51 protein-coding genes and 1 tRNA gene (2 of these 52 cut by a window edge) are annotated in these 56,491 nt (G+C 67.8%); 25 read left to right on the top strand and 27 right to left on the bottom strand.

Annotated features, from left to right (window positions below; translation table 11 throughout):
* The 6 genes from LRP66_RS02230 to LRP66_RS02205 form a co-directional block, all read right to left on the bottom strand.
* Window positions 1-490 carry the 5' portion of a hydroxypyruvate isomerase family protein gene (locus tag LRP66_RS02230; RefSeq protein ID WP_230480860.1) on the bottom strand. The gene continues 350 nt to the left of window position 1, outside the view, so 490 of the gene's 840 nt are visible here — the first part of the coding sequence; it begins with the start codon at window positions 488-490; its stop codon lies beyond the left edge, outside the window.
* Between the two features lie 166 nt (window positions 491-656).
* The gene (locus LRP66_RS02225; RefSeq protein WP_230480859.1) at window positions 657-1,091 is read right to left on the bottom strand and encodes an FKBP-type peptidyl-prolyl cis-trans isomerase; all 435 of its coding nucleotides are present in this window, start codon (window positions 1,089-1,091) and stop codon (window positions 657-659) included.
* Between the two features lie 188 nt (window positions 1,092-1,279).
* Window positions 1,280-1,747: a YaiI/YqxD family protein gene (locus tag LRP66_RS02220; protein ID WP_230480858.1), complete on the bottom strand. Its 468-nt coding sequence runs from the start codon at window positions 1,745-1,747 to the stop codon at window positions 1,280-1,282.
* Between the two features lie 25 nt (window positions 1,748-1,772).
* Complete coding sequence (locus tag LRP66_RS02215; RefSeq protein ID WP_230480857.1) at window positions 1,773-3,047, bottom strand: spinster family MFS transporter; 1,275 nt, start codon at window positions 3,045-3,047, stop codon at window positions 1,773-1,775.
* 31 nt (window positions 3,048-3,078) lie between these two features.
* Complete coding sequence (locus LRP66_RS02210; protein ID WP_230480856.1) at window positions 3,079-4,236, bottom strand: sensor histidine kinase; 1,158 nt, start codon at window positions 4,234-4,236, stop codon at window positions 3,079-3,081.
* Window positions 4,226-5,455: a sigma-54-dependent transcriptional regulator gene (locus LRP66_RS02205; protein ID WP_230480855.1), complete on the bottom strand. Its 1,230-nt coding sequence runs from the start codon at window positions 5,453-5,455 to the stop codon at window positions 4,226-4,228. The genes LRP66_RS02210 and LRP66_RS02205 overlap by 11 nt, the downstream gene beginning before the upstream one ends.
* A gap of 212 nt (window positions 5,456-5,667) precedes the next feature.
* Between LRP66_RS02205 and LRP66_RS02200 the strand changes: the two genes are divergently transcribed.
* Both LRP66_RS02200 and LRP66_RS02195 read left to right on the top strand, forming a co-directional pair.
* A complete protein-coding gene (locus tag LRP66_RS02200; protein WP_230480854.1) occupies window positions 5,668-8,079 on the top strand; it encodes an ABC transporter permease in 2,412 nt (803 codons plus the stop codon).
* Window positions 8,080-8,109: 30 nt separating this feature from the next.
* Complete coding sequence (locus LRP66_RS02195) at window positions 8,110-10,533, top strand: ABC transporter permease (protein ID WP_230480853.1); 2,424 nt, start codon at window positions 8,110-8,112, stop codon at window positions 10,531-10,533.
* Window positions 10,534-10,535: 2 nt separating this feature from the next.
* Here LRP66_RS02195 and LRP66_RS02190 read toward each other — a convergent pair whose 3' ends face one another.
* On the bottom strand, window positions 10,536-14,078 hold the full coding sequence (locus tag LRP66_RS02190; protein WP_230480852.1) for a hydantoinase B/oxoprolinase family protein: 3,543 nt from the start codon (window positions 14,076-14,078) through the stop codon (window positions 10,536-10,538).
* 97 nt (window positions 14,079-14,175) lie between these two features.
* Between LRP66_RS02190 and LRP66_RS02185 the strand changes: the two genes are divergently transcribed.
* From LRP66_RS02185 to LRP66_RS02170, 4 genes are read left to right on the top strand one after another with little or no spacing between them, the layout of a single operon-like run.
* Window positions 14,176-14,685, top strand: coding sequence for a winged helix DNA-binding protein (locus LRP66_RS02185; RefSeq protein ID WP_230480851.1), 510 nt, complete (start codon window positions 14,176-14,178; stop codon window positions 14,683-14,685).
* A gap of 11 nt (window positions 14,686-14,696) precedes the next feature.
* Entirely contained in the window at window positions 14,697-15,365 is a 669-nt protein-coding gene (locus LRP66_RS02180) for a 5-oxoproline transporter, DUF969 family subunit (RefSeq protein ID WP_230480850.1), read from the top strand.
* Window positions 15,362-16,315 (top strand): DUF979 domain-containing protein, encoded by a 954-nt coding sequence (locus LRP66_RS02175; RefSeq protein ID WP_230480849.1) that lies wholly within the window; start codon window positions 15,362-15,364, stop codon window positions 16,313-16,315. Before LRP66_RS02180 ends, LRP66_RS02175 begins: the two co-directional genes overlap by 4 nt.
* Window positions 16,312-17,298 (top strand): DUF2891 domain-containing protein, encoded by a 987-nt coding sequence (locus LRP66_RS02170; RefSeq protein ID WP_230480848.1) that lies wholly within the window; start codon window positions 16,312-16,314, stop codon window positions 17,296-17,298. Before LRP66_RS02175 ends, LRP66_RS02170 begins: the two co-directional genes overlap by 4 nt.
* A gap of 7 nt (window positions 17,299-17,305) precedes the next feature.
* Here LRP66_RS02170 and LRP66_RS02165 read toward each other — a convergent pair whose 3' ends face one another.
* From LRP66_RS02165 to LRP66_RS02155, 3 genes are all read right to left on the bottom strand, one after another.
* Complete coding sequence (locus LRP66_RS02165; protein ID WP_329959228.1) at window positions 17,306-18,307, bottom strand: SDR family oxidoreductase; 1,002 nt, start codon at window positions 18,305-18,307, stop codon at window positions 17,306-17,308.
* Window positions 18,308-18,350: 43 nt separating this feature from the next.
* Entirely contained in the window at window positions 18,351-18,785 is a 435-nt protein-coding gene (locus LRP66_RS02160) for a pyridoxamine 5'-phosphate oxidase family protein (protein ID WP_230480847.1), read from the bottom strand.
* Between the two features lie 207 nt (window positions 18,786-18,992).
* On the bottom strand, window positions 18,993-19,238 hold the full coding sequence (locus LRP66_RS02155; RefSeq protein WP_230480846.1) for a hypothetical protein: 246 nt from the start codon (window positions 19,236-19,238) through the stop codon (window positions 18,993-18,995).
* Window positions 19,239-19,451: 213 nt separating this feature from the next.
* Here LRP66_RS02155 and katG point away from each other — a divergent pair, with 213 nt between their 5' ends.
* Window positions 19,452-21,683 (top strand): catalase/peroxidase HPI, encoded by a 2,232-nt coding sequence (gene katG, locus LRP66_RS02150; RefSeq protein WP_230480845.1) that lies wholly within the window; start codon window positions 19,452-19,454, stop codon window positions 21,681-21,683.
* A gap of 224 nt (window positions 21,684-21,907) precedes the next feature.
* Window positions 21,908-24,307 (top strand): TonB-dependent receptor plug domain-containing protein, encoded by a 2,400-nt coding sequence (locus tag LRP66_RS02145; protein ID WP_230480844.1) that lies wholly within the window; start codon window positions 21,908-21,910, stop codon window positions 24,305-24,307.
* Window positions 24,308-24,356: 49 nt separating this feature from the next.
* Here the strand turns inward: LRP66_RS02145 and LRP66_RS02140 are convergent, their stop codons facing one another.
* The 3 genes from LRP66_RS02140 to LRP66_RS02130 form a co-directional block, all read right to left on the bottom strand.
* A complete protein-coding gene (locus LRP66_RS02140; protein WP_230480843.1) occupies window positions 24,357-24,623 on the bottom strand; it encodes a hypothetical protein in 267 nt (88 codons plus the stop codon).
* 52 nt (window positions 24,624-24,675) lie between these two features.
* The gene (locus tag LRP66_RS02135) at window positions 24,676-25,464 is read right to left on the bottom strand and encodes a DUF1206 domain-containing protein (protein ID WP_230480842.1); all 789 of its coding nucleotides are present in this window, start codon (window positions 25,462-25,464) and stop codon (window positions 24,676-24,678) included.
* Between the two features lie 226 nt (window positions 25,465-25,690).
* Complete coding sequence (locus LRP66_RS02130) at window positions 25,691-26,179, bottom strand: DUF882 domain-containing protein (protein ID WP_230480944.1); 489 nt, start codon at window positions 26,177-26,179, stop codon at window positions 25,691-25,693.
* 238 nt (window positions 26,180-26,417) lie between these two features.
* On the opposite strand from LRP66_RS02130, the gene LRP66_RS02125 reads away from it, so the two are divergent.
* Window positions 26,418-27,854, top strand: coding sequence for a L,D-transpeptidase family protein (locus tag LRP66_RS02125; RefSeq protein WP_230480841.1), 1,437 nt, complete (start codon window positions 26,418-26,420; stop codon window positions 27,852-27,854).
* Window positions 27,855-27,978: 124 nt separating this feature from the next.
* Here the strand turns inward: LRP66_RS02125 and LRP66_RS02120 are convergent, their stop codons facing one another.
* Complete coding sequence (locus LRP66_RS02120) at window positions 27,979-28,350, bottom strand: hypothetical protein (protein WP_230480840.1); 372 nt, start codon at window positions 28,348-28,350, stop codon at window positions 27,979-27,981.
* Window positions 28,351-28,364: 14 nt separating this feature from the next.
* A tRNA-Ser gene (locus LRP66_RS02115) sits at window positions 28,365-28,454 on the bottom strand.
* A gap of 150 nt (window positions 28,455-28,604) precedes the next feature.
* Here LRP66_RS02115 and LRP66_RS02110 point away from each other — a divergent pair.
* From LRP66_RS02110 to LRP66_RS02095, 4 genes are read left to right on the top strand one after another with little or no spacing between them, the layout of a single operon-like run.
* Complete coding sequence (locus LRP66_RS02110) at window positions 28,605-29,651, top strand: lytic murein transglycosylase (protein WP_230480839.1); 1,047 nt, start codon at window positions 28,605-28,607, stop codon at window positions 29,649-29,651.
* Window positions 29,635-30,312, top strand: coding sequence for a septal ring lytic transglycosylase RlpA family protein (locus LRP66_RS02105; RefSeq protein ID WP_230480838.1), 678 nt, complete (start codon window positions 29,635-29,637; stop codon window positions 30,310-30,312). Before LRP66_RS02110 ends, LRP66_RS02105 begins: the two co-directional genes overlap by 17 nt.
* 31 nt (window positions 30,313-30,343) lie before the next feature.
* Window positions 30,344-31,516, top strand: a complete 1,173-nt coding sequence (locus tag LRP66_RS02100; protein ID WP_230480837.1) for a D-alanyl-D-alanine carboxypeptidase family protein — start codon at window positions 30,344-30,346, stop codon at window positions 31,514-31,516.
* 7 nt (window positions 31,517-31,523) lie between these two features.
* Window positions 31,524-32,498: an AAA family ATPase gene (locus tag LRP66_RS02095; RefSeq protein ID WP_230480836.1), complete on the top strand. Its 975-nt coding sequence runs from the start codon at window positions 31,524-31,526 to the stop codon at window positions 32,496-32,498.
* Between the two features lie 99 nt (window positions 32,499-32,597).
* On the opposite strand, the gene LRP66_RS02090 is transcribed toward LRP66_RS02095, so the two are convergent.
* A complete protein-coding gene (locus LRP66_RS02090) occupies window positions 32,598-33,308 on the bottom strand; it encodes an SDR family NAD(P)-dependent oxidoreductase (RefSeq protein ID WP_230480835.1) in 711 nt (236 codons plus the stop codon).
* Complete coding sequence (gene purF / locus LRP66_RS02085; RefSeq protein WP_230480834.1) at window positions 33,308-34,759, bottom strand: amidophosphoribosyltransferase; 1,452 nt, start codon at window positions 34,757-34,759, stop codon at window positions 33,308-33,310. Before purF ends, LRP66_RS02090 begins: the two co-directional genes overlap by 1 nt.
* A gap of 144 nt (window positions 34,760-34,903) precedes the next feature.
* On the opposite strand from purF, the gene LRP66_RS02080 reads away from it, so the two are divergent.
* From LRP66_RS02080 to LRP66_RS02065, 4 genes are all read left to right on the top strand, one after another.
* Complete coding sequence (locus tag LRP66_RS02080; protein ID WP_230480833.1) at window positions 34,904-35,155, top strand: DUF7218 family protein; 252 nt, start codon at window positions 34,904-34,906, stop codon at window positions 35,153-35,155.
* Window positions 35,156-35,336: 181 nt separating this feature from the next.
* A complete protein-coding gene (gene hisI / locus LRP66_RS02075; protein ID WP_230480832.1) occupies window positions 35,337-35,699 on the top strand; it encodes a phosphoribosyl-AMP cyclohydrolase in 363 nt (120 codons plus the stop codon).
* 26 nt (window positions 35,700-35,725) lie between these two features.
* Window positions 35,726-36,220: a hypothetical protein gene (locus LRP66_RS02070; protein WP_230480831.1), complete on the top strand. Its 495-nt coding sequence runs from the start codon at window positions 35,726-35,728 to the stop codon at window positions 36,218-36,220.
* 37 nt (window positions 36,221-36,257) lie between these two features.
* On the top strand, window positions 36,258-36,674 hold the full coding sequence (locus LRP66_RS02065) for a MerR family transcriptional regulator (RefSeq protein WP_230480830.1): 417 nt from the start codon (window positions 36,258-36,260) through the stop codon (window positions 36,672-36,674).
* 66 nt (window positions 36,675-36,740) lie between these two features.
* On the opposite strand, the gene LRP66_RS02060 is transcribed toward LRP66_RS02065, so the two are convergent.
* The 3 genes from LRP66_RS02060 to LRP66_RS02050 are packed head-to-tail and all read right to left on the bottom strand — an operon-like array spanning window position 36,741 to window position 40,284.
* Window positions 36,741-38,018, bottom strand: a complete 1,278-nt coding sequence (locus LRP66_RS02060) for a cell wall hydrolase (RefSeq protein ID WP_230480829.1) — start codon at window positions 38,016-38,018, stop codon at window positions 36,741-36,743.
* Entirely contained in the window at window positions 38,015-38,935 is a 921-nt protein-coding gene (gene cysK, locus LRP66_RS02055) for a cysteine synthase A (RefSeq protein WP_230480828.1), read from the bottom strand. The genes LRP66_RS02060 and cysK overlap by 4 nt, the downstream gene beginning before the upstream one ends.
* Window positions 38,932-40,284 carry an MFS transporter gene (locus LRP66_RS02050; protein ID WP_230480827.1) on the bottom strand — a complete coding sequence of 451 codons (1,353 nt, stop codon included), beginning with the start codon at window positions 40,282-40,284 and terminating at the stop codon, window positions 38,932-38,934. Before LRP66_RS02050 ends, cysK begins: the two co-directional genes overlap by 4 nt.
* A gap of 171 nt (window positions 40,285-40,455) precedes the next feature.
* On the opposite strand from LRP66_RS02050, the gene pdhA reads away from it, so the two are divergent.
* The 4 genes from pdhA (at window position 40,456) to LRP66_RS02030 (ending at window position 44,353) form a co-directional block, all read left to right on the top strand.
* Window positions 40,456-41,499: a pyruvate dehydrogenase (acetyl-transferring) E1 component subunit alpha gene (pdhA, locus tag LRP66_RS02045; RefSeq protein WP_230480826.1), complete on the top strand. Its 1,044-nt coding sequence runs from the start codon at window positions 40,456-40,458 to the stop codon at window positions 41,497-41,499.
* Window position 41,500: 1 nt separating this feature from the next.
* Window positions 41,501-42,931 carry a pyruvate dehydrogenase complex E1 component subunit beta gene (locus LRP66_RS02040; RefSeq protein ID WP_230480825.1) on the top strand — a complete coding sequence of 477 codons (1,431 nt, stop codon included), beginning with the start codon at window positions 41,501-41,503 and terminating at the stop codon, window positions 42,929-42,931.
* Between the two features lie 90 nt (window positions 42,932-43,021).
* Complete coding sequence (locus LRP66_RS02035) at window positions 43,022-43,714, top strand: squalene/phytoene synthase family protein (protein WP_230480824.1); 693 nt, start codon at window positions 43,022-43,024, stop codon at window positions 43,712-43,714.
* Window positions 43,715-43,861: 147 nt separating this feature from the next.
* Window positions 43,862-44,353, top strand: coding sequence for an EF-hand domain-containing protein (locus LRP66_RS02030; RefSeq protein WP_230480823.1), 492 nt, complete (start codon window positions 43,862-43,864; stop codon window positions 44,351-44,353).
* On the opposite strand, the gene trmFO is transcribed toward LRP66_RS02030, so the two are convergent.
* A complete protein-coding gene (trmFO, locus tag LRP66_RS02025) occupies window positions 44,265-45,656 on the bottom strand; it encodes a methylenetetrahydrofolate--tRNA-(uracil(54)-C(5))-methyltransferase (FADH(2)-oxidizing) TrmFO (RefSeq protein WP_230480822.1) in 1,392 nt (463 codons plus the stop codon). The two genes, LRP66_RS02030 and trmFO, sit on opposite strands and share 89 nt — an antisense overlap.
* A gap of 75 nt (window positions 45,657-45,731) precedes the next feature.
* Here trmFO and LRP66_RS02020 point away from each other — a divergent pair, with 75 nt between their 5' ends.
* On the top strand, window positions 45,732-46,166 hold the full coding sequence (locus LRP66_RS02020) for a DUF488 domain-containing protein (protein ID WP_230480821.1): 435 nt from the start codon (window positions 45,732-45,734) through the stop codon (window positions 46,164-46,166).
* 49 nt (window positions 46,167-46,215) lie between these two features.
* Here the strand turns inward: LRP66_RS02020 and LRP66_RS02015 are convergent, their stop codons facing one another.
* From LRP66_RS02015 to yaaA, 4 genes are all read right to left on the bottom strand, one after another.
* Entirely contained in the window at window positions 46,216-46,572 is a 357-nt protein-coding gene (locus LRP66_RS02015; RefSeq protein WP_230480820.1) for a DUF952 domain-containing protein, read from the bottom strand.
* Window positions 46,569-49,319, bottom strand: coding sequence for a DNA gyrase subunit A (gene gyrA / locus LRP66_RS02010; RefSeq protein ID WP_230480819.1), 2,751 nt, complete (start codon window positions 49,317-49,319; stop codon window positions 46,569-46,571). Before gyrA ends, LRP66_RS02015 begins: the two co-directional genes overlap by 4 nt.
* A 361-nt stretch (window positions 49,320-49,680) precedes the next feature.
* Entirely contained in the window at window positions 49,681-50,379 is a 699-nt protein-coding gene (locus LRP66_RS02005; protein WP_230480818.1) for an SDR family NAD(P)-dependent oxidoreductase, read from the bottom strand.
* Complete coding sequence (yaaA, locus tag LRP66_RS02000) at window positions 50,376-51,116, bottom strand: peroxide stress protein YaaA (protein WP_230480817.1); 741 nt, start codon at window positions 51,114-51,116, stop codon at window positions 50,376-50,378. The genes LRP66_RS02005 and yaaA overlap by 4 nt, the downstream gene beginning before the upstream one ends.
* 171 nt (window positions 51,117-51,287) lie before the next feature.
* Between yaaA and LRP66_RS01995 the strand changes: the two genes are divergently transcribed.
* Window positions 51,288-52,574 carry a hypothetical protein gene (locus tag LRP66_RS01995; RefSeq protein WP_230480816.1) on the top strand — a complete coding sequence of 429 codons (1,287 nt, stop codon included), beginning with the start codon at window positions 51,288-51,290 and terminating at the stop codon, window positions 52,572-52,574.
* Window positions 52,575-52,744: 170 nt separating this feature from the next.
* Here LRP66_RS01995 and LRP66_RS01990 read toward each other — a convergent pair whose 3' ends face one another.
* Window positions 52,745-53,212, bottom strand: coding sequence for an Lrp/AsnC family transcriptional regulator (locus LRP66_RS01990; RefSeq protein WP_230480815.1), 468 nt, complete (start codon window positions 53,210-53,212; stop codon window positions 52,745-52,747).
* A 190-nt stretch (window positions 53,213-53,402) separates the two neighbouring features.
* Here LRP66_RS01990 and LRP66_RS01985 point away from each other — a divergent pair, with 190 nt between their 5' ends.
* Both LRP66_RS01985 and LRP66_RS01980 read left to right on the top strand, forming a co-directional pair.
* Complete coding sequence (locus LRP66_RS01985) at window positions 53,403-55,226, top strand: sensor histidine kinase (RefSeq protein ID WP_230480814.1); 1,824 nt, start codon at window positions 53,403-53,405, stop codon at window positions 55,224-55,226.
* Between the two features lie 2 nt (window positions 55,227-55,228).
* Window positions 55,229-56,254 carry a polysaccharide deacetylase family protein gene (locus LRP66_RS01980; RefSeq protein ID WP_329959227.1) on the top strand — a complete coding sequence of 342 codons (1,026 nt, stop codon included), beginning with the start codon at window positions 55,229-55,231 and terminating at the stop codon, window positions 56,252-56,254.
* Between the two features lie 19 nt (window positions 56,255-56,273).
* Here the strand turns inward: LRP66_RS01980 and LRP66_RS01975 are convergent, their stop codons facing one another.
* A protein-coding gene (locus tag LRP66_RS01975; protein WP_230480813.1) for a mannose-1-phosphate guanylyltransferase/mannose-6-phosphate isomerase crosses the window boundary here: on the bottom strand, window positions 56,274-56,491 show its 3' end. The gene runs 826 nt beyond the window's last position; 218 of the gene's 1,044 nt are visible here — the last part of the coding sequence; its start codon lies beyond the right edge, outside the window — the gene reads right to left on this strand; it ends in the stop codon at window positions 56,274-56,276.

The following is a 56,491-nucleotide window of genomic DNA, read 5'->3' as shown; positions in this document are numbered from 1 at the left end:
TGTTGAGCAACTCGACGCAGATCGTCACGTCGTGATCCTCCGCGATCGCCTTCAGCCGGTTCAGCCCGGCGACGGTGTTCGCCGCGCCCTCCTCGTCGGACATTCCCTTGCGGTTGCCGGAAAAGGCGATGACGTTGGGCACGCCCGCCTTCGCCGCCTGCGGGATGCCGGTCCGAAAGGCCCGCTCGATCGCGGCGTGGTTCTCTCGCCGATTGAGCCCGTCGGCGATCGTCATCATGTCGGCGGCATAGCCCATGGTGCAGCGCAGGCCGTAGCGGCGCGGAACCTCATATTCGGCGGGTTGCAGCAGGTCGATCCCCTGCAGCCCCATCCGAACCGCCGCCTCGCAGAGCCGATCGAGCGGAATCTTGTCATAGCACCAGCGGCTGACCGATTGTTTCAGGCGGCCGGGGCGGACCGGCGGCGCGGAAATACCCGCGGTCGCGCACAGCGCGAGCGAGGAGGCGATGGCTTGGCGGCGGCTGATCATGCCCGGAGGATAGGCGAGACGCCGAACACGGCAAGGGGGAACGCAGCCGGTTGGGGCGGGTCGACATTCAACTATGCCTGTCCTTCCCTCGCCCCTCGTAGAGGGGAGAGGGGAGAATAAGCGGAACGTCGATCGGCCTTGGAACGGGATAGCCGCCCGGCCTGTCTTACTGTTGCGCGGCTGGCGGGGTAGGGCGCTCGGCCGCCGCAGCCTTGCGCATCTCGGCGATCTCGGCGGCCGATTTGAAGTCCAGCATCTCGACCTGGAAGACGAGGTCGGAATTGGCCGGGATCGGTCCCGATTCCTGCGCGCCGTACCCCAGTGCCGCCGGGATGCAGAGCCGCAGGATGCCGCCACGGCCGATCAGTTGCAGGCCCTGTGAGAAGCCGGGGATCACTTCGCCGACCGGCATGGGGGTCTGCATCGCCTGGTCGAACACCGCGCCCGTCGCGCTCAGATAGCCGATATAGTTGACCAGCACCGTCGCATCGGCGGCGGGCAGCGCGCCGGTTCCGGGGCGAAGCACGGTGTAGCCCAGCCCGGCCGGGGTGCGCAACGTGCAGACCCGCTGGGCCGCCGGGACGATCGGATTGAGCGGCAACGGGATGATCCCGCCATTGGCGGACGCGGCGCCAGCGGCGGGCGCGGTCGGCGCCCTGGGCTCCTGCCGGGGAAGGAAGGGTCGCTGCCAGGGGAAGCAGGAGCGAGGCGAGGAGGGGCCGGACGGCGCTGGATGAAGGCTTCATCCCCGCGCCCTAATCGTCCGCCGGGCGGCAGATCAAGTGGCGGTTAGCGCGTGGCCTTGCGCAGCAGCGCGGTCAGCGCGGTGTCGAGCGCGGACAGGAAGCGGGACCGGTCCTCCCTGGCGAAGGGCGGCGGTCCGCCGATGCGGTCGCCCCCCGCGCGCAGGTCGCTCATGATCGCGCGAACCGCGACGGCGTTGCCGATCGAATTGGGTGTGAAGGGTTTGCCATTCGGCGCGATCACCGCCGCGCCCGCCTTCAGGCAGCGATCCGCCAGCAGGATGTCGGCGGTGATCACCACGGTCATCGCGTCCGCGCGTTCGGCGATCCAGTCGTCCGCCGCATCGAACCCGTCCCCCACGACGATCCGCGCGATCAGCGGATGCGGCGGCACGCGCAGATGCGCGTTGCTGACCACCGTCACCGGCACCTCCAGGCGATAGGCTACGCGGTACACCTCGTCCTTGACGGGACAGGCATCGGCATCGACCAGGATCTTCGGACGTTCGGACACGATGGCTCCTTGCCACGATCCGGGGTCAGGGTTCAACGGCGCCGACCCAGTCACGACGCAGGCGCGGTCCGGCCAATCCGACGAGCAGCGCCGCCAGCGCATAGAGGAGGAGCGCGAAGAGCATCGAATGGCGCAGCGCGTCCGTGCCGTAGATCGGCGCCAGCGCATCGGACAGCGCCCCCAGCGCATAGATGCCGCCGCCCAGCCCGATCAGATTGTTGATGAGCAGGAACAGCGCCGCCGCCGTCGCGCGGGCCTCGGGCGCGACGAGATTCTGCACCGCCGCGAGCACCGGGCCGAGCCAGGCATAGGCCAGCGCCTGCGGCAGGAGGAACAGCGCGAAGGCCAGGCGCGCGTCGCCGCCCTGGATGCCGACCGCGTAGAAGGGTACGCTGACGCTATAGGCGATGGCGGGGACATAGGCGAACCAGGCCCGGTCGCGCGCACCGAGCCTGTCCGCGAGCCAGCCGCCGCCCAATATGCCGCTGGTCCCGCCGATCAGCAGCAGCGCGGCGATGAAATGCGAGCTGTCGATCAGGTCGAGCCCGAAGCTGCGGCGGAGCAGGCTCGGCAACCAGAAGGCCAGGCCATAGCCCGGCATCGATCCGCTGGCCGCGCCGAAGGACAGCAGCCAGAAGGACGGCTTGGCGGCCAGCGTCCGCGCGACCGCGGCGAAGCGCGGCGCGTCGGTCGACGCGGATATGGCGGCGGCGGGGCGCCGGTCTCGCACGACAAAGCGGACGAGCGGGGCGATCAGGATGCCGGCGAGCCCGACCGAGACGAACGCCGCGCGCCAGTCGATCCGCGCGGCGATATAGCCCCCGGCCAAGACGCCGGCCGCCGACCCCAGCGGAATGCCGAGCGAATAGACGGACAGCGCGAAGGCGCGCCTGCGTGGCGGGAAATAGTCGCCGATAATCGCATAGGACGGCGCCACCCCGCCCGCCTCGCCGATGCCGACCCCAAGCCGCGCCAGGAAGATGTGCCAGAAGCCCCCCGCCAGCCCGCACAAGGCGGTAAAGCCGCTCCACAGCAGCAGCGAACCCGTGACGACCCAGCTCCGGCTGGTCCGGTCGGCCAGCCAGGCGAGCGGCACGCCCAACGTCGAATAGAGCAGCGCGAAGGCGATCCCGCCGAGCAGCCCCAATTGCCGGTCGCTGAGATGCAACTCCTGCTGGATCGGAGCGGCCAGGATCGCCAGGATCTGCCGATCGACGAAATTGAAGATGTAGACGAGCAGCAGCATCGCGAGGACCAGTCCGGCGCGGCTGTCGGTCGGCGGGGATGGGCGGGAGTTCATGCCGTCGCCTTTACGGGAAAATGGCGGCGGGTCATCCCCGGCCCGGGGACGGCTTTCCCGACTCCCCAACCGGCACGCTGAGCCGGAAGGTCGCCGGGACCGCGCTCGCCAGGTCGAGCGTACCGCTATGCGCTCTCGCGATCCGGCGCGCGAGCGTCAGGCCGATACCCGTCCCCTCGGCCTTGGTCGTCGCGAAGGGGCGGAAGATCGTGGCGGCCTGCTCGGCCGGAACGCCCGGCCCATTGTCCGCTATGTCCAGCACGATGCGACCGTCGCGCGCCTCGCACGTGACCGTCACCGCCGGGCCGTCGCTGCCCTTCGCCGCCTCCACGGCGTTCTGCAACAACGCCCAGATCGCCTGGCTCAGCTGGTCACGATCGACGGCGGCGGTCAGATCGGCCGGGATCGCGACGCTCAGTCGCGTCTCCGGCCAGCGACTGGCGAACAGCCGTGCGAGATCGTCGACCAGTTCCGCCAGCCCCACCGGCTGCTTCATCGGCGGCGGCAACCGTGCGAGCGTGCGATAGGCCTGGGTAAAGCGTTGCAGCCCCTCGGCACGGCGGGCGAGCGTCGTCAGGATTTCGGGCAACAGGGCGGGGTCGCCGTCCTTCGCCTCGACGGCGGCGATCCCGCACTCGGCCAGCGATACGATGGGGACGAGCCCGTTGAGCATCTCATGCCCCAGCACCTGGATCATTTCGTCGCTCGCGCGTGCCTCGGCGACGCGTTCTTCGCCCTCGACATCGATCAGCGCGACGACCGCATGGCTGCCCACGTCGACCCGGTCGATGCGCCAGCCGCGTCCTGCGTGACGAAGATGCGTCGCCTCCGCCTCGAGCAGGCTCGGCGGGGCTGGCAGGATGCGGTCGTCGGTGTCGAACAGCCGCCGCGCCGCCCGGTTGAGCGCGCGCGCCGCCGTCCCGTCCACCGCGAGCAGCGGGGTGGGAGAGGCGTCGAGCAACATCCGGTGCAGGATCGCCTCTCGTTCGTCCGTCATGACGGGCGCGGGGGGAAGCGGGGCCCGCCGCCGCACGGCGAACAGGTTCAGGAGCAGCAGCCATGCGATCGCCAGCAGCCCGCCGGTCATCGCCAGCCACAGGCCATGCGTCCACGCCGCGCCCACCACCGCCCCCGCGATGGCCAGCGACACACCGACGGCGATCGCCGTCCGCTCCGTGCTAGAGGCCATGCTGCGCCATGCGCCGGTATAGGGTGCCCCGGCTGATCCCCAGCGCGGCGGCCGCGCGCGAGATATTGTGGCGATGTTCGGTCAAGGCGGCGACGATCATCAACCGCTCGGCATCGTCGAGCCGGAGCGCCGCTGCGGGGGCGGTGTCCGCGATGCCGGGCGGCGGGCTGGCGGCCCGGAGCGCCGCGGCGTCAACGACGCCGTCGTCGGACAGCAGTACCGCCCGCTCGATCGCGGCGGCCAGCCCGCGCACCTCGTCGGGCCAGTCGGTGGCGGCGATGATCGCCTCGGCAGCGGGGGTGAGCCGCGCCGGGCGACCGAAGCGAGCGCCCGCGACCCGCGCGAAATGCCGGGCCAGCACCCCCATATCCTCCCGCCGCGTGCCGAGCGGCGGGATGGCGATCTCCAGCGTCGACAGCCGACGACGCAGCGCCGGCGACAGGGGCGCGAGCGAGTCCGCCACGCTGATGCAACGCTGGCCGGGGAGCAGGCGGTCGAGCAGTCGCGCCTGAAGAACCGCGTCGAGTCCGTCGGGATGCTTGAGCAGCAACGTGCCGAGTGCCGTATCGATCGACGGCCATTGGTCGCTGTCACGCAGGTCGACGCGCGTGACCGGCGTTGCGGCATCGCCGGATGCGGCATGGACGGCCAGCGCCGCCAGCGTGCGCCCCGATCCCGACCGTCCCGTGACGCAGATATTGGCGACCGTCGGTCCGACCCGGCGGATCATCGCCCGTACCGCCTCGATTGCCGGAGAGTCGCCCAGCATCTCCGACCCGCCCGTGACGAGCCGGGGTGCGGGTGCATCGCGTTGTCCGATCACGGCGGCGCATTTGGCGAGCAGATCGTCCTTGCGCCACGGCTTCATCAGGAAGTCGCGCGCGCCCGCCTGCATCGCGGCGACCGCGATACGGATACCGCTATGCGCGGTGATCACGATGATCCGCGCAGCCGGATCGTCGCCCATGATCCGGGCGATGCAGGCGAGCCCCTCGTCACCGCTGGTCCGACCCATGCCGAAATTCAGGTCGAGCAGGATCGCGTCGTAGCGCCGCTCCGCCAGTCGGGAATAGGCGGCCTGCGGCTCGGGGGCGATCTCCAGCCGATGCCCGGCGAGCCGAAACAGGATCTCCGTCGTCCGCGCGACCGCCGGATCGTCCTCGACCAGCAATATGTCCCAGGCGGTTGACAGCGCTGGCGACTGTCCGGACGCGGACATAGTGTTCCACGTCGCCGGGGCCAATTCCGCCGCTGTCGAGGATAAGTCTTTGTTCATAGCGAGTTGGCGTTTCCGGCGCTGGACAGTGACAGTCCGACCATGATGACCGATCAACCGATCCGCGCAAGGGGCGCGCAACTGGCGGCGGGGCATGGCGTCATGCCGAACGCTTGTCCTATCATCGGCACGATGCGATCCGGGGGGATGTCCAGATGAACACCTTCGCGCTGACCTCACTGTATCGCTCGATCACCCGCCACAAGCTCTATGCCGCGCTCAACGTCGGCGGGCTGGCGGTCGGGATCGCGGTGTTCTTCGTGCTCTCGCTCTATGTGCGGTTCGAGACGAGCTTCGAGCGATGGTTACCGCATCATGACGAGGTCTATCTGGTTCAGAACGACTGGAAGCGTGCGGATGGGCCCTATGTCGGCCGGTTTCCCGACACGATGGGCGGTCTGCTGGACGAGATGCGGCAGGATTTTCCCGGCCTGGTCGGCACCCGATACATGGGCGGGAAGGAGGGGGGCAGCGTCATGCGCGGCGGCATCGCGCAGCTGGAGGATATCGCCCAGGTCGATGCCTCGTTCTTCCAGGTCTTCGACCTGCCGATGGTGACGGGCGACAAGGCAACCGCGCTCGCCGATCCGATGAGCGTGGTGATTAGCCGTTCAGCGGCACGTCGATTTTTCGGCGATGCCGATCCGATCGGGCAGAACCTGACCCTGATGCTGGACGACAAGTCCACCCGCCGCGTTACGGGCGTGTTCGAGGATTTGCCCAAGACGACCGATTTCCCGTTCTCCATCCTGACCCGCCTGTCGACCTTCCATCCCGAGGAATGGTGGACCCGCTGGGGCAGCGGGTCGGTGCAGACCTTCCTGCGTTTCCCCGACGAGGCGGCGACCAGGACGTTCGCGAACCGGATGCCCGGGTTTATCGATCGTCACGGAGCACGTGATCTGGGCCCGGACGCCTCGTCGAAGCTCGGCCTGCCGCTGGTCCCCGTCACGCATCTGCATCTGGAGCCGGTGAGTGGGGAAAGCGGCGGGCGCAAGCAGACCGTGGTGACGCTGGGCTTGGTGGGCGTGCTGACGCTGCTGATCGCGATGGTCAACTATATCAATCTGGCGAGTGCGCGGGCGGGCCTGCGGGCGCGGGAAGTGGCAATGCGCAAGGTGCTGGGCGCCGATCGCGCGACGCTGATCCGTCAGTTCCTGGGTGAAGCGATATTGGCGGTCGGCGTGGCCGGACTGCTGGGCCTGATCCTGGCAGAGATCAGCCTGCCGCTGGTCAATGCGGCGGGCGGGTTGTCGCTCGCCATGCCCTATGCGGTCGTCATTCCGGTGCTGCTGCTGGTCTCGCTGGTCGTCGGCACCGCCGCGGGCTTCTATCCGGCGGTGCTGCTGTCGCGCTTTCCCGCCGCCTCGGTTCTTGCGTCCGCGCGCGCGCCGGGTGGCGGGCGCGCCGGGTGGCGGGCGCGCGAGGCGTTGGTCGTCTTCCAGTTCACCCTGGTTATCGCCTTCCTGATCGGCACCGGGGTGCTGGTCGCGCAGACCCGTCATCTCCGCACCGCCAATCTTGGCTTTCGCCGGGACGGGATGTTGATCCTGCCATGGGTGAGCTATGTCGATGCCGCCAAGCGCCCGGGGCTGATCGCCGCGTTCAAGGCGGTGCCCGGCGTCGACATGGTCTCAACCGCCGACACCGCCGTGGGGCGGCTGGGGAACAACAACGCCGAAAATGTCCCGGTTCCGGGGCGGGCGGGACCGGGGCCGTCACTGCGCCAGATCAATGTCGGCAGCGACTTCTTCTCGCTGTATCGACCCCGGCTGCTCGTAGGCCGCTTCCTGGATGATGCGCACCGGACCGACGACGGGACCGATCAGAAGCGCGGCGACCCGCGCAATATCGTCATCAATCGCCAGGCGGTCGCCGCGCTAGGCTTCGCCTCGCCCGAACAGGCGATCGGCAAGACGGTTGGGCAGGACCATTTGTGGACCATCGTCGGTGTCATCGAAGCGCTCCGCTTCTTCTCGCCACGTGCGCCCGACCAGCCGACCATGTATTATTACACGCGTGGGATCGTGCATTGGCCTTCGGTCACGATCCGCTTCAACGGCGATCCGCGCGCCGTCATGAACGCGGTGCGCGCCGCATGGCAGCGCGTCGCACCCGAGGCGCCGTTCAAGGGCGATACGGGCGTCCAGTTGCTTCAGGGCTATTACGAAGCCGACGACCGCGCGACCCGGCTGTTCGGGATCGGCGCGGGGATGGCGGTGCTGATCGGGTGCGTCGGGCTGTGGGGGATGGCCTCGTTCAACACCGCGCGCCGGGTCAGGGAGATCGGTATCCGCAAGACGCTCGGCGCGTCGTCGGCCGATATCGTCCGCCTGCTGGTCGGCCAGTTCCTGCGGCCCGTGCTGATCGCCAACCTGATCGCATGGCCGCTGGCCTTCGTCGCCATGCGCACCTGGCTTGCGGGGTTCGATGATCGGATCAGCCTGTCGCCGCTCTACTTCGTCGGGGCGAGCCTCGTCGCCCTCGTCATCGCGGTGCTGACCGTGCTGGGCCAGGCGCTTCGGGCCAGCCGCGCCACCCCCGCCTGGGCCCTGCGCCATGACTGATCGCACCGCCATCATGGAAAGGCCGGACCGATGAACCGCTTCGCGCTCATGTCGCTCTACCGTTCGCTTGCCCGCCACCGGCTGCACAGCGCGCTGAACATCGGCGGCCTCGCGGTCGGCATCGCGGTGTTCCTGGTCCTCGGCCTCTATGTCCGGTTCGAGACGAGCTTCGAACGCTGGATCCCGCATCACGACGAGATCTATGTCGTGGAGACCGAGCTTCACCTGCCGGGCAGCCCCTTCAACGGCGCCTATCCGGTGACGATGCCGGGATTGCTCGAACAGCTTCGGCAGGATTTTCCCGAGCTTGTCGGAACACGCATTCGCGGCGGCAAGCAGGGCGGCAGCGTCATTCGCGACAATGACGCGATCGGGGCCGACGTGGCACAGGTCGATCCGAGCTTCCTCGACGTATTCGACATCCCGATGGTCAGCGGCGACGGTCGGCGCGCGCTGTCCGATCCCGCCGGCGCCCTGCTCAGCGCGAGCGAGGCGAAGCGGCTTTTCGGCGATGCCGATCCCATCGGGCAGAGCATCACCATCGCCGTCGATGCGCCGCAAGTCTATCGGATCGGCGGAGTCTTTCGGGATCTGCCCAGGACCACCGATCTGCAGGCGACGATCCTCGTCCCGATGCCGCGCACGCCGCCTCCACCGGTGGCCTGGTCATGGTATAAATGGGGCATGGTCGATGGTGCGACCTATCTCCGCCTGCCCGACGCGGCGGCGGCGCGGGCGTTCGAGGCGAAGATGCCCGCCTTCATCCGGCGTCATGCCGGGCGGGATCTGGGCCCCGATCCGGCCAGGATCGTCTCGCTTTCGCTGTTGCCGCTCACCCGCCTGCACCTGCAACCCGTCGGCGGCGTGGAAAGCAATGCGCGCAAGCTGACGGTGACGACGCTGGGGCTGGTCGGCGTGCTCACCCTGCTCATCGCGATCATCAATTATGTGAACCTCGCGACCGCGCAATCGGGTCTGCGCGCGCGGGAGGTGGCGATGCGCAAGGTCCTTGGCGCCAATCGGGCGACGCTGATCGGCCAGTTCCTGGGCGAAGCGGCGGCCATGGCCGGCATCGCCAGCCTGCTCGGCATGATCCTGGCCGAGATCAGCCTGCCGCTGGTCAATGCGGCGGGTGGCCTGTCGCTCAGCTTCCCCTATGCGCTCGCCTTGCCGCTTCTGGCCGGACTGGTCGCGGTCATCGCGCTCGCGGCGGGATTCTATCCGGCGGTTCTGCTGTCGCGCTTTCCGGCCGCGGCGGTGCTGGCCTCGGCACGATCGCCGGGGGGCGGGCGGAGCGGAACACGCTCGCGCGAGATGCTGGTCATCCTCCAGTTCGGCCTCGCCATCGCCTTCCTGATCGGCACCGTCGTCCTGGTCGCGCAGACCGCGCATGTCCGGTGTTCGGACCTGGGTTTCCGGCGCGAGGGGCTGATGCTCATTCCCTCGCTCGCCGACAAGCGGGTCTATCCGGATCAGGCCCGCCCGATCATCGCGGCGCTTCGCCGCCTGCCCGGCGTGGACGCGGTCGGAACCAGCACCTCTGCGCCCGGCATGGTCAATTCCAGCCTGGACGTACTCGATCTTCCGGGACGCCCGAAGCTGACCATCGGCAACATCGTCGTCGGCCCCGACTTCTTCCGCACCTATGGACCCCGGCTGTTGGCCGGGCGGCTGTTCGACGACGCGCACCGGGCCGACGACGCCAGCGACTGGACCAGATGGAAGGACGGCCGCAACGTCGTCATCAATCGCAAGGCGTTGGAGCAGCTTGGCTTTCGAACCCCCGACGCGGCGATCGGCAAGACGGTAGGGCAGGGTGCGCCCCGGACGATCATCGGCGTCATCGACCAGCTCCGCTTCGCCTCGCCACGCACGGCCGAGACGGCGACCTTCTATCAATATGTCCGCGACGTTCCCTATCCGGCCATCGCCGCCATCCGCTACAGGGGCAGCCCGGCGGCGATGCGCGACCGGATCCGCGCGACCTGGCAGCGGCTGTCGCCGCAGGTGCCGCTGGTGATGGGGACGGCGGACCAGCGGCTCGCCGACTTCTACACCGCCGACGAACAGGCGACGCGGCTGTTCGGCATCGGCGCCGGGCTGGCGGTGTCGATCGGGTGCGTCGGGCTGTGGGGTCTCGCCGCGTTCGCCACGGCACGGCGCGTCAAGGAGATCGGGATCCGCAAGACGCTCGGCGCCTCCTCGTGGGATATCGTGACGCTGCTGGTCGGGCAGTTCCTGCGCCCGGTGCTGATCGCCAACCTGCTCGCCTGGCCGATCGCGTTCGTCGCGATGCGGACCTGGCTGGCGGGGTTCGACGATCGCATCGCGCTGTCGCCACTCTATTTCGCGGGCGCCAGCGGCGTGGCGATCGTCATCGCGGTGCTGACCGTTCTCGGCCAGGCGCTCCGTGCCAGTCGTGCCACCCCGGCCTGGGCGCTCCGGCACGATTGAGCCTAGCGCCCGTACCCGCCGCCGCCCGGCGTCTCGATCACGATTTGGTCGCCCGGTTGGAGCTCGACCTGGTCGGTGCCCTTCATCGCTTCGCGGCGACCATCGGCGCGCTCGACATGCTGGGTGCCGGGCGCGCCTTCCTGGCCGCCCGCCAGCCCGAACGGTGCGATGGTCCGGCGCGAGGCCACCAGCGTGGCGGTCATCGGCTCCAGCGCGGCGATCGCCCGGACCGCACCGTCGCCGCCGCGATGCCGCCCCCGGCCGCCCGACCCGCGCCGGATCGCGAAGCGGTCGAGCCGGACGGGGTAGCGGAACTCGAGTATCTCGGGATCGGTAATCCGGGTGTTGGTCATATGGCTATGCACCGCCGAAGCGCCGTCGAAACCGGGCCCGGCGCCGGTGCCGCCACAGATCGTCTCATAATATTGGTGGCGCGCATTGCCGAACAGGAAGTTGTTCATCGTCCCCTGCGCGGCGGCGGCGGCCCCCAGCGCGCCGAGCAGCGCGTTGCAGACCGCCTGGCTGACCTCGGTATTGCCCGCGACCACCGCGCTGCCCGGCGGGGGTGACAGGAAAGAACCCGCCGGAATGACGATGGTCAGCGGCGCGAGGCAACCCTCGTTGAGCGGGAGGTCTTCGCCCACCAGGCAGCGAAACGCATAGAGTACGACCGCACGCGTGACGGCGGGGGGCGCGTTGAAATTGCCGACGCTCGCGGGTCCGGTGCCGGTGAAGTCGATCGTCGCGGCGCGCGCTTCCCGGTCGATCCTGACCGCGACGGTCAGCGGCGTGCCATCGTCCATCCGATAGTCGAAGACACCGTCCGACAGGCGGCTGAGCACGCGGCGGATACTCTCCTCCGCATTCGCCATGACGTGGCCCATATAGGCGCGGACCATCGGCCAGCCCTGCGCGGCGACCATCGCGTTCAGTTCGGCGATGCCGGTCGCGTTGGCGGCAAGCTGCGCCTTGATATCGGCGACGTTGGTGTCGGGGCTGCGCGCCGGATGGCGGGCGTCGGCGAGCAGGCGGCGGAATGCCTCCTCGCGGAACTCGCCCCCATCGACCAGAAGGAAGTCGTCGATCACGACGCCCTCATCCTCCAGCGTCCGCGACCGGGGCGGCGTCGATCCCGGCGTCAGCCCGCCGATATCGGCATGATGGCCGCGATTGGCGACGAAGAAGCGGATCGCTCCGTCCGGCCCGAAGACAGGCGCGATGACGGTAATGTCGGGCAGATGGGTGCCGCCGTTGAACGGATTGTTGAGTGCCACGACATCGCCGCGCTTCAGGTCGTCGCCGCGACTGGCCAGTACGGCGCGAACGCTCTCTCCCATCGCCCCCAGATGGACCGGGACATGCGGCGCATTGGCGATCAGGCGGCCCTCGGCGTCGAACAGCGCGCAGGAAAAGTCCAGCCGCTCCTTCATGTTGACGCTGACCGAGGTGTTGCGCAGCACGACCCCCATCCGCTCGGCGATGCCCATGAACTGCGTGTTGAACAGCTCCAGCCGGACGGGATCGACCACGCCCGGATCGGGCACAGCTTTTGTGCTCGCGCCGTCATGCGACAGGATCAGTTCGCCTCCCGAGCCTACCGTCAGCGTCCAGCCCGGCTCGACCATCGTCGTCGCGATCGCCTCGCGGATCAGCGCGGGGCCGACGATCCGGTCGCCGGGGCGGAGGCCGGTGCGGTCGTGGATCGGGGTCGGATGCTCGACGCCGCCGGTCCAGACGGGAACGGTGGCCAGCGGCTCCGGCATCCCGCCCTCGCGCGGTGGCAGCGGCGGGGGCGTGGCGGGCTCTCCCGGCAAAATGGCCTCGACCACCAGTGTTTCGACGATGATCGCCCGATCGGCGCTGACAAAACCGAAGCGTGCGCGGTGCGCCTCCTCGAACGCGGCGCGCATCCTGTCGGTATCGGCCAGCGCGACGCCCAGCGCGGTATCGGTCCCGGCATAGCGCAGATTGACCGTGGCGACCCGCATCGCACCCGCACCCACCTCGGTGATGGCGGCATCGCCCAGTTCGTCGGCGAGGACATCCAACGGCTCGCCCAACGGCCGCTCGACCGACCGCTGGCGGATCGCGACCCGGTCGGCGAGGCCCATGCCATAGGCCGACAGCACACCCGCCAGCGGATGGATCAGCACCCGGCGCATGTCCAGCATCTCGGCCACCCGGCAGGCATGCTGGCCCCCCGCACCGCCGAAGCATTGCAGCGCGAAGTCGGTGACATCCTCACCCCGCTCCAGCGCGACGCGCTTGATCGCCGCCGCCATGTGCGCGACCGCGACCTCCAGAAATCCCTCGGCGACCCGGCGGGGATCGTCCATCCCACTTTCCCTTGCCAGCGCGGCGAAACCGCGGGCGCTCGCCTCGGCGTCCAGCGGCTGGTCGCCTTCCGGCCCGAACAGCGCGGGAAAATGAGCCGGCTGGATCTTGCCGACCAGCACATTGGCGTCGGTCACGGTCAGTGGGCCGCCCCGGCGATAGCAGGCGGGGCCCGGATCGGCGCCCGCGCTGTCCGGACCGACGCGGAAGCGCGCCCCGTCATAGTGCAGGATCGATCCGCCCCCGGCCGCGACCGTGTCGATCGCCATCATCGGCACGCGCATCTCCACGCCCGCGATCTCGGCATCGAGCACCCGCTCGAACCGCCCGGCATAGAGCGCCACGTCGGTCGAGGTGCCGCCCATGTCGAAACCGATCACGCGCGGCATTCCCGCCGCCTCGGCGGTCCGCGCCGCCGCCACCACGCCGCCCGCCGGACCGGACAGGATCGCATCCTTGCCCTGGAACACCGACGCCTCGGCCAGTCCGCCGCTCGACTGCATGAAGTGGAGCGGCACACCCTCCAGCGCGCCCGCGACACGGTCGACATAGCGGCGCAGGACGGGCGACAGATAGGCGTCGACCACGCTGGTCCGCCCCCGCGCGACCAGTCCGATCAACGGGCTGACCGCGTGGCTTGCCGAGACCTGCGTGAACCCGGCGTCGCGCGCCAGCGCGGCGACCCGCCGCTCGACCTCTGGATGCGACCAGGCATGGGTGAGCGCGATGGCGACCGCGTCATAGCCCTCGGCGCGCTTCGCCGCGAGCAGCTCGGCGGTCGCCGCTTCGTCGAGCGTGGTTACGGCGCGCCCGTCGCGATCGATCCGCCCGCCTATCTCGATCACCCCGTCATGGAGCGGCTGGGGCAGGCTTATGGCCAGGTCGAACAGCCGAGGACGCGCCTGGTTGCCGATCGCGAGCAGGTCGGCGAAGCCGTGATCGACGACCAGCAACGTCCGTGTCCCCTTGCGCTCCAGAAGGGCGTTGGTCGCCACGGTGGTGCCCATCTTCACCTCCGCGATGGCGTCACCGGGGATGGCTTCGCCCTCGGCCAGGCCGAGAAGCTGGCGGATCCCGGCCACGGCGGCATCGGCGTAGCGTTCTGGATTTTCGCTGAGCAGCTTGGCGGTGGTCAACGTGCCGTCGGGCGCGCGGGCGACGATGTCGGTGAAGGTGCCACCACGATCGACCCAGAATGACCAGCGCGTCATCGCCTACACCTTATCTGCAAATTATCGACAGATTGTTCGTATCATGTTGACAGCGCGCTTGGCCAGCGCGATCCTCCGGCGGCATGAGGGAAGGGCTATGACCAGCGGACGGCGTGCAATCGTATCCTCGGCGCATCTCGCCGATGGTTCCGCGCCCGCGCTGTCCGAGCTGGAGTTCAGCCTGACACTGGCGGCGGCGGCCTTTCAACGCTGGATGACGCGGTGCGCGGCGGCGGCGGGACTGGCGCTGACGCCGATCGAGGTGCTGATCCTCCACACGGTCCGCCACCGCGACCGACCCAAGAGGATCGCCGATATCGCGCTGGTCCTGGATATCGAGGACACGCATCTCGTCACCTATGCGGTGCGCAAGCTGGAGCGGGCAGGGCTGATCGCGACCCGGCGCGAGGGCAAGGAGAAGCTGCTCGTCGCGACCGAGCCGGGGCGAGAATTCTGCGCCGGATACCGTGACATTCGCGAGCGGCTATTGGCGAAGGCGGTCTCGGCGGATGGCCCGGATGCCGCCGCGCTTTCGGAGGCCGCCGACCTGCTACGGCGCGTGTCGGGTCAGTATAACCAGGCGGCCCGCGCCGCCGCGACGCTGTAGAGCGGGCGGCCATGCTGGTCCTGTCGGGCATCGCGATCATCATCATCGGCTTCGCGCTTGGCGTGAACCCGCTCCTGGTGGTGACCGTGGCGGCCTTTGCCAGCGCGGCAGCGGCGGGGTTCGGGCCGGTCGAGGTGATCGCGATGATCGGCAAGGCCTTCGTCTCCAGCCGTTTCATGGCGGTCGCGTGGCTCGCCCTGCCGACGATCGGATTGCTCGAACGCGCGGGGCTCCGCGACCGGGCGCGTGACGTGGTGCGGCGTCTGCGTGGCGCGACCACCGGGCGGGTGCTGATCGGATATCTGTTGCTGCGTCAATTGACGGCGGCACTGGGACTGACCTCGCTGGGCGGGCATGTCCAGATGGTGCGCCCGATCATCGCGCCGATGGCGGAGGGCGCGGAGGAGCGCGACGAGGCGTCACCGCTCGACCCCGACACGCGCGACCATATCCGCGCGCACGCCGCCGCCGTCGACAATATCGGCGTGTTCTTCGGCGAGGACGTATTCATCGCGATCGGATCGATCCTGCTGATCCGTGCGATCCTGGAGCAGGAGGGGATCGTCGTGGCGCCGCTGCATGTCGCGCTATGGGCGATCCCGACCGCAATCGCCGCGTTGCTGGTGCATGGCACGCGGCTGCTGCTGCTCGATCGGCGGCTGATGGCGCGGCGGCGATGATCGGGCTCGACGCGCTGGGTATCGCGGCGGCGCTGTTGCCCGGAACGGTGGCGGTCCATCACGCGCTCGACGCCCGCGAGCCGACGCGGTGGCGCAATGCCGGCTTCTGGGGCCTGTTCGCCGCACTGCTCGGCGCGGGCCCGTGGCTGCCCGATGTCGTCAGTGGCGTGCTGGTCCTGATCATGGTCGGCCTGGCGACCTGCGGCCTCCGCCCGACACCCGTCCGCGCCGTCGAAGCGCCCGTACCGTCGGCCCGTCTGGGCGGCTGGCTGTTCCTGCCAGCGCTCGCCCTGCCGGTGGTGACTTTGGCGGGAACGCTGCTCGTACCGGACGGGCGGATCGGCGGGGTGGCGCTGATCGATTCCAAGCAGATATCGCTGGTGGCGTTGGCGGCCGGTGCACTGGTCGCGCTGCTCCTGGCGATCCGCCTGACCCGCCCGCCCGTCGCCGCGCCCGCGACCGAGACGCGCAGACTGTCGGATGCGGTCGGCTGGGCGATGGTGCTGCCGCAGATGCTCGCGGCACTGGGTGGCGTCTTCGCGGCGGCCGGGGTCGGCAAGGTGGTCGCGGACGGGGTGACCAGCGTCGTCGCGCTCGACACGCCGGTCGCTGCGACCATCGCCTATTGCGTCGGCATGGCGCTATTCACGATGGTGATGGGCAATGCCTTTGCCGCCTTTCCGATCATGACGGCGGGGATCGGCCTGCCGATCGTCATCCACCGCTTCGGCGGAGACCCCGCCGCCGTCGCCGCGCTCGGCATGTTGTCGGGATTCTGCGGGACGTTGATGACCCCGATGGCGGCGAACTTCAACATCGTGCCCGCCGCCATCCTGGAACTGCGCGACCGGTTCGGCGTGATCCGCGTGCAGTGGCCGACCGCGCTGCTGCTCCTCGCCTTCAACATCGCGGTTCTGGCCGCCTGCGGCTTTTCCGGAAGGATCCCATGACCCCAGACCTGGCCGCCCGCTTCGCCCGCATCGCGCTGGGTCATGTTACCCGCGAATATCCGCACAAGGCCGATCACGTCTATTCGGGCGACGACGACCGCTACACGCCCAGACTGGTCCACCCGATCTTCTATGGCAGTTTCGACTGGCATAGCTGCGTTCACGGCTATTGGCTGCTCGCTCGGCTTCGGCGCCTCTATCCGGATCTGGCCGAAGCCGCCGCGATCGACGCGGTGTTCGCCGATGCGTTCACCCCCGCCAAGGTCGAGGCGGAGCGCGCCTATCTCGACCGCCCCGACACGCGCGGGTTCGAGCGCCCCTATGGCTGGGCCTGGCTGCTGATGCTCGCCGCTGAACTGACCGTAGCGGACAGCCCTCATGCCGCGACCCTGCGCCCGCTGGCCGATGCCTTTGCCGGGCGCTGGCGGGCGTTTCTGCCGGTGCTGACCTATCCCGTGCGGGTCGGCACCCACGCCAATACCGCCTTCGCGCTGGTCCTGATCGACCGCTATGCACGCGTCATGGGCGACGACGATCTGCGCCGTCTGATGGCCGATCGGGCGGAAAGCTGGTTCGGCCAGGACCGGGCCGCGCAAGCCTGGGAGCCGAGCGGGCAGGACTTCCTGTCGCCGGTCCTGATCGAGGCGATGGCGATGCAGCGGCTGCTGCCGCCGGATGGCTTCGCGCGCTGGTTCGCCGCCTTCCTTCCCGAGCTGGCAGCGGGCCGGCCAGGGGCCCTGTTCACGCCCGCCCGGGTCAGCGATCGGAGCGATGGCCAGATCGCGCATCTCGACGGCCTGAACCTCAGCCGCGCCTGGGTCATGCGCAGCCTGGGCGAGGCGCTCTCAGGTCCCGTCGCGGACCGGCTGTCGGACAGCGCGGCGCGACACCTCGACGCCGCGCTGGACGAGGTCGCTGGGGACTATATGGGCGAGCACTGGCTGGCCAGCTTCGCGCTGCTGGCGCTGACCGGCCTCGACTGAGGCGCGATCAGGGGAAGCCCGCGCCGCCATGCGCGCCGACGGCGGTGCCGGTCGAGTAGGTGGTTTCGCCCGATGCCAGCGCGACGTAGAGCGCCGCGAGCTCGGCGGGCTGGCCCGCGCGACCGAGCGGCGTGTCCTGGCCGAACTCGTGCATCTTACCGGGAAGCTGCCCGCCCGCCACCTGGAGCGGGGTCCAGATCGGGCCGGGCGATACCGCGTTGACCCTGATGCCCTTCTTCGCGAGCTGCTTGGCCATTCCGCGAGTCAGGTTCTGGATCGCCGCCTTGGTCGAGGCATAGTCGATCAGGTCCTCGCCCGGATCATAGGAGTTTTGCGAGATCGTATTGATGATCACCGACCCCGGCGGCATCGACGGGATCGCGGCCTTTGAAAAGCGGAACACGTGGAAGACGTTGGTTTCGTAGGTGCGGACGAACTGCTCGTCGCTGATCTCCGAGATGTCGGCCTTCGATTGTTGATAGGCGGCGTTGTTGACCAACAGGTCGAGCCCGCCGAGCTGCGCGATCGCCTTGCGCACCGTCTCCTCGCAGGCCTTTTGCGTGCGGATATCGGCGGGTAGCAGCACCGCCTTCCGCCCCGCCTGACGGATCAGATCGGCGACCTCGTGCGCGTCGGGCTCTTCGCTGGGATGATAGTTGATGGCGACGTCCGCCCCCTCGCGCGCGAAGGCGATGGCGGCGGCGCGACCGATGCCGCTGTCACCGCCGGTCAGCAGCGCCTTGCGACCGGTCAGCTTGTTCGCGCCGCGATAGCTGGTTTCGCCATGATCGGGGCGGGGCGTCATCTTGCTGGCAAGCGCGGGCCAGGGCTGGCGCTGTTCGGGGAATGGCGTCCGGGTATAGACGTTGCGCGGGTCGCGCAGACTGGGCGCCGGGCCCTGTGCGGTGCCGGTCGCCTGTGCCATCGCGGCGGCGGGACTGGCGGCGGCGGCCAGGCCCAGCGCCGCTCCGCCCAGCACGCCACGGCGCGACGTTTCGAGATCGCTCATATCATGTCCCCTGTTATCGTGTCCCCGGTGTTGGAAGCCCGGATCAGGCGGCGACCGCGCCCTCTTCGCCACCGTCCCAATAGCGGATCCGCTGGGCATGGACGCGGATCATCACGACATCGGGCGTATCGATCCCCTCGGGGAAATAGCGGTCGAGGTCCCTCGTCCAATGCGCCTCGAACTGCGCCCGGTCGTCGATCAGCGTCGCGCGCCCCTCGATCGCGATGAAGAGCGGCGGCCCGCCCAGCATTCCCACGGGGCCGGTATAGCCGAGCGAAACCTGTGGCTCGGCACGGATCTCGGCGACCTTGCGCGAATGGCCATAGGCGAAGAAATAGCTGTCGCCGTCATAATCGACATCGCCATTGTTGCTCATCGGCCGGGCGGTGATCCCGCCATCGGCCGATCGGGTGCCGAGCATCGCGAAGTCGAGCTTCGCCATCTTCTTCGACAGGTCCGCCAGCGTCCATTGGGCCATGCGTCGATACTCCCGGCAGTCGCGGGATCGGCATTATGCCAAGCCGCTGAATTCTCTGTCGAAGTGCAACGGCCGGATCGCCTTATGGTTCATCCGGTTGTGTCAGTATGCGCCAGCGGATTGGCGGTCATCGACGCGACCTTAGCTATGGCCGCCGACCGCCATCTGGGTCCGGCCGCCCGAAGCTGGGATGTGGCAGGGCCACCCTCATCGCCGCAGGACCGCCGCCAGCGTCAGCCCCGCCGTCAGTTGCAACAGCCCATAGGCGCGGCGGCGACCGGGTCGTCCGGCAAAGGGGCGGACCAGCGCATCGACCGCGCCGACCTCCGACCGCCACAGCGTCACGTGCCGGGTCGGTTGCAACAGGCCGAGCATACCGTCGCCGATCATGAAGACCGCCGCCATTTCGGCGGCACGGCGCACGCCGATCTGGGTCGAGGTCAAGTCGGTCATGATGTCTCTCCGGGAAAACGCCTCAACGCATCGGCGAGGGCGATCGTCGCACGCGCGGAACGCTTCGATGGCACGGCTCGTCTGTTCGGCTGGGTCGATCAGTCTGACGAAGATCGTCGGCTTTACAGGTCAGGGCTGATCCGGCCTTATGCGCTGGTCCCGGGCGACGGACGGCGATCGTCGGCGCGCGGACGGAATTGAAGGAGTGGACGAATGGCTTCCGAGATCGAAGAACGGCAGGGCCCGAACGCCGGTGAATGCCCGGTCGCGCATGGCGGCGGTGGCGGCGGCGGTGCCGGAAAGCGCGGCGGTCGCGGCGGCCCGGGCAACAAGGACTGGTGGCCCGAGCGGCTCCGTCTGGAAGGGCTGAACCAGCACAGCCCGCGCTCCAACCCGCTGGGTGAGACGTTCGACTATGCCAAGGCGTTCGCCGAGCTCGACCTCGACGCGCTGATCGCGGACCTCCACGCGCTGATGACCGACAGCCAGGATTGGTGGCCCGCCGACTTCGGTCACTATGGCGGTCTGTTCATCCGCATGGCGTGGCATTCGGCCGGGACCTATCGCACCACCGATGGTCGCGGTGGAGCGGGCGGCGGACAGCAGCGTTTCGCGCCGCTCAACAGCTGGCCGGACAATGCCAATCTCGACAAGGCCCGGCGCCTGCTCTGGCCGATCAAGCAGAAATATGGCGCGAAGATCAGCTGGGCCGATCTGTATGTCCTGACCGGTAACGTCGCGCTGGAGTCGATGGGCTTCAAGACGTTCGGCTTCGCGGGCGGCCGCGCCGACACCTGGGAACCGGAAGAGCTCTACTGGGGCCCCGAGGGGAGCTGGCTGGGCGATGAGCGCTATTCCGGCGAGCGTCAGCTTCACCCGGCACTGGGTGCGGTGCAGATGGGTCTCATCTACGTCAATCCGGAGGGGCCGAACAGCAATCCCGATCCGGTCGCCTCAGCGCATGACATCCGCATGACCTTCGCCCGGATGGCGATGAACGATGAGGAAACCGTCGCGCTCAATGCGGGCGGTCATACCTTCGGCAAGACCCACGGCGCGGGCGATCCGTCCTTCGTCGGTCCCGAGCCCGAAGGCGCGGTGATCGAGGATCAGGGCCTGGGCTGGCGTTCGAAGCATGAGAGCGGCTCGGGCGGTGATGCGATCACCTCTGGCCTGGAAGTCACGTGGAGCCAGACGCCGACGCGCTGGTCGAACAACTATTTCCGCAACCTGTTCGAATATGAGGACCAGTTCGAGCTCGTGAAGAGCCCGGCGGGCGCCTGGCAGTGGGAGGCCACGTCCGCTCCCGCCGACGTGCCGCATCCGCACGACCCGTCGAAGAAGCAGCGGCCGCGTATGCTGACCTCCGACCTCGCGATGATAAAGGACCCGGAATATCGCAAGATTTCCGAGCGCTTCTATAAGGATCCGGCCTATTTCGCCGAAACCTTCGCACGCGCCTGGTTCAAGCTGACCCACCGCGACATGGGGCCGGTCGAGGGCTATCTCGGGCCGCTCGTGCCGCAGGAGCCGCTGATCTGGCAGGACCGCGTCGATCCGCTCGACCACCCGGTGATCGACGACGCCGATATCGCGGGCCTGAAGGCGAAAATCCTTGGCTCGGGGCTGTCGGTTCCCGCGCTGGTCGGTGCGGCCTGGGCTTCGGCCTCGACCTATCGCCGGTCGGACAAGCGTGGCGGCTCCAATGGTGCGCGCGTGCGGCTGGCACCGCAGAAGGACTGGGAGGTCAACAACCCCGTCCAGCTCGCCGAAGTGCTCGCCAAGCTGGAAGCGATCCAGAGCGAGTTCAACGCCTCGGCGACCGGCGGCAAGAAGGTGTCGATGGCCGACCTGATCGTGCTGGGCGGTTGCGCGGCGGTCGAGAAGGCGGCGAAGGATGGCGGGGTCGAGGTGACCGTGCCCTTCACGCCGGGCCGGATGGACGCGCGCGAGGACCAGACCGATGCCGAGTCCTTCGCGGTGCTTGAGCCGCTGGCGGATGGCTTCCGCAACTATCGGCAGGGGCCGCAATTCATGGTGCCGGAGGAAGCGCTGGTCGATCGTGCCCAGCTTCTCGACCTCAGTGGGCCGGAACTGACGGTGCTGGTCGGTGGCCTGCGCGTGTTGGGTGCGAATGCGCTCGGCGTGACCGACGGCGTGTTCACCGACCGGGTCGGCACGTTGTCGAATGACTTCTTCGTCAACCTGCTCGACATGAACACCGAGTGGGAGCCGACCGACAACGACAATCGCTTCGCGGGTCGCGATCGCCGGACCAAGGAGCACACCAAGTCGGCGACCCGCGTCGACCTGATCTTCGGATCGCATTCGGAACTGCGCGCGCTGGCTGAGGCCTATGCCTGCTCGGACTCGAATGCGCCGTTCGTCCGCGACTTCGTGAAGGCGTGGGACAAGGTGATGAATGCGGGTCGTATGGACATCTGATCCGTCCGGTTACCGCGTTGGGGAAAAGGGTCGCGTCGCGGGACGCGGCCCTTTTCTTATGCGTGCCACGGTCAGGATTGGCTGCCAACGTTCTGAAGCTGCACGCTAAAAACCAAATCCCCACTGGCATGATAGAAATTGTTGATCCGATCGCGACGGATCGGGCGTTATGGCCGCAATGCCCGCCATTCGCCACGAGCGGGCCAAGACAAGGAATTCAGGGAATGACTCAGGGCCGCACCATCGCCCTTATCGGGGTATCGTTGCTCTCGCTGGTCGCGCAGGGCGCCTATGCGCAGACCGTCCCCTCTTCGGGCCAGGCGGACGAGCAGGCCGCACAGGCGGCTCCGGCGGCGGGTGCGGCGACGACCGGCGACGAGGGCAACGACATCATCGTCACCGGTACGCGCGCCGAGGGTCGTACCCGGCTGGACAGCGTGTCGCCGGTCGACGTGCTGAGCGGCGCCAGCCTGCAACGGCAGGGGACCACCGAGCTGGCCTCCGCGCTCGCGGCGGTCGCCCCCTCGATCGACTTCCCGCGCCCCTCGGCCAATGACGCGACCGATGCGATCCGCCCGGCGACGCTGCGAGGCCTGTCGCCCGACCAGACGCTGGTTCTCATCAACGGTATCCGCGGCCACACCTCGGCCAATCTCAACACCAACGGCACGGTCGGTCGCGGCTCCGCAGCGGTCGACCTCAACACCATCCCGACCGTCGCGCTCGATCGGATCGAGGTGCTGCGCGACGGTGCGTCGGCGCAATATGGGTCCGATGCGATCGCGGGCGTGGTCAATCTGCGCCTGCGCGAGGCGCGGTCGGGCGGCGGCGCGGCCGTGACCTACGGCTTCTACAACACGCAGGTCGATACCGCCGCGAACAGCCGCAACGTCAATGGCGAGCCGGTGGTCACCGCCTCGGCCTGGCAGGGCATCGGCTTTGGCAGCGACGGCTTCATCACCATTTCGGGCGAATACACCAAGCGCCAGCCGACCAACCGCGCCGATATCGATCGCCGGGTCACGCCCAACCGCATCACCGGCCGCTATGGCGATCCCGAGGTCGAGCAATATACGGGCTTCGTCAACGCGGGCACGTCGATCACCGACAATCTCAGCCTCTACGCGTTCGGCGGCTATCAGGATCGCGACACGCGCGGCGCGGCCTTCCCGCGCAATGCCAGCGCATCGACGACGCTCGCTGGCTATCCCAACGGCTTCCTGCCGATCATCAATACCAAGACCAAGGACATCAATTCGGCGGTCGGCCTGCGCGGCGATTTCGGTGGCTATAATGTCGACCTGTCGCTCAGCTACGGGCGAAACACGGTCGACTTCCGCACGCTGAACTCGGCCAATTATGCCTATGGCGCGGCGACGCCGAAGAATTTCTACGACGGTCAGGTCGCCTATGACCAATATGTCGCCGGGCTCGACGTGACGCGCAAGTTCGACGTGTTCCAGTCGCTCAACGTCGCCTTCGGTATCGAGGGGCGGCGCGAGGGCTACAAGATCTCGCCGGGCGAAGAGGCGTCCTATGCCGCGCAGGGCTTTGGCGGATTTAGAGCGACGAATGCGATCAAGCGCGGACGGCGCAGCGGCAGCGTCTACCTGGACGTCGAGGCGCAGGTGACCGACAAGCTGCTGCTGGGCATCGCGGGGCGCGGGGAAGATTATTCAGACTTTGGATCGACCGCGACGGGCAAGGTTTCGGCGCGCTATGACCTGACCGACTGGTTCGCGCTGCGCGGCACCGCCTCGACCGGCTTCCGCGCTCCTTCGCTGCAACAGCAATATTTCACCCAGACTGCGTCGGTCGTGACCAATGGCGTGCCCATCCAGACCGGCACCTTCCCGTCGACGGACCCGGTGGGCGTAGCGCTGGGCGGGCTGCCGCTCCGACCGGAAAAGTCGAGCAATTTGTCGGTCGGCACGGTCATCCGGGCGGGCGGCTTTGACCTGACGATCGACGCCTATCGCATCCATATTCGCGACCAGATCGGCCTGTCGGAGAACATCCAGGCGGCGAACAACGCGCAGGTCGCGGCTTTGCTGGCCCCGCTGAACGTCTCGGCGGCGCGCTTCTTCATCAATGGTCTGGCGAGCACCGCCAAGGGCATCGACGCGGTGGCGCATTACCGTGCGCGGACGGACAGCGCGGGGACGTTCGACTTTACCCTGGCGGGCAACATCAACACGATCGACGTGACGCGCGTGCCGACCTCCACCGCGACGCTGAACCCCGCGCCGACGCTGTTCGCACGCAGCCGCATCCTGACGCTGGAGCAGGGGACGCCCGGCGAGAAGGTGACCGGCACGATCGACTGGTCGCTCGATCAGTTGGGCGCGCTCGCCCGCGTGACCTATTATGGCAACGTCAACCAGCCGGGGACGACGCCCGCCGCCGACGTGCTGACCGGCAACCGCGCGATCACCGACCTCGAAATCCGCTATGGCGACCGGAAGGGGGCGCAGATCGGACTGGGCGTCAGCAACCTGTTCGACGTCTATCCGCGCGCGACGGCGCTGGCGAACAACTCGACCGGCGTGCTGGGCTTTCCGTACTTCTCACCCTTCGGCTTCAACGGGCGGTACGTCTATGCGCGGGCTGGCCTGAACTGGTAAACGGCGCCTGACGGGGAACCGTCAGGGCCGGGGGACGGCGACGCGTGCGTCAGTCGTCCTCCTCCATCTCACGGTCGATCTCGTCCATGAAGTCGCGCGCGGCTTCACGATCCGCTTCGTCCTCGAACGCATCCTCCAGGTCGGGCGCGGCGCCCAGCATATAGGCGAGGCACCAGAGCGCGAAGCGGCGACCGCTGTCGCGCTCCAGCCCGAACTGCAGTCGCAACCGCTCGATACCGGCGGCGAGCTGGTCGGGGGCGAGGTCGGCGATCTCTTCGGTGCCGAAGAAGCGGACAAGCAACTGATCGAAATCCATGAACCCCCGATAGCCCAATCGGTCGCCGGGCCCAAGGGGCAGGGCGGCGACCTCAGTGCAGGCTGGTCGCGCGACGGACCACGCTGTCGACGGGTACGTCATGCAGGACACGAAAACGCGCCTCGATCAGGCTGAACAGGCCAAAGCCGAGCAGCCCGGCACCGACGATCAGATCGAACGGATTGGTGAGCCACGCGAGGACATAGGCCATGCCCCCCACGTCACCGGCCTGTTCCTCCATACCCGCCTTCACGAGTAGCCAGCCGCTGATCAGGAAGATGAGCCCGCGCGCCGCATAGCCCGCGCGGCCGCTCCACATGACCCAGTCACGGCGGGCCATTCCCGGCTCGATATAGCGCAGGAACGATGCCTTCACCGCCTTGGCAAGCTGAACGACGCCCAGAAGCAACAGGACCGCAGCGCCGATCAGCAGCAACGCCCAGCCGCCGGGCAGGGTCAGCGCCGTCTCGGCGCCTTTGTGCGTACCGTCCCCCGTCAATGCGGCGCCGCGCATCAGCTGGACCGCCTGCCATGCCAGGAACAGGTGGACGATGCCGCTGACTCCGGCGCCCGCGCGTTCGGCCAGGCCCTTGCGATCGGAGCCATGCCGTTCGATGTCGAGTGCGGCGTCCGCGAGGCGCCAGATGCCATAGGCGACCAGCCCCGCCGCCATCACCCCGAGCAGCAGCTGGCCGCCGCCCTTGCCCAGATATTGCAGCGCCCCGCTGGGGTCTTCGGCGCGTCCCGTCCGCAGGATCAGCACGGCGATGACGATGTAGAGCAGCCCGCGCGTGGCGAAACCGATCCGCGTCAGAAGCGTCAGGCGGGCATTCGCGTTCATGTCGTCTCCCTGATTTTCAGGGGATAACCGAAACTGCGGACCTACGTTCCGAACGCCATCCGGCCCGACAACGTCAAACGCCACCATCCCGGCGAACGTTGGGATCCCTTTGGTGGGCATGGGTGCGCCACTCAGGGCGGCAATAGCGGACCCCGGCCCCCGCCGGGGTGGTCGGTGACTTGGGGTGACAGACAGACTTTGGTGACAGCGGGGGCGGCGCGAACGCTCAGCTCCAGTGGCGGATCGGCCCGGTATCGACATGGACGAAGCCGTCATGCGGGTAGTAGCCCACCCCGCCACCGCGCAACGACAGCGCCGCGTCGCGCAGGCGGTTCAGCGGCACCCCGGGAATGGCGATATCGGTCGCCTTGCCAAGCATGTGCTGGCTCTTGCTGGCGACGCCGTGCGACCGCGCATGCATCGCGCCGTTGGTCTTCGGACTGCGATAGCCGGAGACGAGGCGCAACGGCTTGCGGGCCGGGATATCCAGTCGATCGCGGAGGTGGACGAGCAGATCGAGCAGCTTGGGATCCATGGTCCGCGTCGCGCCGGTGCGCCAGTCGCGCATCGCGTGGTTGAGTTCGGCGAGGCCGTCGGCGCGATAGCGGCCATCGGCGAAGAAGCAGACATCGCACCGCTCGCGCGTATTGGCGTTGATGAAGGCGAGGCGACGCTCGGGCGTCCGCGCGGAGACACGCTCGGACAGCGCGGCCATGACGAGCGCGGCGGTGCCGCCGCCGATAAGGTCGCGGCGCGAAAACTGGGACTCAGACAAATTCGGTTCCGGTTCTGGAGGAATGATCCGCTTTTACAGCATGATGGTTGCCAACTCCTGACCCGGTTCCCGCGCTTGGCCGCAGCCAGCCCACCGCTCGGCCCATCGCATCGGACCGATGCGGCCGGGAGCCGGGATCGTTTCGATGCGTTATCGTTCGACTATGAGGGAGTGGCCTGTGCAGAAGCGGTTCGGAACGTCCTTGGTGCTGGCGATGATGCTGGCGGGGTGCAACGTGCAGGATAGTGCGAACAGCAACGCTGCCGCTGCGGCAAACCAGCCCGCGGGGCCCGCGCAGTGGAGCGACAAGACCCGGTCGCAGCTTCGCCAGGCGATCGATGCGCGCGCCGCCCATGGCCTGGATCACATGGCGTTCGACCTGGGGGCGGGGGACGAAGCGGCCCTGACCGCGCAGGCGCTTCGCTATGCGTCGGCGCTGGCGCGTGGGGCGACCGATCCGACCAAGCTGTACGACGTCTATACCGTGCCGCGCCCCGCGCCCGATCTGAAGGCCGGGCTGGCGGGCGCGCTGAAGGCGGGCAATTTGGTGGGCTGGCTCGATGGCCTCGCGCCGCAGGACGCCAATTACAAGCGACTGTCGGCGGCCTATCTGAAGCTCGTCCGCCAGCCGCAGCCACAGGCGACCGCCACGCCGGTCGTCCAGAGCGGCGAGCCGATCAAACCGGGCGCCACCGATCCGCGCCTGCCCGCGATCGCGCGCGAACTGGTGATCCTCGACTATCTGCCGCGCGACGTCGCACCCGGAGACAGCTACACGCCGCAGATGGTCGCCGCCGTTCGCCAGATGCAGGCGGATTACGGGATGAAGCCCGACGGGATCATCGGTGACGAGGCGCTGGCCATCCTCAACATGTCGGACCTGGATCGCGCACGCGCCGTCGCGATCACGATGGAGCGGCTCCGCTGGCTGGAGCGAACCCCGCCAGCGACCCGGATCGACGTCAACATCGCCGCCGCACGGCTGACCTATTGGCGCGACGGCAAGATCGTCGACAGTCGCAAGGTGGTGGTCGGCGAACCCGATACCGAGACGCCGCAGCTCGGCTCCCCCATCTTCCGGCTGGTGGCCAATCCGACCTGGACGGTGCCGCGCTCGATCCAGGAGAAGGAACTGGCCAGGAAGGGGGCGGGCTATCTGAAGGCCAACAACATGGTATGGAAGGACGGCTGGATCGTGCAGCAGCCGGGTCCGAAGAACTCGCTCGGGTTGGTCAAGTTCGACATGCAAAACGACCATGCGATCTATCTGCACGACACGCCCGCCAAGGCGCTGTTCAACATGGTCCAGCGCCAGCGCAGCCATGGTTGCGTGCGCGTCGACGACGCCTTGGGCTTTGCCGAGATGCTCGCGAAGGACGAAGGCGTCCTCGACGAATGGCACAAGGCGCGCGCCACCGGCAAGGAAACCTTCGTCAAGCTGCCGCACCAGATCCCCGTCCGGCTGCTCTACCAGACGGTGCTGTTCGACGACGACGGCGAACCGATCGTCCGCAATGACCCCTATGGCTGGGACGACCGTGTCGGCGAAGCGCTGGGCTTCAAGGCGGGCAAGGCGCTGCGCGTGCAGACCGGCGCGGCGGATGTCGGGCCGTAAGGGGGGGGGGTGAATTCTCGTCGCCCCTGAAGGGGGGAGAGATGGTGGGGCTGGCCAGCTATGCTGGCTAGCGCCGCTCGGGTGAGGGGTCGGGTGAGCCGCAGGCTCACATGCTTTCTAAGCGCTACCCCGCATTTAGTTCCTGTTGTGAGCGGTTCGCCGACGGCGCGACCTTCGGTACATTAAAACCTAATTCGGCTTGATAAGTCCGCAGCACCCAAAGGTTGCCCCAATAGGGCATCGTCAGTCCGTCAGCCCGAAATGACTCGTTGGATGACCGTAGCCTGTCGGTGAACATCGCTGCTTGCTCCATCGTGCAAGTCTGGTTCCACGCTTGAATTTGCTGCATCACATAGGCCATGCCTTCCACGGCGCTCATACCCATAAGCTCGGGCACTTGTTGTGCGATCAACTCTTGATCGTCATTCAGCGCTAATGAGCGGCGCGTTGCCTCTGCCTTCTCGCGATTTTTTCGCCACCAGCTTCGCAGACCCATGATGCCCCCATGTTTGGCGGAAGAGGTGGGATTCGAACCCACGGATGGCTTGCACCATCGCCGGTTTTCAAGACCGGTGCCTTAAACCGCTCGGCCACTCTTCCGGGTTCGGCGGGAGGTGCCTGTACGCCAAGCGATCGGGCAAATCTACCAGCGATTGTCGAGCGGAGCGGCGGGCGTCCACGCGGTTGGACGTGCCAGGGCTGCGGTGACGCGAGGTTCCGGCGCGGGGCGGGCTATGGCACACAGGACGCATGTGGGGGACGATTACCCGGCGCGTGAAGCGCCTCGGCATTTCTTCGGGTCTGGCGCTTCTGGCGTTCGGCGCTACGCCAGCCGTCGCGCAGGACGAGGCGGGGTTCCAGACCTATCTGCAACAGTTTCGCGGCACCGCGCAGGCGCAGGGGGTCAGCCGCGCGACGCTGGATGCGGTGCTGCCGACGCTGACCCTCAATCCGCGTGTGATCGAGCTCGACCGGCAACAGCCGGGCGGCCCCGCCAATAGCGGCTTCAGCCCCTTCGCCCCCTATAAGGCCGCGCATGTCGATGCGGCGCGGATCGGGCGGGGGCGAAGCAAATATCTGGCGCAGCGTCCTCGCCTGTCGCGGATCGAGCGCGAGACCGGCGTGCCCGAATCGATCATGGTCGCGATCTGGGGGCACGAGACCAATTACGGTTCCTATACCGGCAATTTCGACCTGATCCGCTCGCTGGCGAGCCTGGCCTATGAGGGGCGGCGGCGGCCGTTGTTCGAGGGCGAGTTCATCGCCGCGCTCAAGATGATGGACCGGGGCGTGACCCGTGACCAGCTCAAGGGAAGCTGGGCGGGGGCGACCGGCAATCCGCAGTTCCTGCCCTCCATCTATCTGCGGCTCGCGCGCGATGGCGATGGCGATGGCCGCGCCGACATCTGGAACAGCGAGGCGGACACGCTCGCCTCGATCGGCAATTACTTCGTCAACGCCGGATGGCGCGCCGGGCAGCCCTGGGGCTTCGCGGTGACCGTGCCCGCCGGATTCGACCGCTCGATGGTGCGTAACCGGCTGGTCAGCCCGCGGTGCCCGCGCGTCTTCGAGCGGCACAGCGGCTGGCGGACGATCGGCGAATGGCGCGCGCTGGGGATCGTCCCCCAAGGGGCGGCCTGGCCCGACGACCGGGTGCTCGCGACGCTGATGGAGCCGGACGGCCAGGGGGCGACGGCTTATCTGCTGACCGGCAATTACCGCGTCATCCTGGATTACAACTGCTCCAATTTCTATGCTCTGTCGGTGGGATTGCTGGCCGATGCGATTGCGGGTTGAGGCCTTTGCCCTGGTCGTCGCGGTACTGACCGCGATCCCCTCGCCGGCGTCGGCGGATACCGTGCCGTCGCCGCATTATGGCAGCTATGACGCCACCGGCCGTGCGAGCTGGTACGGGCATGAGCTGGCCGGGCATCGGACCGCGACGGGGCGACGTTTCGATCCGGACGAGGTGATGATCGCGCACCGGACGCTGCCGCTCGAATCGATGGTCGAGGTGACCGATGTCGATACCGGCCGCTCCATCATCGCGCGGGTCGGCGATCGGGGACCGGGGCGCGCGGACCGCGTGGCCGACCTGTCGCTGGGGGCCGCGAAGCTGCTGGGCACCAACAAGCGCGCCGTGGCGCGGATCCGCCTGCGCGCGCTGGCGCCGGGCGGTGACGGTCCCGGCCTGATCCTCGCGGGCGCCAGCGCGGTGGCACCGGTCAGCCGCCCGATCGCGCTCGACCCCCATGCGCAATACCGGGTTCAACTGGCGAGCTTTTCCAGCCGCGATCGCGCGCAGGCGCTGGGCCGCCGCTTCTCGGCGCAGGCGCGCCTCTCGGGCCGGGTCTGGCGTGTCGAGCGGAGCGGGATGACCGCCGATTCCGCCAAAGCCCTGCGTGACGCCGCGGCGCAAGCCGGTTATGACGACGCCCGCATCCTGCATCAGGATTGACCTCTCCCCGCCCTTTGGTCACGGAAGATCCATGAAGACCCTGTACGCATCCTTCGCCGCCCCGCTCGCCCTCGTCGCGCTGGCCCATCCGTCGATCGCGGCCGCGCCGCAGTTCGAGACGACCGCCCCCGTGGCCTTCATGAAGGACCTGTCCTCGGGCGCGATCCTGTTTCAGCGCGATGCCGATCGACGGATGCCCCCTGCGTCGATGGCGAAGATGATGACGGTCTATGTCGCGTTCGACCTGGTCAAGAAGGGGCAGCTCAAGCTGACCGACATGGTCACGGTACAGCCGGAGACCTGGGCCAAGTGGCACGGGCCGCAGGCGGGTTCGACCATGTTCCTGTCGCCGGGCGAACAGGTCAGCGTCGCCAATCTGCTCTACGGCATCGTGACGCTGTCTGGTAACGACGCCTGCGTCGTGCTGGCCGAACATATCGCGGGCACCGAGCAGAATTTCGTCGAGCGGATGAACCGCACCGCGAAGTCGATCGGGTTGAACAACAGCCATTTCGGCACCGCCAATGGCTGGCCCGATGGCGGCGTGACCTATGTCACCGCGCGCGACCTGGCCGACCTGGCCGATCATACGATCCAGGACTTTCCGCAGCTCTACAAGCAGTTCTATTCGCGCCGTGATTTCACCTGGGGCAAGACGATGGGCGGCAACGCCATCACCCAGGCGAACCGCGATCCGCTGTTGGGCCGCGTCGCGGGGGCCGATGGCCTGAAGACCGGGCATACCGAAGAGGCGGGCTATGGCTTCACCGGTTCGGCCGAGCAGAATGGCCGTCGCCTGGTGATGGTGATGGCGGGTCTCAACAGCTCGAACGCGCGGGCGGACGAGTCGGTCAAGTTCATGAACTGGGGCTTCCGCGCGTGGCAGGCCAAGCCGGTCGTCGCCAAGGGCAAGAAGGTCGCCGATGCCGAGGTCCAGATGGGATCGTCGAACAGCGTCGGCCTGATCGCACCGCGCCAGCTGACCGTGACGCTGCCCGCCGGGCTCGACCCCGCGATCAGCGCGAAGGTCGTCTATCAGGGGCCGATCAAGGCGCCCATCAAGGCCGGCCAGCATATCGCCGACCTCGTCATCAGTTCGCCCGACATGCCCGCGCAGCGCCTGCCGCTGGTCGCGGAGAAGGACATCGGCGAGGCGGGCTTCTTCGGCCGTGCCTGGGCCGGGCTGACCTCGCTCTTCGGTTGATCCGCGCGTGACGCTGCCGGTCGGCAATGATGCGGCGCAAGCCGCCTTTGCCGCCGCGCTGGGCGGGGCCAAGCTTCACCATGCCTGGCTGATCGCCGGGCCGGAGGGCGTGGGCAAGGCGAGCTTCGCGCGCGCGGCGGCCACCCGTCTGCTCGCGCGGGCGAGCGGTGCGGGGGCCTTGCCGCCGGGCCTGGCCGTGGCGGAGGATCATCCGACCGCCCGGCTGATGGCGGCGGGCTCGCATCCCGATTTCCGTGTCTTGTCGCGGCTGCCCAAGGATGCCGAGAAGCCCGACCAGGATATGGCAAGGTCGATCACCATCGCGCAGGTCCGTACCCTGCAGCCGATGTTCGCGACCGCACCCGCCATGGGCCCGGCGCGGGTCGTGCTGATCGACGCGATCGACGATCTGGAGCGGGGCGGGGCGAACGCGCTCCTGAAGAATCTGGAGGAGCCGCCTGCGGGGACCGTATTCCTGCTGGTCAGCCATGCACCGGGTCGATTGCTGCCGACCATCCGCTCGCGCTGTCGGTTGCTGCGGTTCGAACGATTGGCGGACGACGATGTGGCACGCGTGCTGCGGTCGCAATTGCCCGAGGCGGAAGAGGGCGAGATCGCGTCGCTGGTCGCGGTCGCCGATGGCGCACCGGGGCGGGCGCTTCGCTTCGCGGGGTTGAACATCGCAGGGATCGACGGAGCGATCGCGCGGATCGCGGAGACGGGCGATCCGGGCAATGCCGAGCGGGTCAAGCTCGCCAAGGCTCTGGCCGGGAAGGCGTCGCAGGCGCGGTACGAGGCGTTTCTGGATCGAGCGCCCGCCTTCGTAGCGCGGCAGGCGCGGGAGCGCTCGGGGGCGAGGTTGAAGGTGGCGCTCGATGCCTATGCGGCGGCGCAGGATCTCGCGGGGGCGGCGCGGGGGCTGTCGCTGGATGCGCAGGGCACGGTGTTCGAGATGGCGGGGATTATCGCCAGCTTGCGATAGGATTTCCCCTGAAGAGAGGCGCCAGCCTATGATGGGGCGACAAGATCCCCCGACCCCGTTCAGCCTGAGCGAAGTCGAAGGCCGTGCCCAGGCCGCGCGTTACAGCCCGACCCGCTCGAAATGCCCCGGCTGGAACCCCTGCACCGCCAGTTCGACGATCCGCGCCGCCACCGTCTCCGGTGCCTTGACCGAGGCAGGATCTTCGCCGGGATAGGCCTTGGCGCGCATCTCGGTGCGCGTGGCGCCGGGGTCGAGGATCGCCGTCCGTATCTTGCTGATCTCCGCCGTTTCGTCACCATAGGCGCCGAGCAGCGTCTCGAACGCCGCCTTGGACGCGCCGTAGGCGCCCCAATAGGCTCGCGGCTTGCGCGCGACCGAGGACGTCACGCCGATCATCCGCGCCGCGTCCGAGCGCCGGAGCATCGGATCGAAGGCGGCGATCATCGCGGCCTGCGCGCTGACGTTCAGGGTCAGGACGCGCGCGAATTCCTTGGGATCGATGGCGGGGACGGCGGCGAGCGAGCCCAGCATCGCGGCGTTCAGGACCATCACGTCCAGCGCCTGCCAGCGCTCGCCGATCGCCGCCGCCAGCCGGGCGATCGAGTCATTCTCGGTCAGGTCGAGCGGCGCGATCGTCGCCGAGCCGCCCGCGTCGAAGATCGTTTCCTCGACCGTCTCCAGCCCCCTGGGCGTCCGCGCGGTCAGGACGACGTGAGCGCCAGCCGCGCCCAAGCCGATGGCGGTGGCCGCGCCGATCCCGCGGCTGGCCCCGGTGACGAGCGCCAGCTTGCCCGACAATGCACCAGCCATCAGGCGACCCGCTCGGCCAGCAACTGGAACTGGTCGACCGGCGCGCTTTCGTCATGGTCGGTCAGCGTCGTCGGATAGTCGCCGGTGAAGCAGGCGTCGCAATAGCTGGGCGTGTCGCCGCGCGCGGCGTTCAGCGCCTTGTACAGCCCCTCGATCGAGACGAAGGACAGGCTGTCGGCGTGGATGAAGTCGGTCATCCCGCCCAGGTCGAGCTTGGCGGCGAGCAGCTTGGCGCGCTCGGGCGTGTCGACGCCGTAGAAGCAGCTATGCCGGGTCGGCGGGCTGGCGATGCGCATGTGCACCTCCGCCGCACCGGCCTCGCGCATCATCTGCACGATCTTGAGCGAGGTGGTGCCGCGCACGATCGAATCGTCGACCAGAATGATCCGCTTGCCCTGGATGAGCGCGCGGTTGGCATTGTGCTTCAACTTGACGCCCAGATGGCGGACCTTGTCGCCCGGCTGGATGAAGGTGCGGCCGACATAGTGCGAGCGGATGATGCCCAGTTCGAACGGGATGCCGGACTGCTGCGCATAGCCGATCGCGGCGGGAACGCCCGAATCGGGGACCGGGATGACGAGATCGGCATCGACCGGCGTCTCGATCGCGAGCTGCGCGCCGATCTCCTTGCGGACCGAATAGACCGACTGGTCGCCAGCGATCGAATCGGGACGGCTGAAATACACCCATTCGAAGATGCAGGGGCGGGGGCTGACCGACTGGAAGGGATGGATCGATCGAATCTCGGTGCCCTGGACGATGACCAGCTCGCCCGGCTCGACCGCGCGTTCGAAGGTCGCGCCGCACACGTCGAGCGCGACCGTCTCGGACGCGAAGATCACCGAGCCGTCGAGGCGCCCCATGACCAGCGGCCGGATGCCGAGCGGGTCACGGCAGGCGATCATGCCCTCTGGCGTCATGACGATCAGTGAATAGGCGCCCTCGACCTGCTTCAACGCGTCGATGAACCGGTCGAGCAGCGTGCGGTAGTTGGAGGTCGCGACGAGGTGGATGATCGTCTCGGTATCGCTGGTCGACTGGAAGATCGAACCACGCCGCACGAGCTCGCGACGCAGCTTCATCGCGTTGGAGATATTGCCGTTATGCGCGATGGCGAAGCCGCCGGTCGACAGGTCGGCATAGAGCGGCTGGACGTTGCGCAGCGCCGTCTCGCCGGTCGTCGAATAGCGGACATGGCCGCAGGCGACCTCGCCCGGCAGGCCGCGGATCACGTCGTCGCGGTCGAAATTGCCCGCGACATGACCCATGGCGCGGTGGGTGTGGAACAACGCGCCGTCGAAGCTGGTGATCCCCGCCGCTTCCTGTCCACGATGCTGAAGCGCATGGAGGCCGAGCGCGGTCAGCGCCGCCGCGCCGGTGGCGCCGGACACGCCGAAGATGCCGCATTCCTCGCGGAGTTTGTCGTCGTCGAAGGGGTTGGTGGTCAGCATAAGAGAGGCGCTCGCAACGTTCGCAACTAAGGGGCAGACGGGGCGCATATAGGAACGTCGTCGGCGTTTGTCGCCTGTTTGTCATGATCGCGCGGATCATTTTGGCGAAAGCTGCGTTTCGGGCCCGAACTCAGGAGAAGCCATATGGCGCGCGATCACGGGGCCCAGATCAAGGATGACGGGCTGTACGAGGAACTGCGCAAGCAGGGGCAATCCAAGGAGAAGGCGGCGCGGATCGCCAATGCCAAGGCCAAGGGCAGCCTCGATCACCGGTCGACGCATCTGGAGGACCGGACCAAGGCCGAACTGATGCAGGAAGCGCGCAAGATCGGGATTTCGGGGCGGTCGACGATGGACAAGGCCGCGCTTGTGAAGGCGATTCGCGGGCACGGGTGATTTTGGCTGGCGTTGCCTGCCCCTCCACCATCCTTCGGATGGTCCCCCTCCCCAAGCAAGCTTGGGGAGGAATGAGGCTCAAATCCTCCCCAAGCTTGCTTGGGGAGGGGGACCGCCGCGAAGCGGTGGTGGAGGGGCCGCGACGCTTGCCCAACGCAACGCGCCCGCCTAACCCCGCCCCATGGCCGACCACCGCGATACCGGGCTGACGCTCGATCCCAAATTCGATGCGCAGGGACTTCTCACCGCGATCGTCACCGACCGGACGAGTGGCGAACTCCTCATGGTCGCGCACATGAATGCGGAAGCGGTCGCCGCGACGCGTGATACCGGTGAGGCGCATTTCTGGTCGCGCAGCCGGGGGCGACTTTGGAAGAAGGGCGAAAGCTCGGGCAACGTCCTGTCCGTTATCGAGATCCGAATCGATTGCGACCAGGACGCGCTCTGGCTGATCTGCGAACCGGCGGGGCCGACTTGCCATACCGGGCGACGTAGCTGCTTCTACCGGCGGATCGACGGTGACGGGCTGGTGCCGGTCGCGTGATCCGGCGGGGGGCGCTCTTGTCGCTCATGATGCTGACCGCGGCTTGCAGTGCGTCCCACGGCGGCGACGGCAGCGAGAATGCCGCTGGCGAGCAATTGGAGCGCGCGGGCATCGCCGCCGGACTGGTCGCCGATCCAGCGGCGGCGCCGCTCGACGGGATATGGTCGCGCGACACGGACCGGATGTGCATTCTGCCGCGATTGGGCGACAGTGACGGCTCGACCCGCCGAATCGGCGTGGTCCTCGACTATGGCGAAGGGCAGGGCTGCGTCGCGCGGGGGACGTTGAAGCGTCGCGGGGCGCAATTGAACGTCGCGTTCGGCGATTGCCGCTTCGCCGCCCGCTTCGACGGCGAGAGCATCCAATTTCCCGCCGCCCTGCCGAATGCTTGCGAGCGTTTGTGTACCGGACGGGCGACCATGTCCGCCCTGATCGTCGAGCGGATCAGCACGTCGACGGCAGAGGCGCGAACGCTGCGAAGCGGCGATGGCGGTGCGATGTGCGACGATCGCGCGGGCTGATTGACGTTGACGTAAAGGGCATTTAGCGTTCGCGTCCATGCCGAACTTCGCTGCCCTCGCCGCCACGCCCGCCCGGAGCGACCGCGACGATTATTCGATCACGCAATTGTGCGCCGAATTCGGCGTGACCGCGCGGGCACTGCGCTTCTACGAGGATGAGGGGCTGATCTCGCCCGAACGGCGGGGGACTCAGCGCATCTACTCGCAACGGGACCGCGCCCGGCTCGCCTGGATCCTGCGTGGCAAGCGCGTCGGGTTCAGCCTGGCCGACATCCGCGAGATGATCGATCTCTACGATCTGGGCGATGGCCGTCGTCAGCAGCGTGAAGTGACGATCGCGCGCTGCGCCGCCAAGATCGAGGCCCTGCATGCGCAGAAGCGGGATATCGACGCCGCGATCGCGGAGCTGACCGAATTCGTCGCGCTGGTCGAGTCGCATCGGGACCAGGCTTAGGCGGGTCGACATTCAGCTTAATCTACCCTCTCCCCTCCACGAGCGGCGAGGGCGCCGATGCGAAAATCAGGGCTGCCGGGCCTCCCCGGTGCCGCTCGCCCGCCGAACCCCCGCCAGCTCGCCCGTTGGTGCCGGTGTCGCGACCGCTTGCGGCGTGGGGGACGGCGTCGGCGCGGGGGGAGTGACGGTCAGCGTCTGCCGCTTCATGCAGCGGGCGCCGCGGGCATTCGTGTAGAGCGTGCAGTTCCACAGGGTCCGCTGCAGCCCGGAGGCCGTGTCGCGCAGATAGCTGAATGCCATGCTTTCCATCTGCGCGTTCGTCAGCGGCACCGATTGCGGCAGGCGAACCCCCGCGCGCCAGCTCATCACCGCGCAATGCTTGCGCTCGCCGCACAGCTTGAGCGCGTAGGCGGGGAAACCCTCCGGCACCAGTCCGGGGGGCAGCGTCACCAGGAACATGTCGGCATCGCTGGCCAGCGGCGCGGTCGCGCCCGTCGCGACGGCGGCCTCGGCCAGCGCGGCGCCCGCCTCGTCGGTGGCAGCGGCGGCGGCACGATGGGCGGGGGAGATGGGCGCGAGCTGGACGATCACCGGCTCGCCCGACACCGGATGGCGGTTGAAGGCGGGCGGTGTGCCCCACCATCCGGACCATCGGAAGAACAGATGGCTGCCGACCCGCGCCACCTTGTCGAGGCTGGCCTGCCAATAGGGGACGACCCAGTCGGTATGGTAATGGGTCGCATGGCCGACCGCGCGAAAGACCTTGCCGTTCAGCGCCATGGCGGCGATTTCGCGCGCGCGGGTCCAGGCCGCCTCGGGCGGTTGCCATCTGGTCAGCGCTCTGTCGCAGCTGAAGGTGAACTGGCACCCGGTCGCGCGCTCCTGCCCCTCGAACACGACACCACACACCGTCTTCGGGAAAGCCGGATGGCGCAGGCGGTTGAGCACGACCTGCGCGACCGCCTGCTCGCCCCTCGCGTCGTCGCCTGCCTCATACAGCACCCCCGCCGCAAGACAGTCGAGCGCGCGCGCCCTGTCCTCCGCCGTGCCCTGAAACACGAAGGGCCGCGCGGCTGGATTCGGATCGGTCGAGAAGGGGACGCCGTCGTTGTAGGCGCGCGCTTCGTCGGGGGTCATGTCGATGAATGCGACCGGTTCGACCGGCGGGATCTCGGCTGGCGGGACCACGCGCGCCGGTCGCGCCGCCCGTTCGGGCGACGCGCGTCGGGCCTGGGGAATGGCGGGAGCGTTCGCCACGAGCAAGGCCGGCACGACGCTGGCCGTACCGGCGATGGCGAACAAGGCCGCGCGGATGCCGCCGCGCGGCCGATCGGGTTCGCTCACTGTTCGGGGAGGAAGTCCGGCACCGACAGGTATCGCTCGCCCGTGTCGTAGTTGAAGCCCAGGACGCGCGTGCCGTCGGGCAGGTCGGGCAGCTTCTGGAGGATCGCGGCGAGCGTCGCGCCAGACGAGATACCGACCAGCAGCCCCTCTTCGGTCGCCGAGCGGCGCGCCATGTCCTTGGCAACATTGGCGTCGACCTCGATCACTCCGTCGATCGCCTGCGTGTGCAGATTGGCGGGGATGAAGCCCGCGCCGATACCCTGGATCGGGTGCGGGCCCGGCGCGCCGCCCTGAATGACGGGCGATGCGGCGGGCTCGACCGCATAGACCTTCAGATTCGGCCATTCCTTCTTCAGCGTCTCGGCGACGCCGGTGATATGGCCGCCGGTGCCGACGCCGGTGATGATCACGTCGATCGGCGAATCGCGGAAGTCGTTGAGGATCTCCTGCGCCGTGGTGCGGACGTGCACGTCGATATTCGCCGGGTTCTCGAACTGCTGGGGCATCCAGGCGCCAGGCGTCTCGCGAACGATGTCCAGCGCGCGCTCGATCGCGCCCTTCATGCCCTTTTCACGCGGGGTCAGGTCGAAGGTCGCACCATAGGCGAGCATCAGGCGACGCCGTTCGATCGACATGGACTCGGGCATGACGAGGATCAGCTTGTAGCCCTTGACCGCCGCGACCATCGCCAGGCCGACGCCGGTATTGCCGCTGGTCGGCTCGACGATGGTGCCGCCGGGCTGCAGATCGCCGCTGGCCTCCGCCGCCTCGATCATCGCGAGCGCGATCCGGTCCTTGATCGACCCGCCGGGGTTGGAGCGCTCCGACTTGATCCAGACCTCCGATCCGGGGAACAGCCGCTGGATCTTCACATGCGGCGTGTTGCCGATCGTTTCCAGGATGGTGTTGGCCTTCATGGCTTGGCTTCTCCGTGGCTAGGTTCGGTTTCGAGGATCTCTGGCGGATCAAAGGTTCTGGCGCGCCGTAGTTCCGGAAACAGCCGCGACCAGAGCAGCGTGACGCCGATCGCGCCGATGCCGCCGAACACCACCGCGCCGACGGGGCCGAGGATGGAGGCCATCACCCCGCTCTCGAATTCGCCCAGTTCGTTCGAGGCCGAGATGGTCAGCTGCGACACCGCGCTGACCCGTCCGCGCATGGCATCGGGGGTGTGGAGCTGGATCAGCGACTGGCGGACATAGACCGACACCATGTCCGCGCCGCCCGCACAGACGAGCGCGATCAGGCTGAGCACGAAGGCCGGGTGGACGAAGAGGTTGAAGCCCCCCAGGTCGAAGGTCATGCTCGCCAGGCCCAGCGCGCCCGTTATGTGGCTGGCGATGCCGAAGGTCAGGATGGAGAGGCCGAAGACGACGACCGCGACCAGCATCTTGACGCCGACATTCTGCGTCATCGGTCGGAAGGAGAACCAGATGGCGGTGGTCGCCGCGCCGATCCCCATGCCCGCCGCGAGCACGCCAAGCCCCTGCGACCCGACATGCAGGATATCACGCGCATAGACCGGCAGCAGGGAGGTCGCGCCCGCCAGCAGCACCGCGAACAGGTCGAGCGTGATCGCCGCCTGGACCAGCCGGTTGCGGCGGACATAGCTGAACCCCTCGACGATTCGGGCGAGCGGGCGATGATCGGTCTGTGCGGGCGGCTGCGGCACCGGGCCGATCAGGAAGATGCACAGCAGCGCGACGCCGAACAACAGCGTCGCCACGCCGTAAGCGAATTCGGGATGGACCGCGTAGAGCAACCCGCCGACGCTGGGCCCGGCGATCGTGCCGACCTGCCAGGCGATCGAGCTGACCGCGATCGCGGTCGGCAGGCTTTCGCGCGGCACGAGATTGGGAGCGAGCGACGAATAGGCGGGGCCCGAAAAGGCCCTGGCGATGCCGAACGCCACCGCGGCCGTGAACAGCGCGCCCAGCGTCAGGTGCCCGGACCAGGTCAGCAGCCACAGCGTGGCGGCGGTCAGGACGAGCAGCGCCGTCGTCGCCCGCACGATCCAGCGGCGGTCGACGCTGTCCGCGACCAGTCCGGTGATCGGGGTGAGCAGGAACAGCGGCACGAACTGCGCAAAGCCGATCATGCCGAGCATGAAGGCGGCCTGGCGGACATCCATCGTCTCGCGCGCCAGATTATATACCTGCCAGCCGATGACGATCGACATGGCCGATACCGCGATGGTCCCGCTGAAACGCGACAGCCAGTAGCTGCGGAAATTGGCGATGCGGAACGGGTGCGTGGGTCTATCCATGATTGACGCGCGTTGTAGGCTTGGCCTTGCCGACAAGGCAACCGAGGCAAAGCTATTCGCCCCTAAATTCCCGCTGTCCTGGTGGGAATTCAAAGGGGGAATTGAGTTTCGCGACAAAGCACGCCAATAGGCGTCGATCCTTCCCCAACGGAAACAAAGGTGTTCCCGACTGTGGCAAAAGCTCCAAGCCGTACCAGCGAGCCCCCCATTCCCAATCGGGAGCGTCCCGCCGAACCGCAACCGTTCCAGGCTAACAAGGAACAGTTGCTGGATTTCTACAAGCAGATGCTCCTGATCCGTCGCTTCGAAGAAAAGGCGGGTCAGCTTTATGGCCTGGGCCTGATCGGCGGCTTCTGCCACCTCTATATCGGCCAGGAGGCCGTGGCGGTCGGTCTGCAGTCGGCGCTCGACGGCGACAAGGATTCGGTCATCACCGGCTATCGCGACCATGGCCACATGCTGGCCTATGGCATCGATCCCAAGGTCATCATGGCCGAGCTCACGGGGCGTGCCGCCGGCATCTCCAAGGGCAAGGGCGGGTCGATGCACATGTTCTCGACCGAGCATAAGTTTTATGGCGGCCACGGCATCGTCGGCGCGCAGGTGTCGCTGGGCACCGGCCTGGCCTTCGGGCACAAGTACAGCAATGACGGCGGCGTATGCCTCGCCTACTTCGGCGACGGCGCGGCCAATCAGGGCCAGGTGTACGAGAGCTTCAACATGGCCGAGCTGTGGAAGCTCCCGATCATCTTCGTGATCGAGAACAACCAGTACGCCATGGGCACGGCCGTGAACCGCGCCTCGTCCGAGGACCAGCTCTATCGCCGTGGCGAAAGCTTCCGCATCCCCGGCATCCAGGTCGACGGCATGGACGTGCTGGCGTGCCGTGGCGCGGCCGAAGAGGCGCTGGCCTGGGTCCGCGCGGGCAAGGGTCCGGTCATCCTCGAGATGAAGACCTATCGCTATCGTGGTCACTCCATGTCCGACCCCGCCAAGTATCGCAGCCGCGAGGAAGTGCAGGGCGTGCGCGACAAGTCGGACCCGATCGACCACGTCAAGAAGCTGCTGGAGGCCGAAGGCGTCACCGAGGCCGATCTGAAGGCGCTGGAGCAGGACATCCGCAAGACGGTCAACGAAGCGGCGGACTTCGCCGAGCAGACCCCCGAGCCCGATGCGGCTGAACTCTACACTGAAGTGCTGGTGGAGCGTTACTGAGATGGCGATCGAGATCAAGATGCCGGCCCTTTCGCCGACGATGGAAGAGGGCACGCTCGCCAAGTGGCTGGTGAAGGAAGGCGATACGGTCAAGTCCGGCGACATCATGGCCGAGATCGAGACCGACAAGGCGACGATGGAATTCGAAGCCGTTGACGAAGGCGTGATCGCCAAGATCATGGTTGCCGAGGGCACCGACAATGTGAAGGTCGGCACCGCCATCGCGCTGCTGGCCGAAGAGGGCGAGGACGTCGCGTCCGCCGCCGCTTCGGGTTCGCGTTCGGGCGATGCGGCCAATGCCGCGCCGAAGAACGAGGCGACCGACCACAACGCCCCGCCGATGCCGGAAGGCGCGGCGGCCGCCGAGCAGGAGAGCGGCACGCAGAAGCTGGTCGCCGCCGCCGAGCAGGAAGCGCCCGCCTCGCCGGAAATCCCGGAAGGCACCGAGATGGTGAAGCTCACCGTCCGCGAAGCGCTGCGCGATGCGATGGCCGAGGAAATGCGCGCCGACGACCGCGTCTTCGTGATGGGCGAGGAAGTCGCCCAGTATCAGGGCGCGTACAAGGTGACGCAGGGCCTGCTCGACGAGTTCGGCGACCGTCGCGTCATCGACACGCCGATCACCGAATATGGCTTTGCCGGTGTCGGCACCGGTGCCGCCATGGGCGGCCTGCGTCCGGTCATCGAGTTCATGACGTTCAACTTCGCCATGCAGGCGATCGACCACATCATCAACTCGGCCGCCAAGACCAACTACATGTCCGGCGGCCAGATGCGTTGCCCGATCGTGTTCCGTGGTCCCAACGGTGCCGCCAGCCGCGTCGGCGCGCAGCACTCGCAGAACTACGGCCCGTGGTACGCGAGCGTGCCCGGCCTGATCGTGATCGCGCCCTATGACGCGGCCGATGCCAAGGGCCTGCTGAAGGCCGCGATCCGCTCGGAAGACCCGGTCGTGTTCCTCGAGAACGAGCTGATGTACGGCCGTTCGTTCGACGTGCCCAAGCTCGACGATTTCGTCCTGCCGATCGGCAAGGCGCGGATCATGCGCGAGGGCAAGGACGTGACCCTGGTCTCTTACTCGATCGGCGTGGGCGTCGCGCTCGAAGCCGCCGAGAAGCTGGCCGCCGAGGGTATCGATGCGGAGGTCATCGACCTGCGCACCCTGCGTCCGCTCGACACGAAGACGGTGTTGAAGTCGCTCGCCAAGACCAACCGCCTGGTCGTGGTCGAGGAAGGCTGGCCCACCTGCTCGATCGCGACCGAAATCGCTGCGGTCGTCATGGAGGAGGGGTTCGACGACCTCGACGCGCCGGTTCTGCGGGTGACCAACGAGGACGTGCCGCTGCCTTATGCGGCGAACCTCGAGAAGATCGCGCTGGTCGATGCCAACAAGGTCATCGCCGCCGTCAAGAAGGTCACCTATCGCGGCTGAGCGATGGCTCCTTCGTCACGATGAGGAGAGGGCCTTCCGGGAATCCGGGAGGCCCTTTTTCATGGTCGCCATCCGTGCGAAGGGCGAACCATGACCGATGCCCCCCGCTCCGAGCCGACCCATCCCGCGATCGAAGCGGTGATGCGCGAACAGGCGCTGGCCGTCGGCTATGCGCCAGCAGCGGCGCGTGACGGCTTCGCGGCACTGCTCGATCTGGACCACCAGCTCGCATCGATCCTGCAAAGCACGACCGAGCCGATGATCGGTCAGATGCGCCTGACCTGGTGGTATGAGGCCCTGGAGAAACTCGACCAGGGTCCGGCACCCGCGCATCCGGTGTTGCAGCGGCTGGCGGCCACGGCGTTGCCGGGCGGCGTGCGCGGGGGCGACCTCGCGCCGATGATCGAGGGGTGGGAGGCGCTGCTCGATGATGGCGAGCCACTGGATGACGACCGGATCAGCCGCCATGCCGAGGCGAGGGGCGGGATTTTGTTCGCCAGTATCGGGCGTCTGCTCGGGGTCGATGATCTCGGAGCGTTGGGCGTCGCGTGGGCGAGGGCCGATCTGGCGACGCATCTTACCGACAAGGGGGTGGCGGGTCGGGCGGGCGATGTCGCGATGGCGGAGCTGGACGCGTCGCTGGATCGCAAGAAGCCAAAGGCGGCTCGCGGACTGACGGGGCTGGCCGTGCTGGCGCGCGAGGGCCTTCGGCATCCCGATCGATCGCCGGGGCATCCCCTGCGTGCGGCCCGGCTGGCATGGCACGGCCTGACGGGGCGGTAAGGCTCTCCTTCGCCTGAACTTATCTCGTTCCTTTCATGTGCGATAGGCTGACCCGGCCAAGGGTAGGGGAAGGACACACGAAGACCTTGCCGCCAAACCCCGCGCCCGTTTACCCTGGGCCGTGTCTGACGGGGGGAGACGTGAGGTATGTGGCGCTATCTGGCGGGTGGTTTTGGCGCGCTGCTATTGGTGGGCGCGGGACTGTTCCTTTGGGGAAGCCGCCCGGACTCCCCGTCACCACTACCTGCTGCGAGCGCGGCGGTCGGTTTGCCATCTCAAGGCGCCGAGGAGGACGACGGTGCGCTGCCCGAGGCGTCCGCCAGGACCCGCGAGCAGAAGCGCTTCGACCGCTACGACAAGGATCGCGACGGCGCGATCACGCGTGACGAATATCTGGCCGCGCGGCGCAAGGCCTATGCGAAGCTCGACCGCGATGGCGACGGCAAGCTGTCGTTCGACGAATGGGCGGTGAAGGCGACGACCAAATTCGCCATCGCCGACCGCGACAAGTCTGGGGCGATGAACCCGGCCGAATTCGCGACCACGGCGGTCAAGCGTCGACCGGCTCGGCGGGGCTGTCCACCGGCGCAAAAGGCACCGGCTGAGGCACCGGAGCAGGCCCCGGCGGAAGAGAGTTGAGCCAGCCGGGCAGGGCATCGCGCGCCCGGTCGGTATACATCTTCTTCCGATCGGCCTTCTTGGTACGGCCGGGGATCGGCGGGAACAGGCCGAAATTGACGTTCATCGGCTGATAGGTCTCGGCCTCCGCCAGCCCCGTGATATGGCCGAGCAAGGCGCCGAGCGCCGTCTCGACCGGCGGCGGTGCGATCGTCCTGCCGGTCAGCTCGGCGGCGGCGAAGCGTCCCGCCAGCAACCCGATCGCCGCGCTTTCGATATAGCCCTCACAACCGGTGATCTGGCCCGCGAAACGCAGATTGGGGCGCGATTTCAGCCGGAGCGTAGAGTCGAGCAGCTCGGGCGAGCGGATGAAGGTGTTCCTGTGCAGGCCGCCCAGCCGCGCGAACTCGGCCTTTTCGAGGCCCGGAATGGTCCGAAAAATGCGAATCTGTTCGGCATATTTCAGCTTGGTCTGGAAGCCGACGATGTTCCACAGCGTTCCCGCCGCATTGTCCTGACGGAGTTGGACCACGGCATAGGGCCAGCGCCCGGTACGAGGATCGTCCAGCCCGACGCCCTTCATCGGTCCGAAGCGTAGCGTCTCGACCCCGCGCTCGGCCATCACCTCGACCGGCATACAGCCGTCGAAATAGGGCGTGTCCTTCTCCCATTCGCGGAATTCGGTCTTCTCGCCATCGAGCAGTGCCTGATGGAAGGCCAGATACTGGTCCTTGTCCATCGGGCAGTTGATATAGTCCTTGCCCGTGCCCTTGTTCCAGCGGCTCTGGAACCAGGCCACGTCCATGTCGATCGACTCCCGGTGGACGATCGGGGCGATGGCGTCGAAGAAGGCCAGCGCCTCCGCGCCGGTCGCCTCGCCGATGCCCCCTGCCAACGACGGCGCGGTGAGGGGGCCCGTCGCGATGATCGCGGGCCCCTCCGGCAGGGCGTCGATCCGCTCGCGCATGATGGTGATGTTGGGATGCGCCTCAAGCGCCACCGTCACGCCGCCGGAGAAGCCGTCGCGATCCACCGCCAGCGCCGAGCCCGCTGGGACCGCATGGGTGTCGCCCTTGGCCATGATGATCGAGCCGAGCGCGCGCATCTCCTGGTGCAACAGCCCGACCGCGTTCGAGGTCGCATCGTCCGAGCGGAAGGAGTTGGAGCAGACCAGCTCCGCCAGATCGCCACCGTGATGCGCGGGCGTCGTGTCCGCACCGCCGCGCATTTCGGACAGGCGCACCTTCAGCCCCGCCTCGGCGAGTTGCCACGCGGCTTCCGAGCCCGCCAGCCCGCCGCCGATCACATGAATGTCATAGGTCATCGCACGGCCTTAGACCGGGCGGGCAGCGAGTGGAAGCACTTGGCGCGGGAGGCGAAGCACCCCACTTGCGGGAACATGACCACCATCTTCACCATCGGGTACGAGGGCGCGACCGTCGACGGGTTTCTGGCGACGTTGCAACAGGCGGGCGTCGCGCGGCTGATCGACGTGCGGGCGCTGCCGCTGTCCCGGCGGCCGGGCTTTTCCAAATCGTCGCTGGCGGCCTCGCTGAAGGCGGCGGGGATCGATTATGTCCATCTCAAGGACCTCGGCACCCCGAAGCGCGGGCGCGATGCGGCGAAGAAGGGCGATGTCGCCACCTTGCAGGCGGTCTATGATGACCAGCTTGCGCTGCCCGAGGCACAGGCCGCGGCGGCGCGAATGCTGGACCTCGCCGCGGAGGCGCCGAGCGCGCTGCTCTGCTATGAGCGTGATCCGTGTCATTGCCATCGGACGCTGCTGCTCGACGCGGTGGGCGAGGGGATGAAGGTGGTCGATCTCTACGTCTGACGGCTGGGACGCGAGCGTCTCGCGAGGGACTCCCATTGCCGCGATGGCGTCAGCCGGTGATCGGCAGCCGAACCGTCCCGTCCTCGTCGCGCTGCAACGGGCCGTATGCGATCACGGCCGTCAGCGGCAGCGGGGCGTAGAGATGCGGGAAGAGTTGGCCGCCCCGGCTCTCTTCCCACTTCACCGCATCGCCCATCGCCTCCAGATCGACCGCCGCGACGTGCAGGTCGGTCTGTCCGGCGAAATGCTTGTCGACCGTCTCGGTCAACTGGGCGGCGGTGGACATGTGGATATACCCATCGGCCATATCCACCGGCGCCCCCGCAAAGGCGCCCTCCTTCTCCAGCACCGCCATCTGATCGGCGGTCAGCACCTTATAGGCGGTGGTGGAGCGGGGCGGTGTCATTCGCCATCCTCGGGGCCAGCGGCCAGGTTTTCGCCCACCACCGCATCGGGTTCGGGCGCGATCTCGCCGGTGCCGTCGGCCAGGTTCATCTCGGCATCCTCCTCGGTCTCCTCGATCCGCGCGGCTGAGACGACATGCTCGCCCGGCGCGACGTTGAAGAGCCGCAGACCCGCCGAGCCGCGCCCGATGACGCGGAGCGACGCCAGCGACATGCGGATCAGCTTGGCCTGATCGGTGACGAGCATCAATTGATGCCCCTTGGCGGCGGGGAAGCTGGCGACGACCTCGCCGTTGCGGGCGATATTGTCGATATTGGTGATACCCTGACCACCACGGCCCGTGCGGCGATATTCATAGGCCGAGGACAGCTTGCCATAGCCATTGGCGCAGACGGTCAGGATGAACTGCTCGTTCTCGCGCATATGCTCGAACATCTCGATGTCGAGCGTCGGCTCGCCTTCCTTCTCGCCCTTCCAGGGCGCGAAGCGGAGATAGGCCTCGCGCTGCTCCTGATCCGCGCCCGAACGGTGGAGAACGGACAGCGAGATGACCTCGTCGCCTTCCTTGAGGGTCATGCCGCGCACGCCCGTCGAGGTCCGGCTCTGGAACTCGCGAACGTCGTCGGCGGCGAAGCGGATCGCACGGCCGCATCGCGTGGCGAGCAGCACATCGTCTCCGGCGCCGAGCAGCGCGACGCCGATCAGCCGGTCCTCGCTCTCGTCGTCGAAGCGCATCGCGATCTTGCCGTTCGAGGGCACGTTGGTGAACGCATCCATCGAGTTGCGGCGCACCGCGCCCTTGGCGGTGGCGAACATGACGTGGAGCTTGCCCCACTCCGCCTCGTCCTCCGGCAGCGGCAGCACGGTCGAGATGACCTCGCCGGGTGCCAGCGGCAGCAGGTTGACCATCGGTCGCCCGCGCGTGGCGGGGCCGCCCTCGGGCAGGCGCCACACCTTGTAGCGATAGACCTTGCCATGGTTCGAGAAGAACAGGACCGGCGTGTGCGTGCTGGTGACGAACAGCTCGGTGACGACGTCCTCGTCCTTGGTCGCCATGCCAGAGCGGCCCTTGCCGCCCCGGTTCTGCGCGCGGAAGGCATCGAGCGGGGTGCGCTTGATATAGCCCTGCATGGTCACGGTGACGACCATGTCCTCGCGCTCGATCAGGTCCTCGTCGTCGATGCCATCGGCGGCGGCGGCGATTTCCGAGCGGCGCGGGGTCGCGAACTGGTCGCGGATCGCCACCAGCTCGCCGCGCATCACCTCGTACAGCTTCACGCGGTTGGCGAGGATCTCGAGCAGATCGGTGATCGAGTCTGCCAGGCCCTTCAACTCGTCGCCGATCTCGTCACGGCCCAGCGCGGTCAGGCGGTGCAGCCGCAGGTCCAGGATCGCGCGGACCTGCGTCTCCGACAGGCGATAGGTGTCGCCAAAGCCTTCGCTCTCGACCGCTTCGACCAGGCGGATATAGGGCGCGATCTCGGCGATCGGCCATTCGCGGGACAGCAGGGCTTCCCGCGCGGCGACCGGCGAGGCGGAGCCACGGATGATCCGCACCACCTCGTCGAGATTGGTGACCGCGATGACGAGGCCGAGCAAGATGTGCGCCCGCTCGCGCGCCTTGGCCAGTTCGAACTTCGAGCGGCGGGTGATCACCTGCTCGCGGAACTGGACGAACGCCTGGATGATGTCGCGCAGGTTCAGCAGCTCGGGACGGCCGCCGCGAATGGCGAGCATGTTGGCCGGGAAGCTGGTCTGGGCGGGGGTATGGCGCCAGAGCTGGTTGAGCACGACCTCGGGGGTCGCGTCGCGCTTCAGGTCGATGACGATGCGAACGCCTTCGCGGTTCGATTCGTCGCGGATATCGCTGATCCCCTCGATCCGCTTTTCCTTGGCGGCCTCGGCGATCTTTTCGACCAGCGCGTTCTTGCCCTGCTGGAAGGGGATTTCGGTCAGGACGATGGCCCGGCGGTCGCCGCGCATCTCCTCGATCTCGTGGCGCGAACGCACGATGATAGAACCACGCCCGGTCTGGTACGCCGAACGCGCGCCCGAGCGGCCCAGGATGAGCGCGCCCGTCGGAAAGTCGGGGGCAGGAACGATCTCGTTCAGTTCCTCGACCGTGATCGCGCCGTTTTCCATATACGCCAGGCAGGCATTGACCACCTCGCCCAGGTTATGCGGCGGGATGTTGGTCGCCATGCCGACCGCGATACCGCCCGCGCCGTTGACCAGCAGGTTCGGATATTGCGCGGGCAGGACCGAAGGTTCGCGCTCCGAGCCGTCATAGTTGGGCTGGAAGTCGACCGTGTCCTTGTCGAGATCGTCGAGCAGCGAGTTGGCGACCTTGGCCAGACGCGCCTCGGTGTAACGCATCGCGGCGGGCGGATCGGGGTCCATCGAGCCGAAATTGCCCTGGCCGTCGATCAGCGGCACGCGCATCGACCAGTCCTGCGCCATGCGGGCCAGGGCGTCGTAGATCGCGCTGTCGCCGTGCGGATGGTATTTACCCATCACGTCGCCGACGATGCGCGCCGACTTGCGATAGGGCTTGCCCGCGACGAAGCCGCTTTCGGCGGCCGAATAGAGGATGCGGCGATGGACGGGCTTGAGGCCGTCACGCACGTCGGGCAGCGCGCGCGCCACGATCACGCTCATCGCATAGTCGAGATAGCTCGACTTCATCTCGTCGACGATGGAGATCGTCGAAATATCGGAAGGTTCCGCGAGGGTCGTCTCGTCGGCCAAGTCTGTTGCTTTCCGGGTTGGTGTTCAGATGGGAAATGTCGTTCCTAGCCCAGCGGAAAGCCCCTGACCACCCCCGCGCGGCCCATTCGCGAGCGGCCGTTCGGCAGGGACGGCGGGCGCGCAAGCGGCGCTGCGGGGGCGGGCCCGGCGGTCCGGCTCCCCCCACGGCAGCGGATGCGGGACTTGGGAAATACTGGCCGCCGACGGGAGTGGAACGGCGACCAGCGCGATTCATATGCGAGAGGCACGGTTTCGGCCGGATGTCACAGATGTTACGATGTTGTAATCCGGATGATAATGAGCCCCGGGCGTGCGCTTCGACTTCGCTCGGCGCGAACGGAGGGGGGATGGGGTGGAGGCGTCAGGGCTGAACCTCTTTGCCCTCCCAGTCGAACAGCTTGCCACTGTCTGGCGCGCGCAGGCCGTCGAGGACGTCGAGCAGTTGCACCGCCGCTCGGTCGGGCGTGAACAGGCCGCCGGGGCGGACATTGCCCTGGAACGGTTTGGACAGCGCGGTATCGACCGTACCCGGATGCAGCGCGACGACGATCGAGCGGTCGTTTCGCCGCTTGTGCTCGATCGCCAGCGTGCGAATGAGCTGGTTCAGCGCCGCCTTGGACGCGCGGTAGCCGTACCAGCCGCCCATCCGATTGTCGGAGATCGATCCGACCCGCGCCGACAGCGCCGCGAAGATCGTCTTCCCCGAACGGGGCATCAGCGGCAGCAGGTGCTTGGCGACCAGCGCCGGGCCGATCGCGTTGACGGCGAAATTGCGTGCGAGCCATAGGGGATCGAGCTGATCGATCGCCTTTTCCGGCCCCCGCTCGCCGTCATGGAGCAGCCCGGTCGCGACGATCACCAGATCGGGGGCGGGGCCCTCCGCGATCCGCCGGGCGGCGGCGGCGATCGTCGCCTCGTCCTCCAGATCGATATGCCCCGCGCCGGTCAGCGAGCGGGCGTAGCGCGCGACCGCGACGCCTTCCTCCTCCAGCGCGTCGGCGATGCCCTTACCGATGCCGCCAGAGGCGCCGATGACTACCGCCTGTTTCCATTCGCTCATCGCACGAACCTCCATGTCGTCGGCGTGCTCGCCTCGGCGTCGAACGCATAACCGTCGCTATCGAACCCGCGCATCGCATCGGTGTCGGTGATCGCATGTTCGATCATCCAGCGGGCCATGGCGCCGCGGGCCTTTTTGGCGTGGAAGCTGATGAACCGCTCCCCCTCACGGAAATCGACCGCGATGACGCGGATCGCGGGAGGCAGCTTGCCGTCGACCGCGTGCCAATATTCCTGGCTGGCGAGGTTCAGGATCGTGCCCGAGCCCTCCGCTTCGACCTCGGCGGCGAGGTGGCGCGCGATCCGGTCGCCCCACCAGTCGGTCAGCTTGTCCCCGCGCGGCGCCCAGCGTGTGCCCATCTCCAGCCGGTAGGGGCGCATCGCGTCGAGCGGCCGCAACAGGCCATAGAGCCCCGACAGCATCCGGAGGTGGTCCTGGGCGAATCGCACGGCGGGCGTGTCGAGCGATTTGGCCTCCAGCCCGGTATAGACGTCGCCCGCGAAGGCGAACATCGCCGGGCGTTCGGGCGCCTCCGCATAGTCGCGAAAGCGCTCGGCATTCAGCTTTGCCAGCGCCGGGGAAATCCGCATCAGCGAACCCAGCTTGTCCTCTCCGAGCCCGGCGGCGGCGGCGGCCAGCGTCCGGGCCTCCTCGGCGAAATGCGGTTCGGTCGGCTGGAGGTCGGGCAGGGGGCTCTTATAGTCGAGCGTCTTGGCGGGCGAAATAACGGCGATCATGATGGCCGCCGCGCTAGCGCCCGGAGCGTTCGCGTTCAATCCGCGTTCAGCGCTTGCTGGTTAAGGGAGGCGCGCATCATCGCATTGCTTGAACGCGAGGCGCGCTGTCCCTATCAAGCCGTCACAAACGGCTTCCGGACCTGACAGGCTCTATTCTTGGAGAAAATTCGCATGAAGATCATCCCGAAGCTCGCGCTTGCGGCCGTGCTGGCGACGAGCGTGAGCGGTGTGGCCCTGGCCGTCCCGGCAGCGGCCGAGAAGAAGAAGGAAGAAGCCGGTGGCCTGAAGCTCAGCCCCGAAGCGCTGAAGGCCGCGCAGGCCGCGCAGCCCGTGCTCCAGCAGAAGAACTATGCCGCGGCCGATCCGCTGGTCTCGGCGGTCGAGGCCGCGGCCAAGACCGAGGACGACAAGTATATCGCGGCGGCGCTCCGCTACGAGCTCGAATCGGGCAAGCTGTTCGCGGCTCAGCAGGCCAATCCCAACGCGCCGGTCGACGAATCCTCGCTCGCCAAGCCGCTCGACGTGCTGATCGCCAGCCCCTCGACCCCGGCGGCGGACAAGCCGCGCTATGTCTTCCGTCGCGGCGCGCTCGCCTATAACGGCAAGCAATATCCGATCGCGCTGCAATATTTCCAGCAGGCCAAGCAGCTCGGCTATCAGGATCCGAACCTGCAGATGCTGATCGTCAAGGCGAAGATGGACTCGGGCGACGTCGCAGGCGCCAATACCGAGCTGGCGAGCGCGATCGACCAGATGAACGCGTCGGGGCAGAAGGCGCCGGAGGATTACTACAAATACGCCATCGGCCGCGCGAACAAGGCCAAGATGGTCCCCGAGACGCTGGCGTGGATGCGCAAGTGGATCGTCGCCTATCCGACCGCGCAGAACTGGCGCAACGCACTGGTCATCTATGGCCTGCAGCCCGGCTCGCTGGCGACGCTGGACAAGAACCAGCGGCTCGACCTGTTCCGCCTGATGCGTGCCACCAAGTCGCTGGCCGACCAGAACGACTATATGGAATATGCGCAGTACGCGACCGACAAGGGCCTTCCGGCCGAAGCCGAGAAGGTGCTGAACGAAGGCATGGCGTCGGGCAAGATCCCGGCGGGTAACGCCACCGCCAAGGCGATGCTGGCCGCCGCGACCGCCAAGAGCCGTCAGGAAGGCTCGCTCGCCCCGACCGAGGCGCGCGCCAAGTCGGCCGCCGACGGCAAGCTCGCCGCGCTGACCGCCGAGGCCTATTATGGTCAGGGCAACTACGCCAAGGCGGCAGAGCTGTACCGCACCGCGCTTCAGAAGGGCGGCGTCGATGCCAATGAGGTCAACACCCGCCTCGGCATCGCTTTGGCGGCGCAGGGCGACAAGGCTGGCGCCAAGGCCGCCTTCGACGCCGTCCAGGGCCAGCCGCGCGCCGATCTGGCGGGCTTCTGGAAGACCTATCTGGACGCGCAGGTCTGATCCCGAAGACCCCCGCGCCCAAGTGGCGCGGGGGATATTCTCAGCGGGTCTTGTGCCGCCTCCGTTCGGCCTGAGCCAGGTCGAAGGCCACGGGATTGCCGCCGCCCAGAAAAAAGCCGACCGTCCCCCCGGTGGGACGGTCGGCTTTTTCGCGTCCATATCCGGACCGATCAATCCGCTTCGATCGGAATCCCGGAGACCTGCTTGGCGGTCCGTATCGTCAGCGATGTCTTGACGCTGGCGACATTGGGCGCCGGGGTCAGGTGGGTAGTGAGGATTTCCTGGAAGCTCTTAAGGTCGGACGCCACGATCTTCAGGATGAAGTCGATCTCGCCATTCAGCATATGGCATTCGCGCACCTCCGGAATGCCCGCGACATGCTGCTCGAATGTGGCGAGGTCGTGCTCGGCCTGGCTGCGCAGCGACACCATCGCGAACACGGTGATCGGAAAGCCCAGCCGCGCGGCATCGAGATCGGCGTGATAGCCCCGGATCGCGCCCGCTTCCTCGAGCGCGCGGACACGGCGCAGGCAGGGAGGGGCGGTCAGGCCGACCCGCTCGGCCAGCTCGACATTGGTCATACGGCCGTCGGCCTGCAACAGCGCCAGGATCTGCCGATCGATACGATCGAGCGCCATTACACGATACTCCACATAAAAAGCCGATTCCCCATGATCTGTGACGGCGGACTATAAGAAAATTACGCCCTACCGCAATTCTCCCATATTGCAACGGGACGCTTTTGCATATTTGCAGTTACCAGTTGGAAGGATAAGGACGCTAAGTCAGGCTGGTTATGGCGATACAGCCAAGCGTGAAGGGAGCTTTGTGCGGTTCGACGATAGCCTGGCGACGATTCTATCGGCCGATATGGGTTCGCCCTTTGGCGCGCAGACCGCCTGGCGGCAGCTTGTCGACCTGATGGCCCGTGGCCGCGTTCCGGCCGATCCGCCGATGCTCGCCCGGCTGCATGATCTGCGCGATGTGGTGGCGGAAGATATCCGTGCGGCCAGTGCGCGTGTCCTTCGCGCGGGGACACCGCCCGCAGCCCTGGTCGCCTTCTTTGCGCAAGACGTGTTGCCCGTCGCTGCGCCCGTGCTGCGCGATGCGGCACTATCGGATGAAGACTGGCTGGCGATCCTGCCGCGGCTGACGCCGGGCGCGCGATCCGTGCTGCGCCACCGGCGCGACCTGTCGGAGACGGTGCGGCGCGGGCTGGTGAGCTTCGGCAACGTCGATTTCGTCCTGCCCAATCTGGTCGAGCCCACCGAAACCCATGTGGAGCCGACCGTCCAGACGAAGCCGACCGAACCGGTCGCGCAGCCCGTCGCCCCGGAGCCGGAGGCCGAGGTCTCGTTGCCCGACGATGCCTTTGAGGAAGACGAAGGACTGCCGCTGTCCGTCCTGCTCGATCCGATCCCTATCCAGGCCGCGACGCCGTTCGTGGCGCTGGGGCAGGTCGCGCGCGGGTTGCCGTTCATGGCGGAGGCGCTTCGTCATGCGGGGCCCCCCGCCGCGCCGCCGCGCTATGAAATCGCGGATCTCGTCGCGCGGATCGATGCCTTCAACCAGCGGCGTGAGGAGATGCCGGGCGCGGTCGCTGGCGATGCCGGGCCCGCCCATTTCGACTTCGAGACCGACGCGCATGGCCTGATCCTGGGCGTCGAGGGTGTCGCGCGGGGACCGCTGGTCGGCGTCAGCCTGGCCGATAGCGGGATGCAGGGACTGGCGCAGTTCGACGGCGTGGCGATGGGGGCGTTCCGGCGTCGCTCGCCCTTCCGCGATGCGCGGCTGGAGATTGGCGGCAACTCGGCGGCGGCGGGTTCGTGGCGCGTGTCCGCCATGCCCTATTTCGATCCCGCGTCGGGCGGCTTCCTGGGCTATCGGGGAAGCGGACGGCGGCCGCGTCGCGACGAGATCGCTAATGCGCGCGAGAGCGCCTCGGCTGCGGAGGCGTCGTCCTCCGACTCGCTTCGCCAACTGGTCCACGAACTGCGTACCCCGGCCAATGCCGTGGCGGGTTTTGCCGAGCTGATCGAAAGCGAGCTGCTTGGCCCGGTCGCGCCGGTCTATCGCGACCGGGCGAGCGCGATCCGGTCGATGGCTTCGGACCTGCTCGCCTCGGTCGAGGATCTCGACACCGCCGCGCGGATCGAGGGCCGGGTCCTGGAATTGCGGCCGACGGTCGTTCCGCTGGTGCCGTTGATCCAGCGTGTGCTGGTCGAACTGCGCCCGCTGGCCGAATTGCGGCGGGCCGAGATCCGGTTCGATCCGCCGGTCACGTCACCGGCGGCGATGGCCGACGACCGGGCGAGCGAGCGGCTGGTCACGCGGCTCTTCTCCGTGCTGCTGTCGAATTGCGTCGTGGGCGAGCGGCTCGGTGCGACGCTATCGGTCGAGCAGGAGATGGTGACGTTGCGCGTCGACCGGCCGCTCGCGCTGACGGTCGAGCCCGAGGCGGCGCTCCTGAGCGAGGCTGGCGACGAGGAACAGCGAGAAGGCGCGCCCTTGCTCGGCACGGGTTTCTCGTTGCGCCTGATCGACAAGCTGGGGGCGGAAATGGGTGGTGGTCTGACCATCGGCCTTCATCGGGTCGTCCTGGCCCTGCCGCTGGGGCGTGAGCAGCGCGCGGGGCAGGCGTCGACCCGCTGACCGTGTCGCCCACCTACCGCCCCTGGCATCCGAGCCCCGCCACGGCGGCCGAGCGGATCGCCTGGCCGGACGATTTCGGTCGCCGATTTCTGGTCACCGTCGATGTCGAGGAGGAGTTCGACTGGTCGGCGCCGCTCGACCGTCGACACCGCTCGACGCGGGCGATGCGCGCCTTCGGACCGGCGCATCGCCGGTTCGCGGCGGCGGGGGTCGGGCTCGCCTGCATGGTCGACTATCCCGTGGCGGTCGATCGCGCCTCGGTCGCCATCCTGTCGGAGGTGCTGGCGGACGGCCGGTCGGAGATGGGGGCGCAGCTCCACGCCTGGGTCACGCCGCCGCATGACGAGGTCGTCGATCCGGTCAACAGCCATGCGGGCAATCTGCCGCGCGCGCTGGAGGCCGCCAAGCTCGATCGGCTGACCGACGCGATCGCCGCCGCGTTCGGTGTGCGTCCGCGCATCTTCCGGTCGGGTCGCTATGGCCTTGGCCCGGCCACGCTGTCGCTGCTGGCCGAACGGGGCTACCGGATCGACAGTTCGATGCGGGCGCTCCATGATTATGGCGCGGGCGGCGGGATGGATTTCAGCCGGATCGATGCGCACGGCTTTCGCCGCGACGGCATGGTCGAACTGCCGCTGACCAGTGTCTATACGGGAATGCTTCGTCGCCGCGGCGCCGACCTCTATGCCGGAGCTGGACGCGTGCCGCATGGACGGGGGGTGCTGGCACGGATGGGGCTCTTGTCGCGCGTACCGCTGACGCCCGAGGGCGTCGGTATTCGCGATGCCCTGGCGGCGATCGACCAGGCGGTCGCGGACGACATCCCCCTGCTGACCTTTTCCTTCCATTCGCCGACACTGGAGCCCGGCCATACGCCCTATGTCCGTGATGCGAAGGACCGGGCGATGTTCGATCGCTGGTGGGATGCGGTGTTCGAACGGCTCGCCCGGCACGGCGTCACCGCGACGACGATCGCCGAGATACTGGCCGCGCTGGAACGGCCGCAAGCGCCAGCCGGGGCGCCATAGGCCCCGGCCGGTCGGTCGATCAGCGCTTCATCGCCTCGATCAGCTTCTTCACGTCCTGGCTTTGCCCGCGCGGCAGGATCAGCACGTCGTCGCCGCTCGCCACGACGATCAGATCCTCGACACCGACCGCCGCGACGCGGACGCGGTCGGTGCGGATCAGGCAGTTGCGCGTATCGATCGCCAGCACTTCGCCCCGGTGCGAATTGCCGCCCAGGTCCAGCTCGCTGATCGCGTGGA

It is taken from the genome of Sphingomonas sp. Leaf21 (genome assembly GCF_916858675.1).
GTDB lineage: Bacteria > Pseudomonadota > Alphaproteobacteria > Sphingomonadales > Sphingomonadaceae > Sphingomonas.
This window is presented reverse-complemented; position numbering and strand designations above follow the sequence as displayed.

Bases quoted from the DNA above. Each gene is read 5' to 3' on its own strand.
- LRP66_RS01995 (WP_230480816.1), top strand. From the start codon at position 51,288: ATGAAGATCATCCCGAAGCTCGCGCTTGCGGCCGTGCTGGCGACGAGC.
- LRP66_RS02105 (WP_230480838.1), top strand. From the start codon at position 29,635: ATGCGATTGCGGGTTGAGGCCTTTGCCCTGGTCGTCGCGGTACTGACC.
- purF (WP_230480834.1), bottom strand. From the start codon at position 34,759: ATGCTGACCACCAACCCCTTCGACGACGACAAACTCCGCGAGGAATGC.
- LRP66_RS02190 (WP_230480852.1), bottom strand. From the start codon at position 14,078: ATGACGCGCTGGTCATTCTGGGTCGATCGTGGTGGCACCTTCACCGAC.
- hisI (WP_230480832.1), top strand. From the start codon at position 35,337: ATGGCCGACCACCGCGATACCGGGCTGACGCTCGATCCCAAATTCGAT.
- katG (WP_230480845.1), top strand. From the start codon at position 19,452: ATGGCTTCCGAGATCGAAGAACGGCAGGGCCCGAACGCCGGTGAATGC.
- LRP66_RS02160 (WP_230480847.1), bottom strand. From the start codon at position 18,785: ATGGCCCAATGGACGCTGGCGGACCTGTCGAAGAAGATGGCGAAGCTC.
- cysK (WP_230480828.1), bottom strand. From the start codon at position 38,935: ATGAAGGCCAACACCATCCTGGAAACGATCGGCAACACGCCGCATGTG.
- LRP66_RS02035 (WP_230480824.1), top strand. From the start codon at position 43,022: ATGACCGATGCCCCCCGCTCCGAGCCGACCCATCCCGCGATCGAAGCG.
- LRP66_RS02110 (WP_230480839.1), top strand. From the start codon at position 28,605: ATGTGGGGGACGATTACCCGGCGCGTGAAGCGCCTCGGCATTTCTTCG.
- LRP66_RS02195 (WP_230480853.1), top strand. From the start codon at position 8,110: ATGAACCGCTTCGCGCTCATGTCGCTCTACCGTTCGCTTGCCCGCCAC.
- LRP66_RS02185 (WP_230480851.1), top strand. From the start codon at position 14,176: ATGACCAGCGGACGGCGTGCAATCGTATCCTCGGCGCATCTCGCCGAT.
- LRP66_RS01990 (WP_230480815.1), bottom strand. From the start codon at position 53,212: ATGGCGCTCGATCGTATCGATCGGCAGATCCTGGCGCTGTTGCAGGCC.
- LRP66_RS02130 (WP_230480944.1), bottom strand. From the start codon at position 26,179: ATGGCCGCGCTGTCCGAGCGTGTCTCCGCGCGGACGCCCGAGCGTCGC.
- LRP66_RS02175 (WP_230480849.1), top strand. From the start codon at position 15,362: ATGATCGGGCTCGACGCGCTGGGTATCGCGGCGGCGCTGTTGCCCGGA.
- LRP66_RS02050 (WP_230480827.1), bottom strand. From the start codon at position 40,284: ATGGATAGACCCACGCACCCGTTCCGCATCGCCAATTTCCGCAGCTAC.
- LRP66_RS02145 (WP_230480844.1), top strand. From the start codon at position 21,908: ATGACTCAGGGCCGCACCATCGCCCTTATCGGGGTATCGTTGCTCTCG.
- LRP66_RS02200 (WP_230480854.1), top strand. From the start codon at position 5,668: ATGAACACCTTCGCGCTGACCTCACTGTATCGCTCGATCACCCGCCAC.
- LRP66_RS02065 (WP_230480830.1), top strand. From the start codon at position 36,258: ATGCCGAACTTCGCTGCCCTCGCCGCCACGCCCGCCCGGAGCGACCGC.
- LRP66_RS02005 (WP_230480818.1), bottom strand. From the start codon at position 50,379: ATGAGCGAATGGAAACAGGCGGTAGTCATCGGCGCCTCTGGCGGCATC.
- trmFO (WP_230480822.1), bottom strand. From the start codon at position 45,656: ATGACCTATGACATTCATGTGATCGGCGGCGGGCTGGCGGGCTCGGAA.
- LRP66_RS02040 (WP_230480825.1), top strand. From the start codon at position 41,501: ATGGCGATCGAGATCAAGATGCCGGCCCTTTCGCCGACGATGGAAGAG.
- LRP66_RS02210 (WP_230480856.1), bottom strand. From the start codon at position 4,236: ATGGCCTCTAGCACGGAGCGGACGGCGATCGCCGTCGGTGTGTCGCTG.
- LRP66_RS02180 (WP_230480850.1), top strand. From the start codon at position 14,697: ATGCTGGTCCTGTCGGGCATCGCGATCATCATCATCGGCTTCGCGCTT.
- LRP66_RS02120 (WP_230480840.1), bottom strand. From the start codon at position 28,350: ATGGGTCTGCGAAGCTGGTGGCGAAAAAATCGCGAGAAGGCAGAGGCA.
- LRP66_RS02205 (WP_230480855.1), bottom strand. From the start codon at position 5,455: ATGTCCGCGTCCGGACAGTCGCCAGCGCTGTCAACCGCCTGGGACATA.
- LRP66_RS02135 (WP_230480842.1), bottom strand. From the start codon at position 25,464: ATGAACGCGAATGCCCGCCTGACGCTTCTGACGCGGATCGGTTTCGCC.
- LRP66_RS02080 (WP_230480833.1), top strand. From the start codon at position 34,904: ATGGCGCGCGATCACGGGGCCCAGATCAAGGATGACGGGCTGTACGAG.
- LRP66_RS02100 (WP_230480837.1), top strand. From the start codon at position 30,344: ATGAAGACCCTGTACGCATCCTTCGCCGCCCCGCTCGCCCTCGTCGCG.
- LRP66_RS02070 (WP_230480831.1), top strand. From the start codon at position 35,726: ATGATGCTGACCGCGGCTTGCAGTGCGTCCCACGGCGGCGACGGCAGC.
- yaaA (WP_230480817.1), bottom strand. From the start codon at position 51,116: ATGATCGCCGTTATTTCGCCCGCCAAGACGCTCGACTATAAGAGCCCC.
- LRP66_RS02020 (WP_230480821.1), top strand. From the start codon at position 45,732: ATGACCACCATCTTCACCATCGGGTACGAGGGCGCGACCGTCGACGGG.
- LRP66_RS02140 (WP_230480843.1), bottom strand. From the start codon at position 24,623: ATGGATTTCGATCAGTTGCTTGTCCGCTTCTTCGGCACCGAAGAGATC.
- LRP66_RS02155 (WP_230480846.1), bottom strand. From the start codon at position 19,238: ATGACCGACTTGACCTCGACCCAGATCGGCGTGCGCCGTGCCGCCGAA.
- LRP66_RS02170 (WP_230480848.1), top strand. From the start codon at position 16,312: ATGACCCCAGACCTGGCCGCCCGCTTCGCCCGCATCGCGCTGGGTCAT.
- LRP66_RS02215 (WP_230480857.1), bottom strand. From the start codon at position 3,047: ATGAACTCCCGCCCATCCCCGCCGACCGACAGCCGCGCCGGACTGGTC.
- LRP66_RS02030 (WP_230480823.1), top strand. From the start codon at position 43,862: ATGTGGCGCTATCTGGCGGGTGGTTTTGGCGCGCTGCTATTGGTGGGC.
- LRP66_RS02090 (WP_230480835.1), bottom strand. From the start codon at position 33,308: ATGGCTGGTGCATTGTCGGGCAAGCTGGCGCTCGTCACCGGGGCCAGC.
- LRP66_RS02015 (WP_230480820.1), bottom strand. From the start codon at position 46,572: ATGACACCGCCCCGCTCCACCACCGCCTATAAGGTGCTGACCGCCGAT.
- LRP66_RS02165 (WP_329959228.1), bottom strand. From the start codon at position 18,307: ATGAGCGATCTCGAAACGTCGCGCCGTGGCGTGCTGGGCGGAGCGGCG.